The 57,671-nt window shown below is 51.0% G+C and carries 43 protein-coding genes and 1 pseudogene (2 of these 44 cut by a window edge); 15 read left to right on the top strand and 29 right to left on the bottom strand.

What is annotated here, in order from left to right:
- On the top strand, window positions 1–977 hold the 3' portion of the coding sequence (locus tag BMY16_RS05605; RefSeq protein WP_091840770.1) for a mannose-1-phosphate guanylyltransferase. It extends 118 nt beyond the left edge of the window; 977 of the gene's 1,095 nt are visible here — the last part of the coding sequence; the start codon falls outside the window, past its left edge; it ends in the stop codon at window positions 975–977.
- On the opposite strand, the gene BMY16_RS05600 is transcribed toward BMY16_RS05605, so the two are convergent.
- The 4 genes from BMY16_RS05600 to BMY16_RS05585 form a co-directional block, all read right to left on the bottom strand.
- The gene (locus tag BMY16_RS05600; RefSeq protein ID WP_091840768.1) at window positions 974–1,369 is read right to left on the bottom strand and encodes an HIT family protein; all 396 of its coding nucleotides are present in this window, start codon (window positions 1,367–1,369) and stop codon (window positions 974–976) included. The two genes, BMY16_RS05605 and BMY16_RS05600, sit on opposite strands and share 4 nt — an antisense overlap.
- Before the next feature lie 30 nt (window positions 1,370–1,399).
- A complete protein-coding gene (gene greA / locus BMY16_RS05595; RefSeq protein WP_091840766.1) occupies window positions 1,400–1,867 on the bottom strand; it encodes a transcription elongation factor GreA in 468 nt (155 codons plus the stop codon).
- A 144-nt stretch (window positions 1,868–2,011) separates the two neighbouring features.
- On the bottom strand, window positions 2,012–2,971 hold the full coding sequence (locus tag BMY16_RS05590) for a phosphatase PAP2 family protein (protein WP_091840765.1): 960 nt from the start codon (window positions 2,969–2,971) through the stop codon (window positions 2,012–2,014).
- Window positions 2,972–2,981: 10 nt separating this feature from the next.
- Window positions 2,982–3,977: an NAD-dependent epimerase/dehydratase family protein gene (locus BMY16_RS05585; RefSeq protein WP_091840763.1), complete on the bottom strand. Its 996-nt coding sequence runs from the start codon at window positions 3,975–3,977 to the stop codon at window positions 2,982–2,984.
- A gap of 103 nt (window positions 3,978–4,080) precedes the next feature.
- On the opposite strand from BMY16_RS05585, the gene rnr reads away from it, so the two are divergent.
- The 3 genes from rnr to BMY16_RS05570 all read left to right on the top strand — a co-directional run bounded on the left by rnr (window position 4,081) and on the right by BMY16_RS05570 (window position 9,272).
- A complete protein-coding gene (gene rnr / locus BMY16_RS05580) occupies window positions 4,081–6,279 on the top strand; it encodes a ribonuclease R (protein WP_091840762.1) in 2,199 nt (732 codons plus the stop codon).
- 369 nt (window positions 6,280–6,648) lie between these two features.
- Window positions 6,649–8,937 (top strand): AAA family ATPase, encoded by a 2,289-nt coding sequence (locus BMY16_RS05575; protein ID WP_091840760.1) that lies wholly within the window; start codon window positions 6,649–6,651, stop codon window positions 8,935–8,937.
- A gap of 50 nt (window positions 8,938–8,987) precedes the next feature.
- A complete protein-coding gene (locus BMY16_RS05570; protein WP_091840758.1) occupies window positions 8,988–9,272 on the top strand; it encodes a hypothetical protein in 285 nt (94 codons plus the stop codon).
- 45 nt (window positions 9,273–9,317) lie between these two features.
- On the opposite strand, the gene BMY16_RS05565 is transcribed toward BMY16_RS05570, so the two are convergent.
- Both BMY16_RS05565 and BMY16_RS05560 read right to left on the bottom strand, forming a co-directional pair.
- A complete protein-coding gene (locus BMY16_RS05565) occupies window positions 9,318–10,001 on the bottom strand; it encodes a tellurite resistance TerB family protein (RefSeq protein WP_091840756.1) in 684 nt (227 codons plus the stop codon).
- A gap of 12 nt (window positions 10,002–10,013) precedes the next feature.
- The gene (locus BMY16_RS05560; protein WP_170836019.1) at window positions 10,014–10,898 is read right to left on the bottom strand and encodes a patatin-like phospholipase family protein; all 885 of its coding nucleotides are present in this window, start codon (window positions 10,896–10,898) and stop codon (window positions 10,014–10,016) included.
- A gap of 627 nt (window positions 10,899–11,525) precedes the next feature.
- Between BMY16_RS05560 and BMY16_RS05555 the strand changes: the two genes are divergently transcribed.
- Window positions 11,526–12,476: a D-2-hydroxyacid dehydrogenase gene (locus tag BMY16_RS05555; RefSeq protein ID WP_091840753.1), complete on the top strand. Its 951-nt coding sequence runs from the start codon at window positions 11,526–11,528 to the stop codon at window positions 12,474–12,476.
- A gap of 15 nt (window positions 12,477–12,491) precedes the next feature.
- Here the strand turns inward: BMY16_RS05555 and BMY16_RS05550 are convergent, their stop codons facing one another.
- From BMY16_RS05550 to BMY16_RS05540, 3 genes are all read right to left on the bottom strand, one after another.
- Window positions 12,492–13,721 carry a glycoside hydrolase family 27 protein gene (locus tag BMY16_RS05550; RefSeq protein WP_091840752.1) on the bottom strand — a complete coding sequence of 410 codons (1,230 nt, stop codon included), beginning with the start codon at window positions 13,719–13,721 and terminating at the stop codon, window positions 12,492–12,494.
- Window positions 13,722–13,727: 6 nt separating this feature from the next.
- Window positions 13,728–16,163, bottom strand: coding sequence for a beta-galactosidase GalA (galA, locus tag BMY16_RS05545; protein ID WP_091840750.1), 2,436 nt, complete (start codon window positions 16,161–16,163; stop codon window positions 13,728–13,730).
- A gap of 171 nt (window positions 16,164–16,334) precedes the next feature.
- Window positions 16,335–20,306 carry a hybrid sensor histidine kinase/response regulator transcription factor gene (locus BMY16_RS05540; protein ID WP_091840748.1) on the bottom strand — a complete coding sequence of 1,324 codons (3,972 nt, stop codon included), beginning with the start codon at window positions 20,304–20,306 and terminating at the stop codon, window positions 16,335–16,337.
- A 235-nt stretch (window positions 20,307–20,541) separates the two neighbouring features.
- Here BMY16_RS05540 and BMY16_RS05535 point away from each other — a divergent pair, with 235 nt between their 5' ends.
- The 4 genes from BMY16_RS05535 to BMY16_RS05520 all read left to right on the top strand — a co-directional run bounded on the left by BMY16_RS05535 (window position 20,542) and on the right by BMY16_RS05520 (window position 25,429).
- Window positions 20,542–21,663: a glycoside hydrolase family 26 protein gene (locus BMY16_RS05535; RefSeq protein ID WP_091840746.1), complete on the top strand. Its 1,122-nt coding sequence runs from the start codon at window positions 20,542–20,544 to the stop codon at window positions 21,661–21,663.
- 182 nt (window positions 21,664–21,845) lie between these two features.
- Window positions 21,846–22,253: a RagB/SusD family nutrient uptake outer membrane protein gene (locus BMY16_RS05530; RefSeq protein WP_139207134.1), complete on the top strand. Its 408-nt coding sequence runs from the start codon at window positions 21,846–21,848 to the stop codon at window positions 22,251–22,253.
- A gap of 152 nt (window positions 22,254–22,405) precedes the next feature.
- On the top strand, window positions 22,406–24,463 hold the full coding sequence (locus BMY16_RS05525) for an AGE family epimerase/isomerase (protein ID WP_170836018.1): 2,058 nt from the start codon (window positions 22,406–22,408) through the stop codon (window positions 24,461–24,463).
- Window positions 24,464–24,547: 84 nt separating this feature from the next.
- Window positions 24,548–25,429, top strand: coding sequence for a glycoside hydrolase (locus BMY16_RS05520; RefSeq protein WP_091840743.1), 882 nt, complete (start codon window positions 24,548–24,550; stop codon window positions 25,427–25,429).
- Here the strand turns inward: BMY16_RS05520 and BMY16_RS05515 are convergent.
- The 9 genes from BMY16_RS05515 to BMY16_RS05465 are packed head-to-tail and all read right to left on the bottom strand — an operon-like array spanning window position 25,401 to window position 40,024.
- Window positions 25,401–26,039 carry a hypothetical protein gene (locus BMY16_RS05515; protein ID WP_139207133.1) on the bottom strand — a complete coding sequence of 213 codons (639 nt, stop codon included), beginning with the start codon at window positions 26,037–26,039 and terminating at the stop codon, window positions 25,401–25,403. The two genes, BMY16_RS05520 and BMY16_RS05515, sit on opposite strands and share 29 nt — an antisense overlap.
- Window positions 26,008–27,237 carry a hypothetical protein gene (locus BMY16_RS05510; RefSeq protein WP_170836017.1) on the bottom strand — a complete coding sequence of 410 codons (1,230 nt, stop codon included), beginning with the start codon at window positions 27,235–27,237 and terminating at the stop codon, window positions 26,008–26,010. The genes BMY16_RS05515 and BMY16_RS05510 overlap by 32 nt, the downstream gene beginning before the upstream one ends.
- An 11-nt stretch (window positions 27,238–27,248) precedes the next feature.
- Window positions 27,249–31,010 carry a coiled-coil domain-containing protein gene (locus tag BMY16_RS15440; RefSeq protein ID WP_170836016.1) on the bottom strand — a complete coding sequence of 1,254 codons (3,762 nt, stop codon included), beginning with the start codon at window positions 31,008–31,010 and terminating at the stop codon, window positions 27,249–27,251.
- A gap of 40 nt (window positions 31,011–31,050) precedes the next feature.
- Window positions 31,051–31,674 (bottom strand): hypothetical protein, encoded by a 624-nt coding sequence (locus BMY16_RS05490; protein WP_091840736.1) that lies wholly within the window; start codon window positions 31,672–31,674, stop codon window positions 31,051–31,053.
- 37 nt (window positions 31,675–31,711) lie between these two features.
- Entirely contained in the window at window positions 31,712–33,559 is a 1,848-nt protein-coding gene (locus BMY16_RS05485; RefSeq protein WP_139207132.1) for a hypothetical protein, read from the bottom strand.
- 6 nt (window positions 33,560–33,565) lie between these two features.
- On the bottom strand, window positions 33,566–36,481 hold the full coding sequence (locus BMY16_RS05480; protein ID WP_091840733.1) for a BspA family leucine-rich repeat surface protein: 2,916 nt from the start codon (window positions 36,479–36,481) through the stop codon (window positions 33,566–33,568).
- Between the two features lie 12 nt (window positions 36,482–36,493).
- The gene (locus BMY16_RS05475) at window positions 36,494–37,483 is read right to left on the bottom strand and encodes a BACON domain-containing protein (protein ID WP_091840731.1); all 990 of its coding nucleotides are present in this window, start codon (window positions 37,481–37,483) and stop codon (window positions 36,494–36,496) included.
- Window positions 37,484–37,496: 13 nt separating this feature from the next.
- Window positions 37,497–38,441, bottom strand: coding sequence for a BACON domain-containing protein (locus BMY16_RS05470; RefSeq protein ID WP_170836015.1), 945 nt, complete (start codon window positions 38,439–38,441; stop codon window positions 37,497–37,499).
- Between the two features lie 35 nt (window positions 38,442–38,476).
- On the bottom strand, window positions 38,477–40,024 hold the full coding sequence (locus BMY16_RS05465; protein ID WP_091840727.1) for a PEGA domain-containing protein: 1,548 nt from the start codon (window positions 40,022–40,024) through the stop codon (window positions 38,477–38,479).
- 307 nt (window positions 40,025–40,331) lie between these two features.
- Between BMY16_RS05465 and BMY16_RS05460 the strand changes: the two genes are divergently transcribed.
- The 3 genes from BMY16_RS05460 to BMY16_RS05450 all read left to right on the top strand — a co-directional run bounded on the left by BMY16_RS05460 (window position 40,332) and on the right by BMY16_RS05450 (window position 43,317).
- A complete protein-coding gene (locus tag BMY16_RS05460; RefSeq protein ID WP_091840725.1) occupies window positions 40,332–41,057 on the top strand; it encodes a sensor histidine kinase in 726 nt (241 codons plus the stop codon).
- 9 nt (window positions 41,058–41,066) lie between these two features.
- Entirely contained in the window at window positions 41,067–41,714 is a 648-nt protein-coding gene (gene trhA / locus BMY16_RS05455; protein WP_091840724.1) for a PAQR family membrane homeostasis protein TrhA, read from the top strand.
- Between the two features lie 97 nt (window positions 41,715–41,811).
- Window positions 41,812–43,317 carry a succinate CoA transferase gene (locus BMY16_RS05450; protein ID WP_091840722.1) on the top strand — a complete coding sequence of 502 codons (1,506 nt, stop codon included), beginning with the start codon at window positions 41,812–41,814 and terminating at the stop codon, window positions 43,315–43,317.
- Window positions 43,318–43,354: 37 nt separating this feature from the next.
- Here BMY16_RS05450 and ispG read toward each other — a convergent pair whose 3' ends face one another.
- The 5 genes from ispG to BMY16_RS05425 all read right to left on the bottom strand — a co-directional run bounded on the left by ispG (window position 43,355) and on the right by BMY16_RS05425 (window position 48,115).
- A complete protein-coding gene (gene ispG, locus BMY16_RS05445; protein ID WP_091840721.1) occupies window positions 43,355–44,722 on the bottom strand; it encodes a (E)-4-hydroxy-3-methylbut-2-enyl-diphosphate synthase in 1,368 nt (455 codons plus the stop codon).
- Between the two features lies 1 nt (window position 44,723).
- Window positions 44,724–45,230, bottom strand: coding sequence for a 5-(carboxyamino)imidazole ribonucleotide mutase (gene purE, locus BMY16_RS05440; protein ID WP_091840719.1), 507 nt, complete (start codon window positions 45,228–45,230; stop codon window positions 44,724–44,726).
- Between the two features lie 3 nt (window positions 45,231–45,233).
- Window positions 45,234–45,857 (bottom strand): phosphatase PAP2 family protein, encoded by a 624-nt coding sequence (locus BMY16_RS05435; RefSeq protein WP_091841033.1) that lies wholly within the window; start codon window positions 45,855–45,857, stop codon window positions 45,234–45,236.
- A gap of 18 nt (window positions 45,858–45,875) precedes the next feature.
- On the bottom strand, window positions 45,876–47,405 hold the full coding sequence (gene rpoN, locus BMY16_RS05430) for an RNA polymerase factor sigma-54 (protein WP_091840718.1): 1,530 nt from the start codon (window positions 47,403–47,405) through the stop codon (window positions 45,876–45,878).
- 62 nt (window positions 47,406–47,467) lie between these two features.
- Window positions 47,468–48,115 carry a hypothetical protein gene (locus BMY16_RS05425; protein WP_091840716.1) on the bottom strand — a complete coding sequence of 216 codons (648 nt, stop codon included), beginning with the start codon at window positions 48,113–48,115 and terminating at the stop codon, window positions 47,468–47,470.
- Window positions 48,116–48,184: 69 nt separating this feature from the next.
- Here BMY16_RS05425 and BMY16_RS05420 point away from each other — a divergent pair, with 69 nt between their 5' ends.
- Complete coding sequence (locus tag BMY16_RS05420; protein ID WP_091840714.1) at window positions 48,185–49,468, top strand: histidine-type phosphatase; 1,284 nt, start codon at window positions 48,185–48,187, stop codon at window positions 49,466–49,468.
- Window positions 49,469–49,532: 64 nt separating this feature from the next.
- Here the strand turns inward: BMY16_RS05420 and nrdG are convergent, their stop codons facing one another.
- The 3 genes from nrdG to BMY16_RS05405 form a co-directional block, all read right to left on the bottom strand.
- Window positions 49,533–50,030 (bottom strand): anaerobic ribonucleoside-triphosphate reductase activating protein, encoded by a 498-nt coding sequence (nrdG, locus tag BMY16_RS05415; RefSeq protein ID WP_091840713.1) that lies wholly within the window; start codon window positions 50,028–50,030, stop codon window positions 49,533–49,535.
- Window positions 50,027–52,264 (bottom strand): anaerobic ribonucleoside triphosphate reductase, encoded by a 2,238-nt coding sequence (locus tag BMY16_RS05410; protein ID WP_091840711.1) that lies wholly within the window; start codon window positions 52,262–52,264, stop codon window positions 50,027–50,029. Before BMY16_RS05410 ends, nrdG begins: the two co-directional genes overlap by 4 nt.
- Before the next feature lie 123 nt (window positions 52,265–52,387).
- Entirely contained in the window at window positions 52,388–52,807 is a 420-nt protein-coding gene (locus tag BMY16_RS05405) for a SufE family protein (RefSeq protein ID WP_091840710.1), read from the bottom strand.
- Window positions 52,808–53,151: 344 nt separating this feature from the next.
- Between BMY16_RS05405 and BMY16_RS05400 the strand changes: the two genes are divergently transcribed.
- The gene (locus tag BMY16_RS05400) at window positions 53,152–54,453 is read left to right on the top strand and encodes a site-specific integrase (RefSeq protein ID WP_139207131.1); all 1,302 of its coding nucleotides are present in this window, start codon (window positions 53,152–53,154) and stop codon (window positions 54,451–54,453) included.
- 136 nt (window positions 54,454–54,589) lie between these two features.
- On the opposite strand, the gene BMY16_RS05395 is transcribed toward BMY16_RS05400, so the two are convergent.
- From BMY16_RS05395 to BMY16_RS05385, 3 genes are read right to left on the bottom strand one after another with little or no spacing between them, the layout of a single operon-like run.
- Window positions 54,590–55,210, bottom strand: coding sequence for a deoxynucleoside kinase (locus BMY16_RS05395; protein WP_091840705.1), 621 nt, complete (start codon window positions 55,208–55,210; stop codon window positions 54,590–54,592).
- Between the two features lie 40 nt (window positions 55,211–55,250).
- The gene (locus BMY16_RS05390) at window positions 55,251–55,868 is read right to left on the bottom strand and encodes a deoxynucleoside kinase (protein ID WP_091840703.1); all 618 of its coding nucleotides are present in this window, start codon (window positions 55,866–55,868) and stop codon (window positions 55,251–55,253) included.
- A gap of 12 nt (window positions 55,869–55,880) precedes the next feature.
- Complete coding sequence (locus BMY16_RS05385) at window positions 55,881–57,125, bottom strand: peptidase U32 family protein (protein ID WP_091840702.1); 1,245 nt, start codon at window positions 57,123–57,125, stop codon at window positions 55,881–55,883.
- A gap of 90 nt (window positions 57,126–57,215) precedes the next feature.
- On the opposite strand from BMY16_RS05385, the pseudogene BMY16_RS05380 reads away from it, so the two are divergent.
- Window positions 57,216–57,671 (top strand): annotated as a pseudogene (locus BMY16_RS05380) (SusC/RagA family TonB-linked outer membrane protein) (it continues 2,211 nt past the right edge of the window).

The raw sequence follows: 57,671 nt of genomic DNA, 5'->3' as shown, positions 1-57,671 counted from the left end.
GAAGGACTCAGCTTCAGGCAACCTTCGATCGTTTTTCACGACTGCTCCCTAAAGATAATATATTTGTTTGCACTTGCAAGGAATACATCGCTTTGGTAAAGGAACAGGTGCCGGAGGTGTCGGAATTGAACACCATCGTGGAACCTATCCACAGAAATACAGCCCCCTGCGTGGCATGGGCCACTATGCGCATCTTACAGCGTAACCCGGAGGCTAACATCATTATTTCGCCCTCAGACCAGCTGATACTCGACGAGACGGCTTTTGCCCACAGCATGGATGTGGGTGTGGGCTATGTGACTGAGAACGATGTGCTGCTGACAATGGGTGTGAAGCCCACGAGAGCAGAGCCTGGCTATGGCTATATTCAGTTGGGTGATATGAGTTGCAAGCCTGAGGTGTATAAGGTGAAATCATTCACGGAGAAGCCCGAGCGCGACTTTGCGAAGATGTTTATGGAGAGTGGTGAGTTCTACTGGAACACGGGTATCTTTATCTCTAACGCGCGCCATCTGATTAAGAACTTTGAAGATATCTTCCCCACGGTACTCCGTAATCTGAAGACGGAAAAGCCCAATTACTCATATGAGGAAGAGATGGCCTATGTAGCCGAGAATTACCCCCGCTATCCGAACCTCTCGCTCGACTATGCTATTCTGGAGCAGAGCAAGGATGTGTACGTGATGAAGTGTAACTTCGGCTGGGCTGACTTGGGCACATGGCATGCCATCTACGAGGTGATGAGCAAGGTGAAGGACGACAATGTGGTGATGGACTCGGAGGTAATCCTGGAGGACTGCCATAATAACATCATCCGACTGCCGAAAGGTAGGCTTGGCGTGTTTAACGGTCTGGAAGGCTACATTGTAGCCGAGGAGGGCGACGTGTTGATGATCTGTAAGAAGAGTGACAACTCGTCGATGGTGAAGAAATACGTCAATGAAGTAAGACTTAAATACGGCGATGAGTTTGCCTAACGGGCAAACTCATCACGTATCTTAGCTGCAATTTCCTTGAATTCCTCTTCCGTGAGTTTCAGTTTCTCGCGGCGGAAGTCTACGTCGCTTTCATTCTGCATGGGGATGAGGTGGATATGTGCATGGGGCACTTCGAGACCGAGCACCACCTGTGCCACCTTCTTGCAGGGGAAAGCTTTCTTGACGGCCAAGGCCACCTGCTTGGCAAACACCTGATAACGGGCAATCTCATCGTCTTCCATGTCGAAGATATAGTCTACCTCACGACGGGGGATGACGAGGGTGTGGCCCTTCACTAGTGGATTGATGTCAAGGAATGCGTAGAACTCGTCGTTCTCGGCGCATTTGTAGCTGGGGATTTCACCAGCAGCAATCTTTGAGAAAATATCCATATCTCTAAATTATCAATTTTCAATAATTAATCATCCTACGGTAATCTTATCAATGCGGAGTTTGATGGTACCACGGGGAATCTTCACTTCCACCTCGTCGCCTACCTTATGGTTCAGCAGTCCCTGGGCGATGGGTGTCTTGATAGAGATCTTGCCCTCGCGAAGGTTTGCCTCACTCTCACTGACGATGGTGTAGGTCATCTTGGCCTTATTCATCATGTTGGTCATTTCAACCTTCGACAGAATCTGTACTGCGTCAGTGCTCAGACGACTGGTGTCAACGACTTTAGCTTCAGAGATGGTCACTTTCAACTGGTTGATCTTGTCTTCCAGATGAGCCTGTGCCTCCTTGGCTGCATCGTATTCGCTGTTCTCACTCAGATCACCCTTCTCACGGGCTTCGGCGATGGCTGCCGATGCCTTGGGGCGCTCAACGCTCTCTAAACGTTTCAGTTCGGCTACCAGTTTATCGTAGCCTTCTTGTGACATATAAGCCATATTTCTTCTTTTTTAGTTATTAATGATCGAAAACGCCGGACGGACAAAAAACAAAAGAATCCCAACTTTTTGTCGTCGGAATCCTTGTGGGTAATATGTCATATCCTTACTAACTTCGTTGCAAAGGTAGACATTATTTTTGAATTAAACAAATTTTCGGGCCAAAAAATTTAAAACGGCATAGATTGTGAGGGCCGACACCCAGCCGGCAAAGATATCGATGACGTAGTGGGCGCGGAGATAGACCGTGGCAAAATTCATCAGGATGAGGCCCACCACCGTGAGCGTGATAAGACCCTTGCTGCATGTACGCCATGCCAGAAGGGCGAGGATGATGGTTACGCCGACATGACTGCTGGGGAAAGCGGCAGTGGGGCGTTCGCCTGTTTCGTGGGCAGCCTCCATCAGCTGGTGGAAGAATCCGTTAGGACTACCAGGGATGGGGAGCTTGTCCTGATGGGTGGCGAAATAATTGCCGATGTCGGGGAATACCCCCTTCACGATATTGTCGAGACCTGCAGCGTGGTAATAGTATTGGGGACCCGTCACTGGCAGGGCTACGAAGATGACGTAATAGATAAAGAACGAAGCGAGGATGATGAACGTGATGCGCTCAAAATCCTGATACCTGCGGAAGAAATAATAGAGAGCAACGACGCCTATCATAGGGTAATAGGAGGCATAGCCCATGAGCATCAGTTCACTGAAAAAGACACTCGGCACGGCCTCATAGAAGAGCAGGGCAGGCTGACAGCCGAAGAGCTGTTGCTCCCACGTGGCAAAGATGGGGTCGAGGTTGGGTAACACGCGGTTGATCTCGTAAGTGTCGGGGTACCACCAGGAGAGTAGGGCGAGGTGGACGCCGATTCGACAGAAGAGAGTGAAGCGGCATGGCACCAGACGATAGACAGCCCAGAGGGCCGCGATGATGACTAAAATACGGAAGCGCCCCCAAAGCATCGACTCGGGGTTGATGGCCTTCGTATAGGTAAAGAGGATGATGAGTGTGGTCAACAGCATATAGCCGAGCACCACCCATTCTACAGCCAGAAGTCCCTTGCGAGGCTTTTTCTCTATTTTAAAGATATCTTTAATACTATTCATTTTTCACTTTTCACAACCATCCGTTGTCCTTATACCATTTGATACTTCGTTTTACGCCTTCTGCCAATTGTACTTGTGGCTGATAGCCCAGTTCGTCCATAGCCGGCTGGATGTCACATCGCCAGTTGCGCTGTTTGAGGATATTGTATTTATCGTTGTTCAGGGCTGTTACCTTCCCTGTCATCCTTCCAACATACTCCCCGAAGAAGGTGACTACGCGCAGCACCCATACGGGGGCCGTGATACGAATCCACCAGGGACGTCCCAGTTCCTCATGGATGAGGTCGCTGAAAGTGGTACTCTGATATACCTGTCCGTCGCTGAGGAAATATTTCCTTCCGTTCTCGCCGCGGTCGAGGGCGAGGAACACAGCCTGTACCACATCCTGCACATAGACAAAGGTAATGTCCTGACGCTTGTAGCCCACGGCAAAGTCGCTATGCTGTTGGATGCTCTTGGCCATGATGAAGTAGTCTTTTTCGCGCGGCCCATAGACGCCTGTGGGTCTTAATATAATATAAGGTAGACGGTCACCCAGCGTTGTCAGATACTGCTCGGCCTCGAGTTTACTACGACCATAGGCAGTATTGGGCTGGGGCGTGTCGGTCTCACGGATCTCCTCATAGGGCTGCTGCTCCTTGATGGCACCAAAGATGCTGAGGCTGCTGATGAAGACAAAGCGCTTCAGGGGCATCCCCACCTCGAGCAGGGCATCGACGAGGTTCTTGGTACCTTCGGTATTGATGCGACGGAAGTCGGCCTTGTTCAGACACTTCGTCACACCCGCGGCATGCACCACATAGTCAAAGTCCTTGTCGCGCAACTGACTGACGAGCTGATCCTTTGATGAGAGATTCAGTTCGATGAAGTGGATACGCTCATCCTGCAGGTATTCCTTTGAGCTGCTCTTGCGTACCGCGGCCCATGTCTCAAAGCCTCGTCTGAGGGCCTCCTCCACGATAAATGAGCCGATAAAACCGCTCGCACCGGTAATTAATATCTTCATTTTGTTAAATTTGGGTGCAAAGTTACAAAATAATTGATAATTGATAATTGATAATTGACAATTTTTTGCTATCTTTGCGGCAAAGAACCAAAAAAAGAAGTCTATGGGAAAGAAAAAAGGTGGAAAACGATTAGGGAAGAAGCAGGTCAGCGAACTGCTGCAGAATCTCTTCCAGCACAATCCGAACGAGACATTCACGTTCAGACAGATCTTCAAGGCTCTGAAGTTTGATACGCATCCCCTGAAGATGCTCGCCATCGATACGATGGAAGAGATGGCTTGGGATGACTTCCTCTCCAAAGTAAGTGACAACAGCTATCGCCTGAACCTGAAGACGCAGGTGCAGGAGGGTATCTTCCGTAGGAAGGCCAACGGGCGTAACTCGTTCCTCCCAGAGGATGGGGGTACGCCGGTGTTCGTGGCAGAGCGCAACTCGATGTCGGCCATGGATGGCGACAAGGTAAAGGTGTCGTATATGGCCCGTCGCGACAAGCACATCAAGGAGGCACAGGTCATCGAGATTGTGAAACGTGCCCACGACCAGATAGTAGGTCGTCTGCGTGTAGAGAAAGATATGGCCTTCCTCGTTCCTCAGGATACGACCTTTGTCCACGACATCATCATCCCCAAGCGCAAGCTGAAGGGTGGAAAGACCGACGACAAGGCTGTGGTGAAGGTGGTGCAGTGGCCCGATAGTGAGCACAAGAACATCATCGGCTCGATTGTCGATATCCTCGGAAAAACGGGTGAGAACACTGCTGAGATGCATGCCATCCTGGCCCAGTACAACCTGCCGTATAAGTATCCGAAGAATGTGGAGGAGGCCGCCGAGAAGATCGATCCGGGCATCACACCAGAAGAGATTGCCCGTCGTGAGGATATGCGCGATGTCTTCACCTGTACTATCGACCCGAAGGATGCCAAGGACTTCGACGATGCCCTCTCAATCCGGAAGTTGGAGAGTGGTCTTTGGGAGGTTGGCGTGCATATTGCCGACGTCAGCCACTATGTGAAAGAAGGTTCCACCATCGATAAGGAAGCCTATGCCCGAGCTACGAGTATCTACCTCGTCGACCGTACCATCCCCATGCTCCCCGAGCGCCTCTGTAACTTCATCTGCTCACTCCGCCCAGACGAAGAAAAGCTCTGTTACAGTGTCATCTTCCAGATGGACGACGAGGCCAACATCAAGGCCTGGCATCTGGCACATACCGTCATCAAGAGCGACCGCCGCTATGCCTATGAAGAGGTTCAGAAGATTCTGGAGGATAATGGCGTGAAAGACGGCACGGGCGAGCCTGCACCTCCTGCCACGAAGAAGAATCCCTATAAGGGCGAGAATGCCAACGAGCTCATCAAACTCGATGCCCTGGCTAAGAAACTCCGTGCAGCCCGATTCAAGAATGGTTCGGTGAAGTTTGACCGCGAGGAACTGCATTTCGATATCGATGAGACAGGTAAACCTATAAGAGCCTACTTTAAGACCTCGAAGGATGCCAACAAACTCATCGAGGAGTTCATGTTGTTGGCCAATAAGACGGTTGCTGAGAGCATTGGCCGTGTGAAAAAGGGCGCGAAGGCCAAGACTCTGCCTTATCGTATCCACGACCAGCCCGATCCTGCCAAGCTCGAGAACCTGCGCCAGTTTGTATCGAAGTTCGGCTATAAGGTCAAGACCAGTGGTACGAAGGGCGCCATCACCAAGTCACTCAATGCCCTGATGTCAGATGCAGAGGGCACCCGTGAGCAGAATGCCATCGAGACCGTGGCCCTGCGCGCCATGATGAAAGCCAAGTACAGCGTCCATAACATCGGGCACTATGGCCTGGCCTTCGACTACTACACCCATTTCACCTCACCCATCCGTCGTTATCCCGACATGATGGTTCACCGTCTGCTGACGAAATATCAGGATGGTGCCCGCTCGGCCAACAAGGATAAGTACGAGGAGTTCTGTGAGCACTGTAGCGACATGGAGCAGATTAGTCAGAATGCCGAGCGCGACTCCATCAAATATAAGATGGTAGAATTTATGGCCGACAAGATCGGCAACACCTACGATGCCCATATCTCTGGCCTCACCTCCTATGGCATCTATGCCCAGATCGATGAAACCCATTGTGAGGGTATGATCCCCATTCGTGACTTGGGAGACGACTACTACGACTTCGACGAGAAGAACTTCATGATCGTAGGTCGACGCCATCACACGAAGTACCAGTTGGGCGATCCCATCCGCATCCAGGTGGCCCGTGCCAACCTCGAACGCAAACAGCTCGATTTCACCCTTGCCGACGATTAAAAAGTCGCGCGTACCTATTATTTATTCGCCCGCGAGGAAGTGTTAAATATTAAAAGAAATCCCGATATTTATTTGGAAGATATCGGGATTTTTTCTTATATTTGCACCCACAAATCAAAATACACATGACAATCAAGTAACACTTATCACAAAACTCGGTAACATTTAGTATGCACCGGCTGTAAAAGGCTGGCGGGATCGTACGCTCTTTGACTTATTGACACACTAACGTTTTGTGATAGAGACTTCGGGTAAATCTCTATGAACCTTACTGGACAAATGCCGCACGGCTTTGCCCAAATACCTCTTGCGCCTTTTTCGAAAGGCATACACAAACAACAGTAGACAAGAAACCTTTATGTTTATTCTATGGACAAGAATCCGAAAAATCAGGAAGATGAAGAGTTTGAGAAGTTATTACGGGATTTCATCGACAACGATATTGACCTCGATGACGATTCCGAAGAAGACGAAGAAACTGAAGACCACGATGATCAGTACGATGAAAAACTTCCCTTCCCCAAACCGATGAACGATCGCGTAGCGGAAATCAAGCTTGGGGAAACCCATGGAAAAAAGGAATGCATGGCTGATATCGACTCTGTTCAGTTGCAGGTGGAGGGCAACCATGTTTATTACTCCGATGAAGTGATGAGGGTCACCTTCCAGGGCAAGCCTGGAGCGTCGCTCCGTCCGCATCGCTTTAGCTGCTACATCTATACCAACGAATACTGTCCTGTATGCGAAGGAGATGAAGTGGTGAAAATCAAGAAAGGCAGGAAACGACAGCTAATCCTCGATATTTCCTGCCACCAAGTGTGGCTTCCCGGCCAATATGTGATGATCGTTCGCGACAGCCAAGACAGCTGCTCTGTCATGAGGTACGACTTCACCCTCGACCATCATCTGAAGGTGAAAGACCTCTCGGCGGGTCGTCGATGCATGTTGATGAGTTTGGAAGACACACTCTCAGGATGTCTGAATGCCGACAACCCCAATTGGAGCACTGTCGCCCATGTGCCAGGCTCGGCCTCCATGCGGATGAAAGCTATTCAGTCCTGCCAGATGTTGTATATCAACGAATTCCGCAAGGAAGAAGAACTCGGTGAGTTGAAGACCTCCCCAAACCTGCTCATCTGCATGGAGCATCCCCGTCCGCTCATCCTGAGGATGTTTCAGGTGCTGGTTACCTCCGATTACCAATGCAAGGTCGTCGACTGCTCCACGCTCTTCGACCCCTCCCGCAACAACCCCTACGAGTTGTTGCCAGAGATCCTCAACGATTGCGAAATGAAGGTGCTCTGCCTCACCCGCCTTTCCGACTTGATTGGACCTAACGGCAAAATCATCATGCGTAAGGTCATCGACATGGTACGCAGGTCCAATGGTCAGACACTTCTCTGGCTCTGTGGCACCCGCCACGAAATCGACGAACTCCTGGGCCTTTACCCCTCTTTGAAACAGTTCTTCTGCGACGACAGTTGGGTGGAGCAGCAGCCCAGCACGGCCTACGAGCTGGTGCAGGCCATGTTCGATCACATGGCGGCCTGCCATCTGAAACTCACGGGGAGTGTCAAGGACCGTCTGGCCCGGGCTATCATCCAAGGTCAGGCAGAGGGCACGCTCAGCCAATGGTCGTCCGAAGAGGTCAGGCTGTTTGTCGAGAGCAAGATTCTTCCCCGTTATATAGGCCGTCTCGTCGCTCAGGACACCATCGATGTCTCCCCATACGTAGAGATGGACGATATCCCCTTCGAGGAACTCACCGACACCACTTCCACCTTCGACGAAAGCATGCGGGAGCTGAAGGAGATGATAGGCCTCGAGAACGTGAAACAGGGCATCATGACGATGTCCAATCAAGCACGCCTCTTCCTGGAGCGTAAACGCCGGGGCCTGAAGACCAGCAGCCCCTTGATCTTCCACTCCATCTTCACGGGTAATCCCGGTACGGGCAAGACCACCGTGGCCCGTAAGTTGGGTAAGATCTACCACTCGCTCGGCCTGCTCTCCAAAGGCGAGGTTATCGCCGTCGACCGTACCCGACTGGTTGGCCAGTACATCGGTCAGACGGAGGAGAACATGAAGATGGTGCTTGAAGAGGCCAAGGGTAACGTGCTCTTCATCGATGAGGCTTACACCCTCAACACGGGAGGTGATGACCGTAAGGACTTTGGTGGCCGAGTGCTCGACTCGCTGCTCACTGTCCTCACACAACCCAACCCCGATATGCTCATCGTCTTTGCGGGCTATCCCAAGGAGATGGATGCCATGCTCGCCACCAACCCGGGATTGGCAGGTCGCTTCCCCTTCCGCTATCATTTTGAGGACTATACCGCAAACCAGCTGATGGAGATTGCCCGTCACCTGTTGGAACGCGATGAATATATCCTCACAGATGAGGCCGCCCTCACTATGGAGGTTGCCATCGAGGAGACCCTCGAGAAAAAGCAGGCCAACTTCGGCAATGCCCGCTGGATAGAACAGTTTGTCAACAACGGCATCATTCCCGCCATGGCCGACCGTCTCTTCTCTACGGGTAATACCGACTTCCAACGCATCGAAGCTGCCGACATCACAAAGGCCTTCGAGAAATTCAAACCCCAAGCCAACGAGCTGAAGTCCTCCCGTCACCGGGTCAAGGGCTTCAGCGCCTGATGGGCTCAGGCCAATATCAAATCAATACCAACAAAAACGTACTTTTTACTATGTACCAGATTCTACAAGACCATGATGGGGACCTGCTCCTTATCATCGAACCCCAGACTACCGACCCCGACGGTCCAATCCTTATCTACGATGGCGGCGATACTGCTCTCCTTTTCCGCGACTGGGACAGCAATGTCCGCCTCAACAACATTAGTGAAGAGGCTCGCCCTGTCCTGAAAGACGCAGAAGAGATCTTTGTCGTCGAGATGAAAAAAGACCGTATCATCCGCGATTACATGGTCCCCATCCGCATCGTCCACGATGTCAAGGTTTTAATTGCGTAAGGAGTGAGTAAAGTATAGAGGTGTAATTATATGCGCTTCTATACTTTAATAGTATTTCTTGAAAGTTCTTAGCTCTTCTTCTTTTAATATTCTACCCAGGTCGAGATTCAAATCTCGAAATTCTTGCATGAGGATTGAATTCTGCATGAATGTTTCTGTGGCCCGCTCCAGATTCTGTCGGAGCAGTTCGCGATCTGCTTCAGGGTCTTGGAGCCTTTCTGTATTGGTGGCTACTGTTTCATAGATTGCTCGAATGTTATCACTATTCTCTTTTTCATTTTTACTTTTAGGAGCAATATGGTTTTTTAGGAAACTGGTTAAAACGGCTATTCCCGCATCACCTTTGAAATACTGATGTGTCGTACAGGCCAGGAATATCCCCATAACATCCATTTGGTTCAGTCCCATCCTTCCTGCAACAATTTGGAACAAGTATATCTCCTGAGGTGCAGCATATTTGTCGGTACCTATTAGCTTAATAAGTTCTCTAAGGTAAGATTCTTTTTCTTTGCGCTCTTTTGGAATCCGAACATCTGCATTCTCATAATTCCCTTGAAGACTTTCCATCAACGTTGCTTCATTGATGTTCTCTAATTGACATATAGCCCTGATAGCCTCTTTTTCCTCAGGTGTAACTTTTCCGTCGGCTATAGCCATAGCAGTTAAGTCACGGGCCAATTTGAATTGCGGTTCTATAACTACAGATAGGAAGTGATTAATGATGCTCATAGTCTAACAAAGTTATATCAGAAAATAATCCTGCGATTTGGTATTCTGCTCGAATTTGGTGAGGACGGCGGCGGTCTTCTGGCGGCCGATGGCGATGATCTTCTCCGATTTGTCGTAGTCGAAGCCTCCGTAGCGGCTCATCTGGATGTCAATGAGCATGTCGGGATTCATCAGCTTGGTCATCAGGATGGAGTTCTGGCGGATCATCAGCGAACTGGTACGCGACAGCACCGTATAATAGTTGAATTCGAGGTTGTCGGGAATCAGTTTGTCGAGGATCTTCGCCTTCAGCGACTTGTCTTTCTTTTGCCACTCCGTCAGTCGGTGCATCTCTTCCCATTGCGATTTGTAGTCATGCCCGCTCACATCGGCACCAACCAGGATGTCGCCCGTTTTCCGGCTGACACGATTCAGCGGGATCGGGTTAATCACACCACCGTCAATCAGAATCATCCCGTCGCGCTGCACTGGTTCGTAGAAGGAGGGTAGGGAGATGCTGGCACGGATAGCCTCAAACAGGCTGCCCTTGCTGAAGACCACCTCACGACCTTCTTTCAAGTCGGCAGCCACAGCACTATAGGGTATCGGCAGGTCTTCGATGGCCACATCCGGCACAAACTCCATGATGGTCTCGATGATGCGCTTGCCCTTCACGAAATGGTTCAGAGAAAGTGAGAAATCGGTCAGTTCAAGCATCTTCTTCCTGTCGATGGTCTTCATCCACTCACGGAACTCTGTCAGTTTCCCTGCTGCATATACGCCACCGATGAGTGCGCCCATCGAGCAACCGGCTATCGAGGTGATGTGATAGCCCCGAGATTCCAGCTCCTCAATCACGCCGATGTGAGCCAGTCCTCTGGCACCGCCACTCGACAAAACCAATGCGATATCCTTCATATCTGATGAATTCTTTTTGCAAAGATACGCAAAGATCTCAAATAAAGCAAATTTTTTGCGGAAAACCTTGTTCATGTTGTTATTTAACGATAGAAACAGGTGAGGTGTCTGGGTCTGGCTGCTACTACTCTTTTGAGTATAACTGACACTTCTTACACTTGTGACATAAGTGCTTGAAATACAAATAAATATCTAAATAGTTATCTGACACCTAACTGACACCTGAACTAACACCTGCTTTGCAGGATAAGGAAATAGTCTCCATTGAAGCAAAACAAGTTGTTTTGGTGTGAAAAAGACTATCTTTATTTCCCAATAAGACTATCTCTTACAAAGTAAAACAACTTGTTTTACTTTGATTCGGATATTATTTAGGTGTCAGTTCAGGTGTCAGTTAGGTGTTAGATATAGAGTTTTGTAAGTTGCTAATATAGAACAAGTTATATCAGAAGTGTAAGAAGTGTCAGTTATCGTTTTGTTTGTGCATACTTGATGGCTATACGGCTAACCTGGGCGATTTGTCGTGGGAGTGGGCTGAAGATAATAAAGATATTCCTTTTTTCTTTGTAGTATCGGAAATAATACGTATCTTTGCGGCAGAGGAGTGTAACTTACGTAGTGTAAATTATGAGGATAGTAATACTTGACGGCTATACGGCTAACCCGGGCGATTTGTCGTGGGAGGGGCTGAAGGAATGGGGCGAGGTGACGGTTTATGACCGTACCAAGCCAAGTGAGACGGTGGCAAGAGCCGCTGAGGCGGAGGTCGTGCTGACGAATAAGGTCATCCTCGGACGTGAGGAGATGGCGCAGTTGCCACATCTTCAATATATAGGGGTGCTGGCGACGGGCTATAATGTGGTGGATCTCGAGGCTGCCCATGAACGGGGCATCTTCGTGACCAATGTGCCAGCCTACAGTACGGAGAGTGTGGCGCAGATGGTGTTTGCCCATTTGCTGGCTGTTACCAACCACACAGAGCGGTATGCGATGGAGAATCGGCAGGGACGGTGGAGCAGCAGTCCCGACTTCTGCTATTACAACGAGTCGATTGTCGAGCTCTCAGGCAAGACCTTTGGTGTTGTGGGCCTCGGAAATATCGGACGGCGCGTGGCGCAGATCGCCCTTGCTTTTGGCATGAAGGTGAAGGCCCTGACCAGTAAACCTGCTGAGACCTTGCCCGAGGGCATCCAGAAGGCAGACCTCAAGGAACTGTTCCAGACCTCAGATGTCATCTCGCTGCATTGTCCGCTCACTCCAGATACTCATCATCTCATCAGTGCCGAGACTGTCGGGTGGATGAATCCGGAGGCCATACTCATCAATACAGGCCGTGGGCCGTTGGTGGATGACCATGCTTTGGCGGAAGCCTTGAAAGCGGGGCGGATCAGGGCTTATTGTGCTGATGTGATGACAGAGGAGCCGCCCAAGGCTGACCATCCGCTTCTTCAGGTTCCCAATGCCTATATCACCCCGCACATTGCCTGGGCCACCTTGGAAGCCCGCCAGCGACTGATCCAGATAGCCATAGATAATGTCCGCTCATTTCTGAGCGGACATCCGAAGAATATTGTGTAATCCTTGATTTATGTCTTATAGGGATAAACGATACGATACTACATCACGGGATTTGACGGTGATTTTGCGGTCGACTTTGCTTTTCAACGATGTCTTGCCTTCTTGTTTGTGCGTCCAAAGATTAAAGACCTTATAGACCTTGGAGCCGAAATCGGTGCTTAATCCACTCACTTGCTGGTCAGTCAGATTGAAGTCCTGCCAGTTCAGTTCATAGGTGATGTCGCTGCGGGTAGGATTGAGGATGGTGAAAGCCCAGTCGTTGCCAGCCAGAGGCTTGAACCAGAACTGGAGGCCGTCTTTGTCGCAATAGTGCCATCCCTGAACACCCAACGTATCCTGGTCGATAGCAATCATATCCTTGTTCATGATGATATTGCGGGTGGCATCGCTCATGTTTCTCAGGTCGTTGCCAAGAATCAGCGGGCTGGCCATCATGCACCACATCGTGAAGTGGGCACGGTCTTCGTTCTCTGTCATGCCATTGCCAACCTCCAGCATGTCGGGATCGTTCCAATAGCCCTTGCCAGCATATTGGCGCAGTGAGTCGTTGAACTGGATGCACTGCATCACGCCAAACTGTGTGTAGCCAGGGAAAACGCGTAGGGAGTCGAAGTCGCACCAGATATCGGGTGTGGTACGCCAGGAGTGTCCCACCTCACGGGCCCACTTCCAGGGTCGGCTGTTGCCCCACTCACACATGCTGAGGAAAATGGGACGACCAGCGGCACGGAGCGCATCGCTGATGAGCTGGTAGGCCCCCTGCGGATTGACGTTGGTGGTATTACACCAGTCATATTTCAGATAGTCCACCCCCCAGCGGGCATACTGTATGGCATCCTGATACTCATGGCCCAGTGATCCAGGCATACCTCCACAGGTGGCAGTACCTGCATCGCTATAGATGCCAAGTTTCAGTCCTTTGCTGTGGACATAATCTGCCACGGCCTTCATTCCGTTAGGGAACTTGACAGGATCGACCTGGATAAATCCATTGCCATCGCGTTGTCCATGCCAGCAGTCGTCGATGTTGATGTAGGTGTAGCCTGCCTCACGCAGCCCATTCTCCACCATCGCATCTGCAATGCCTTTGATGATGTCCTCAGAGATGTTCCCTTGGAATTTGTTCCATGTACTCCAGCCCATCTGTGGCGTGTCTGCCAGATGTTCCCACTTCTGTGCCTTCAGCGGCATTGCCATCAGGGCGAACATGCCGCTCATGATGACGATCGTTTTCAGATTCTTCATGTTTCCTTATTTTGTATGAATGATGATATTTGCAGATTTCAGTTGATTGGCTGTTGCAGACAGGGTGAGAGTAGAGGGTTGCAGCTGACTCTGAATCAGTACCTGTGCCAATCCGTTGAAGGCAGGGATGCTGAAAGTCTTGCAGTCTTTGTCTCTCGGATGATCTTCACCGGGGTAAGACGGGTCGCCATTGCCAACTCCCAGGATGCGGCCATCGCCCTCCAATCGGAAGGTGAGTTCCGGACAGGCATCAGGGACAATATGTCCTTTGACATCCTGAATCTCAATGGTGACTACTGCCAGATCCCTGCCATCGGCACTAATCTGCTGGCGATCGGCCTTTAGGATAATCTTCGAGGCAGGACGGGTGGTCTCAAGGGTCTGGGTAAGGATACGCTTCCCGTTTTTATAGCCAGTGGCAACGACCTTTCCTGGTTGATAGACGGCTTTCCACTTCAGGTGTCCATGACGAGGCATCTTCTGACGCTCCAGTCGCTTGCCGTTCACTGTCAGCTCTACCTCGTCGCAGTTGCTGTATGCCCAGATATCTATCTCCTCTCCTTCGTGTCCCTGCAGATTCCAATGAGGGAAGATATGGAGTACAGGGTCGTCCGTCCACCAGGATTTCAGATACCATGCCTCATCTTTCCAGAATCCGCAATAATCGAGCACTCCGAACTCAGAATCGTGAGCGGGATAGGACAGGGGATTGGGCTCGCCACGATAGTCGAAGCCTGTCCAGAAGAAAGCACCTGCAGCCCAGTCGTGCTCAGCATAGAATCGCCATCCGCGCTCAATCACATTCTCCACACCGTAGCTCTTGCTGTCGAGGTTCATGGAGCGCATACGGCCTTTCACGTCGGGAGAGTTGAAGTAGATGCCTCTGGTGCCACAGCCTGTAAACTCCTCTGTGCCCACCACTTTCCATTCGGGATGCTGCAGGCGGCGGTTCTCGACATTGTTCTGAGAGATGTAGTTATAGCCTACGACATCCGTTCCCTTGATGAGCTCTGACCCGCCAGCATTTGCCAGGGTAGAATGGCGAGTAGGGTCGAGCAGTCTGACGTATTCCTTCATGGCTGCCGCCACCTGGGTGCCTTGGACTGTGTTTTCCATGCCCCATTCCTCATTGCCACAACTCCATAGGATGACTGACGGATGGTTGCGGTCGCGCTTGACAAGTCGCTCCAACAGTCTGAGGTGTTCATCGTTGATACCTGTCAGACGGTTCTCGTCGATGACCAGTATACCCTCCCGGTCGCAGATGTCGAGTTGTGCAGGAGTGGCGGGGTTATGGGCAGAGCGATAGGCATTACAGCCCAGCTCCTTCAGTCGCTTGATACGCCAGGCCATCAGTGCTTCGGGGATGGCTGCTCCTACGCCGGCATGATCCTGATGCAGGTTGAACCCCTTGAGTTTCAGTGGCTCACCGTTGAGCAGAAAACCCTTGTCGGCATCGAAGGTAATATCACGAAGACCGGTCGTGGTTTCATAGATGTCGGTTACCACTCCACCAACCTTCACGATGGTTTCCACCTTATATAGGTAGGGATCGTTGGTGCTCCACAAATGCGGACTTTGGAGGACCAGTTGCTGCTTGCAAGTCCTGGTCTCTTTCGCCTTGAGGGCCGTAACAGTTATCGGGGAGGCACTGCCAACCTGGCGGCCTTCGGCATCGAGTAGCCGCTGTTCCACTTCACAGTCTTGTGCGGTCAGCGAGTGATTGTTCACTTCTGTCTCGATATAGATGGTGACCGAGGAATAGGGTTGCTTGAGGTCCGCATATACAAAAGTGCCGAAAGGAGCCACGCTGACTGCTGCCGACTTCTCCAGCCATACATCGCGGTAGATGCCTGCACCCTCGTAGAACCATCCCTCTTCGAGTGAGGCATCGGCCCGTACGCAGATCAGGTTGTCGCCACCATAGTTTACGTATTCCGTCACGTCATAGACCTGAGTGGCATAACCACTCGGTTCTGTGCCCATGTAGAATCCATTGAACCACACTGTGGCGTTGCGGAAGATACCGTCGAAGCGCAATGCAATATGTTTGCCCAAATCCGATTCTGGGATAGTGACGATACGCCGATACCAGCCCACGCTCGTTTCGGGATACTGATAGCCTACGGTCTTGTAACCATGCGAATGACTGGCTTCGCGGGCATAGGGTAATGTGCTCACCCAGTCGTGGGGGATACTTACCTCCTGCCATGATGAGGCATCAAACTTCTGGACATACGGCCCTTCGTTGTGAATAGAGTTGGCCTTCGTCAGATAATTAAAGTACTCTGTGCCCCTGCCGAAATCCTTTTTCGGATCTGCTGCATGGCCCATCGCAAATTTCCACCCCTCATTCAGTCGGATGGTTTCCCGGACGTTTTGGGCTTTAGTTCCCAATACCAGCACCAGTAATGCTGAAAGTAGTAATTGCTTTGTTTTCATTTTCTGTTTATAATCACATTAGTAGTTCTTTCGAGTGCAAAGATACAAAAAAAATGCCATCCGCCAACCATTCCGACTGTCACTTTGTATCTTTTAACCCGTCAATATCAGGAGATGATACAAATGATATATCAATTTAATACATTTCAGTCCGTGCATTGAAACGACCTTTTACCGCTTGGCACAGGAATTGTTTAAGTAAACAGAGGGCAGACAACCATACTCTTCCTTGAAGTATTTACTGAACTGCTTGGGCGAGAAGCCAATGGTGTAGGCTACTTCAGAGATATTCGTCCGCCCCTGCTCCAATAAGGAGTGTCCGCGTTTGACGCGTAGGATGCGGATGAATTCTATCGGCGATTTACCTGTGATGGCCATTAGTTTCTTATAGAGATGACCACGCGTCATCCCGATGGCGGCTCCGAAGTCCTCAACAGAGAACTCGGAGTCGCTCATGTTTTCCTCAACAATCCTGATAGCTTTCTTTATCAGTTCTTCGTCAATGGAACTGACAGTGATCTCGCTGGGGGCAATCTCGATGCCCTTTGCGAAGTTGCGATGGCAGTTCTGTGTCCATTCTATAATCTTCTTGACCCTCAGTTTCAGGATGTTCAGGTTGAATGGCTTCGTGATGTAGTCGTCGGCTCCGTCTTTCAGTCCGGTGATGATGTTTGCTTCCGTTGATTTGGCAGTCAAAAGAATGACGGGGATATGCGAGTAAGTCACATCCGTCTTGATGCGGTTGCAGAGTTCCAGGCCATTCATCTCAGGCATCATGATGTCGCTGATCACAATGTCCACTTCCTCTTCGTCCAAGACCTTGAGCGCCTCGATGCCATTGGAGGCTGTCAGTATCCGATATTGGTCGTTCAGACACCTCTCAAGAAACATACGGAAATCGTGATTGTCTTCGACAATAAGGATGGTCACGTCACTGTTGTTCTCTTCTGTCTCCAAGGGTGTAGACTCTTTCCTCTCCACGGGCTGGGATACTTCAGGTGTAGCGATATGTGATGCCGACAGATCCATGGGTATAGTAACAACAAACACGCTACCCTGTGGATGGTTGTCCTCTACATGAACTTCACCTTGGTGCATGGTTACGTATTCCTTGACAATGTGTAGTCCGATGCCACTTCCCACATATTCTGTATGTCCCTCTTCCTGATAGAAGCGATCAAAGATTTGCGGTTTGTTCTCATCTTTGATGCCAATGCCTGTATCGGCAATCTCCAAGCGCATCAGTGTCTGTCCTGCTTGTGTCAGACGGCCAACCGTCACAGAAACGCTGCCGTTCTCCTTATTATATTTAAAGGCATTGGAGAGCAGGTTCGTTACTACACGCCGCATTTTGTTCTGGTCGAAGTTCATCTCAAGACTGTCGGCATTGATTATCAGATCCAACTGAATACCACGGCCCTGGGAGTAGCTTCTGAAATTGTCCACTATCTTGCGCAGGAATTCCACAAAGTCGCCATGCGACAACTGCAGCTTCTCTGAGCCAACATCGATCTTGCGGAAGTCCAGCAGTTGGGTAACCTCGTCCATCAACAGGCGTGCATTGCGCCATACCATCTCCAGTTCTGTCCGGAAATCTTTCTCCAAGTTTCCTGAGAGCACTTTCTCCAATGGCGTGATAATCAATGAGAGTGGTGTTTTCAAGTCATGACTGACATTTGTAAAGAAGCGCATCTTGTTCTCCTCAATCTGGTGCTGCTGTTCCAGCTCCATTTCCAGTTTCTGAACTGCCAGCGTCTCCCGGTGTTTCCGCTTCATCCGCTTCAGATACAGGAAGATACCGGCGACAGCAATGAAGAAATAGAGAATGAGGGCTGGTGTAGATAACCATAATGGAGGTCTGACGCGTATTTTAAGCGTTGAGACATCACTTGTCCATCCTCCGAGGTCGGAGGCTTTCACCTCTAAAGTGTAAGACCCTGGTGCAAGGACATTGAAGTTGATCCGATTACCATCCAGCTCCACCCATTTTTCCTGTGATCCTCTCAACCGATAGAGATAGTGGATCTTATGCTTCTTGGTATAGTCCATGGCTGACACGGTGACAGAGAAACTGTTTTGGTCGTAGTCCAATACGATGCCGTCAGTCTGTTGCAGGTTGCAATTGAGAATACCCGTATCATCACCAACCAAAATGCGCTGCCCCCTTAGCCAGAGTGACGTAAAAACAATATCTACCGACGAGTAGGGGGAAGCGTACCTGTTCTCATGGATGCACAGATAGCCATTCGTGCTACCTATCAGACAGCCCATACGGGTGAGGCATGCTACATTGCTGTTGAATGCTGAATTCTGCAAGCCGTCTTCCTCGAAATACGGTGTGCAAACAAAACTATAGTCACCATTATCCAGCCTCTTTGTCTGAATGCATGTCAGACCATTGTCTGTACTAGCCCACACATTCTTGCTGTTATCCTCGATCAACGTTCTGACATACGGATTAGACAGTCCATCTTTCTGAAGAATCTGGTAGAAGGTATTGTGCCGTTCATCATACACCTTTAGGCCTGTCCTTGTTCCAATCCAAATAAGTCCACGACAGTCTTTGTATAGCGATGTGATGAAAACATCCTCCAGGGGATTCAGGTCTCCTGCCCATTTGAGGAATGTCCCGCTCCGGGTGTCCAATATATAAAGCCCCGTGCTCGATCCGATATATAAATGTCCGTCATGATCACTATGCAGGCAAGTCAAACTATTGGTATTCAGGTCAGAATTCTCCCTCGTGAACAATTTCTCCCTGCCGTCTTTTCGGTAACAGGTCAATCCTTGAAAGATGGAACCAACCCAGAGGTTTCCTTCTGAATCTGCCGTCATGCAGCTGATAAACATCTGTTGCTGATTGGTGTCACTATATGGATAGGGTACAAACCGCTGACCATCCAGATATAATACACCATTGCCGAATGTACCTATCCAAAGGCCGCCGGACTGGTCAACCTGTGAACAGGTGATGATGTTTGTTGGCAGGCTGCCGTTCTGTTGGGTGAAGGATGTCTCACGATTCGCAGCGTCAATCTTTAGTATTCCGCTGCCATCAAATCCTATCCACAGATTACCGCCTTTGTCCTCGACGATACAGCTGACATCCTCTTTCCCTTTGAATTTAGTTACAGAAAACATCGGGGTCGACAGGTCCATATAAGCTACACCCCGTTTGCTCGTACCAATCCACATGGTGTTCCTGTCGTCTTTGTACAGGCTGCTGATATGATTACTTGGCAGCAGGTTGTTTTCCTCCAGATTATTGGTAAGCTGCCGGATACTTTCAGTTGCTCCACTTGAGCTGTAGATATAGATGCCTTCATTCTCAGTGCCTATCCAGATATTGCCTTTCCCGTCATCGGTGAGTGAGGTCAGCATCATCTTCGACAATGACGCTAATGCATCAGGTGTCATCCACCTCTTCCCCTTGATAGAATAGCACTGAAGGTTGTTGACCGGGTAATGCTTGGTGTAGAACCATAGTCGTCCTTGGGTGTCCAGGTATATCATGCGCCAGTAGCTGTCTGACATATGGGCAGCACCCTCATATCTTAACCTACGTGCATGTAAGTCAACGGAATAGAACTCGCCATCCTCTGCCAGAGCGTATGCCTCGTTACCGAGCGAGGTGATTTGCCTGATGGGTGTTCCTGACGGATTATCGATGACCGTCAGTCTCTTGTCCTTGAAATCGTAGTAGTAGACCTTGTGCTTAGACAGTGCCCATAAGTTCTGGCGATCGTCGGTATTGATCCATGTGACGGAATCGGTCATTCCCAATTGTGACAATCGTCGAGTCACATCTTTACACAACTGATCCTTTATACAGTCATAGACATATATTCCATTGGAAGATGTTACCCAAATGGTGTTTGTGGCATCCTCACATACGCTTTCTATGTCGTCATTGTAATTGCCAAGAGGAATGGTTGTGTATTTACGGAACTGATAACCGTCGTAGCGGTCGAGGCCATTGGTCGTTGCAAACCACATATACCCATATTGATCGCGGAGAATATCTTTCACAAAACTGTCAGATAGGCCAGACTGCACATTAACATGCCAGAAAGCAGGACTACTGAAGACCTCCATCTGGAATAATATCGTGAATACTGCCAAAAAGAAACACCACTTTTTCATTTTCTATTGTTTTATGTTGCAAATATAATCATTTTTATAATGCATACCATCAATTATTCACAAAAAATACGTGTAAGAAGTGTTTTCTCTGATTTGGCGTTCCGTTTTGTATCATTCTCTTCTCACAATGTATTCTGATACATTTGAGGACAAGTGTTTCATCAGGTTTACATACCTTTGCAGCCGTCAAACGATAATGTTTAATTCAACTGATAACCTTTAAAAATAGAAAAGTATGAGAAAGTATTTCTTACTGTCTTTCCTGTTGGTTCTGGGAGTAGCTGATTCGTATGCAGAAGTAGGCAAGAGACAGCCTGCCGATCCCGACGCAACGCCAGAGGCTCGCTCCTTATATGAGCGTCTTTGGAAAATCCAAGAGAGAGGAATCATGTACGGGCATCAGGATGATCTGATGTGTGGACATACATGGTGGTATGAGCCAGACCGTTCGGATACAAAGGAGGCCGTAGGCGACTATCCTGCTATTGCTGGCTTTGAACTTGGAGAACTCGAACTTGGAGGAGACCGAAGTCTCGACTCCGTGGCATTCCGGGATATCCGGGAGCGCATTCAGTGGTGGTACCGCCAAGGTGGTATCATCACCATCAGCTGGCATGTGGTCAATCCGATTACTGCACAATGGCCAGGCATCAAAGAACCCAACGGTGCAGGTTCGGCCTGGGATGTGAATATGCTCTCAGCCTCTGACCTCAATGCAGTAAGGAGTATCCTTCCTGGCGGCAGCAATCATGCGATGTTTAACACATGGCTTGACCGATTGGCCCGATTCTTCCTTAGCTGGCGCAATGATAAGGGGAAGCTCATACCCTTTATCTTCCGCCCCTGGCATGAGCATTCCGGCAACTTCTTCTGGTGGGGACGCACCCGTTGTTATGATGAGGAATATGCAAGTCTGTGGCGCTATACCGTCAGCTATCTGCGTAGTAAAGGCCTCCATAATATCCTCTATGCCTATAATACTGATAAGGTCTATTCGGCCGAGGAATATCTGCGAGGCTACCCTGGCGATGCGTATATTGACATGCTGTCCTTTGACTGGTATGGTTCTGGAGAGTCTTTTATCCGTGACGTGAATAAGGCACTGGACTTTACGACTGCCCTTGCCAAAGAGAAGCATAAACTCTTTGCTCTCAGTGAGTGTGGTCCTGCCAGTGCAGAACTGCAGAAGACGCTGGCTCAATATGAGTCGGTATACCTCCTGACTTGGCGTCATGCTCCGTCACGTGGAGGGCATCCAGCCATGGGAATGCTGATGAAAGCGCATGAAGACTTACTGAAAACCATGAGCAAGAACAGCCGCTACTTGTTCCTGAAAGATATTCAGAGTATCCAATAATATCTCTTTATAACAACCCAAAACTCAATTATTATCTTTATGAAAGAATCTATTATTAAAAAAGTAAGCATTTTGGCGCTCCTTCTCACCTGCATGTCGCCAGCCATCGCTTCGATGGGAAACATGAGAGGATGCACGCTGTCGTTGCAGACAGTGCAGCAAGATGTTAAGATACGGCAACAGTGCCAGTGCCTGATGCCCAGACACACTATGCCAACTATGCGAAAGAGAAGGGATACACTTCTCCGGTATGGATGGTAGCCCTCTTCCAGGAGCGTCGAAAGGAGCTGTATTATGAGTTTAGTCTCTGGTATGATCTCTGTCGCTGTAACTTTGTAGAGGAATGGTTGAACTGTGAGTATCCCAAGAACGGAGGTGCCACCTTCTACAATACCAGTACTGGTAAATATTATGTGCCGTCGGGCATTGATTATAATGAACCATGGGACAATGCATCGGAAGCAGAGCGAGCTTCTATGATTCCTGTCACCCCACGTGTGTGGGACTGGAATCCAATACATCTGGTTTACCCAATTCCAACCTCGGAATTAACAGCCAATTCACTTTGTGACCAAAATCCAGGATATTAGGTTATTTGTATAAATAAGTTATATAGTTAGTTAAGTAATGTATTAATGTTTTGGTTGAGGGGAGGCGTGATCGGGATGATTGTGCCTCTTTTCTTTTTTTTCAGTTTTTATTATTATCTTTGCAACCAAATAGTTTTTTACAGAATATGCAGATGAAAAGAATAACAGGATTCGTGGTGTGGCTGATAAGCTATGCTATGACGATGGAGGCCTGGAGCCCCAACAATGTGGAAACCCTACGTGTGGAGACAACAAAGGATCTCACGGAGGATGTCTTACCGTTCTGGATGGAGAAAACAATCAACCCAGAGGGAGGCTTCTATGGTATGGTGATGAATGACGGCAAGGTGATAGAAACGGCTCCACAAGGTGCTGTGCTACATGCGCGTATCCTATGGACCTTCTCGAAAGCCTACCGTCATTACGGATTGGAGACATATAAGAATATAGCCGACAGAGCTGCCGACTATTATATACATCACTTTATTGACAAGAAGTATGGTGGCGTATTCTGGACTCTCGATCATGAGGGGTGTATGAAGGATGCTACCAAACAGACATACGCTTGTGCCTTCGGTATCTACGGACTGGCAGAACACTTCCGTGCCACTGGTGACCGCAGAAGTCTGGACACGGCCCTGAAACTATACGATACGTTGGAGAAGAAAGTCCACGACAAGTCTCGCTCAGGTTATGTCGAATCATTCCAACGCGACTATAGTAAAGCCTCCATGAAAGGTGTCGATGGACAGGTGGACGCTACGAAGACAATGAATACGCATATTCACCTCTTAGAAGCTTTCACCACTCTCTATCAGGTGTGGCCGGACAAAGGACTAAGGGATAATCTGAAAGAGTTACTCGGAATCTTGCGTACTAGACTCTACTCGCCTCAGCGAGCCCATCTGATTCTTTTCTGTGACGATAGTTGGAACCCTATCGGAGAGACAGACTCTTATGGGCACGATATAGAGACTGCATGGCTAATGAGCGAGGCTGCGGCAGCTATTGGCGATCCGATATTGAAAAAACTGGTGGATGACCAGGCCGTTAAGATGACACGGACGGCATTGAAGGAAGGCCTTACCCCAGAAGGTGCCATGCGTTATGAGAAAACGCCACAAGGCTATAGCAAGAAGATGTCGTGGTGGCCGCAATGCGAAACAATTGTTGGTGCGGTTAATGCTTGGCAGCTGACTGGTGAACAAATGTTTCTTGACGCTGCTTTCAAGACCTGGAGCTATGTAAAGACACATTTCATAGACAAAGAGAATGGTGGATGGTTTAAGGAGTTGACATTGAATGGAACTCCCTTGAATGTCCCTAAGGTGGGCGAATGGAACTGTCCATATCACCATAGTCGTATGGCCTTTGAGCTAGCGGAGCGCCTGGAACCAGCTGCCGTGCATACAGAGGTTATGGCATGGAGTAATATGACGGGTGTCCGTCTTGAGGGAGAGCTCATTGACTTCGAATCGTCACTGAGAGTTGGCACACTCAGTGGTGAGATGGAGAAGAGCGGACGAGAGAAACAGCAACACATCAGATACATCCGTGAAGGAAGCACTCAAAAGACGATTACTCCGATGCATGGAGTGGAGATCACCCAATCTGTAACTGACAAGGATTTACAGACTGTGGGTCTGAAATGGCGGGCAGAGGCAAAGGAGAATCTTGACGAGAGCCTGTGGTTCTGCATGAGTTTCTCTCCACGCCACTATGCCTCGGCTAAGATAAATATTCAGAAACAAAAAGTCTCGGTTGTGGCACCGAAACGGAAGATTACGCTTTTCTTTGACAAGCCCGTCAAGGCTATGGTCAGGAATGAAGATGGCGACAAGGTGCTGTATGTCGCGCTGATGCCGACACTCAAAAAGGAAAGCTCGGTAGAACTTGCCGCCACTATGACTGTTGATGGCACACGTCATCATGAAACGGCTAAGATGGTCATCGACCTTACTAAACCAGGAAGAGCCTTTGCTGGATTTGGAGGTAACTTCCGCATTCAGAATCCAGCCAAGGATTCTGTGGTGATTGACTATTGTTTGAGAAACATGCGTGTGGCCTTCGGACGCATAGAGATGCCATGGGCTATCTGGGATATGCAAGGGGCACAGAATCTCCATGTCAAACGTAGTGCGGGAGTAGGGCAGAAACTGAAACAGGCAGGCATGCCCGTCATTGTCAGTTGCTGGTTCCCACCACGATGAGCAGGTGAACAGACCACCCGGTCAGATGGTACGGCAAGGGCTTTCCATCTGAAGGAGTCGGAGAAGGAGCGGATATTTGCCTCTTTGGCCGACTATCTGGAATTCCTGAAGAAAGATTATGGTGTTGAGGCGGACTATTTCTCTTTTAACGAGTCAGATTTGGGTATTGATGTGGTGTTCTCTCCAGAGGAACATCGCGACTTCATCAAGGCCTTCGGGCAATATCTGGCAGAGCGAGGACTGAAGACGCGCCTGCTTTTGGGAGACAATTCTGATGCTACAACCTTCGACTTTATCCTTCCGACACTTAACGACCCGGCAGCACATAAGTATGTGGGGGCCATCTCATTCCATTCGTGGAGAGGGTGCGACGATGTCACATTGAAGAAATGGGCAGAGGCTTCACGGAAATTGAATGTGCCGCTGATTGTAGGGGAAGGCAGTACGGATGCTGCAGCTCATCAGTACCCCGGCATCTTTAACGAGACCACATTTGCCCTTTATGAAATCAATCTCTATACACGACTTTGTGCTATTTGCCAACCGCTAAGTATCTTGCAGTGGCAACTCACTTCTGATTATTCTATTCTGTGGGGTGACGGTATTTATCATTCAGATGGACCACTGCGTCCTACACAGCGTTACTTTAACCTGAAGCAGCTATCCATGACACCAGAGAATGCATTTGCCGTTCCGGTATCCTGCAGTAAGGAAGACATCAACGTTGCCGCATTTGCCAACATCGCCACAAGCGAATGTGCTGTCCACATAGTGAACAATGGCGCTTCCTGTGAAGCTCAGATCTCAGGTCTTCCTGTCGGTCAAAAGGAAGTCGTGGCTTATGTCACCAATAGCCATAGACATGCCGAAGCCCAAATGCTCAGCATTGAGGATGGTAGCCTTACCATCTCCCTACCAGCTGAGAGCTTCATTACGATTATTCCAGCACGTCGGGGATGTAGATGATGTCTACCTTGTCCTTGGCGAGGGTGGGGATGGGGTTGTCGGCTGCGATGTAGTCGATGCTGATGACGATATCGCGAGGTTCCAACTTCTCACCGTCGACCTCGAAGATAGACTTGTCGAGTACCAACGCCCTGCCATTCTGTTTCAACGTTTTCGTCAGACGGGTGTCGCCATAGTCGAAGGTGACCTCGAAATGATTGTTGTCATCGAGGGCAATGCTCTCCTTGACAGGTATCTCGATAGGGTCGAGCAACAGATATTCATCGTCGAAGATACCGCTGAAGGGGTCTTGCTGCTCTGGTGGCAGACCGGCTGCATCGTGGGTGGAGAGGCGTTTGCTGGATACCAGTACATCGAAACCACCCTTACGGGTCCATTCCCTGCCGAGGAAGATCAGTTGTTTCTTGGTCGACATATCGATGGCTTTCACGGCCTGTTTGTCTTTCTGCCAGTTAATGTCCTCGGCAGCCTTGAAGGTGTCGCCCACCTTGACGGCTTTCCCGTTGGTGTACTTCAGGTTGGCATCGTTGACGAAGAGCACTTTGAAGTTGCCTGCGTATACGTAACTGATGCCCAGGCTAAGCACCAGAAGTAGAAAGATTCTTTTCATTTTTCTTTTTATTAAATAAGTTGCGTTTTTGTACATAAGTGTCGATGAGGGAGTAGATGGTGGCGGGCACCCACATGTTGAAGGCAATCTCGTGCCAGAAGGCGATGAGTGCTATCACCATGAAGAGGGTGGCCGTACTGAGGAACGACATCAGAACCCCCAGCCAGGGATTGGCAAAGAGGGTCTGGAAGGAGGCGCCTCGCAGATAGAAGGTTCCTACCGTCGTATAGACGATGAACATAATCAGGATGTTCAGCCAGTTGACGAGGTGCTTGCCTTGCATCAGCATGAGATAGGCGTTGATGCAACAGGCGGAGCCAGGCTGAGGCCCAACATAGGTAGTGTGCCTGTCGCCCTTGAAATCTCCGATAACGAGTATCTTGTCTTCAATCTGCTCCTTGATGGGCACCACTTCATCCATGTCCAAAAGGTCGGCACCGAGGTAGATGTAGTTACGCTCACGAACCTGGCCTTCTTCGTCGAGCAAGCTGCCATTGATGCTGACATTGATGAACAGGGTGACACCGTTCTTACAGAGACGACCTTTGTCGGTATACCATAGGCCTCCCCAGTGAGGCTTGATGCCATAATCCTCCAGATGGTTCCTGTCGGCATACATCTTGAGGGCCACGGAGGGGATGCTGTCGTCGTGGAGGAACTGGTAATGGGCGAAGGTCAGCTGTTTCCAGGTGACGGCATAGTCGGCATTGGCTGCTTTCTGATATAGTCTTTCATCGGCCAGCGTGGTTCCCTTGTGATCAGGAATGATAATCCTGTCCATCGACATGATGGTTTCAAACAAAGCCGAGTCAACGGGGGTCTCGAAAAGGCCGTCGAACAACACATCCATGAAGATGTAACGGTAGTTGTTGGCCTCTTTGGCAGCCGTGAGCAGCTTTAGCAACTTCTCGCGGTCGGTGATGGGCGTCTCACCTACAGGCATGCCCTCTTCTTCGATGGGCACCAGCTCTTTATCGTAGCAGACATTGATAAACAGGATGCTGTCGGGCACATTGCCCATCTGCAGACCCAGGAACTTCCTGAAATCGCTGATCTGCTTCTGGGCGGCATATTCTCCGGCCATGGGATGGATGGAGTTGCCCACCACATAGCTGAAGATGGTGATGGCCAGACTGACCAGGAGTGAGACACCCAGCGTCTTCCGATTGTTACGGAGCCAGTTGGTAAATCTCTTCAAGAGGGATTTCATTATAGCTTATTTAAGAGTAAGACCTTGGCGGTGGCATTGTTCATGCGGTTCATTGTCTTGCCGACACCAGCACCATAGTAGGTGGGATCGGCCACCGTGAACTTACGGCCATTCACCGAGATATAGTCGCCAGGCACATCCTCATTGAAGGCTACTGCTGTATAGAGGTGGCCGGGGTTGGCATTATAGACGAGCACCACGTCGAGGTCGAGCAGGTCGCGAACAAGTTGAGAGAACAACACGGCACGATCCTCACAGTCGGCATAGGGGTAGTAGAGGGTCTCTTCTGCAAAGAACGGACGGTCGTGCCCCCATACCTTCTCGTCGAGCATATACTCGATGCCATACTGGATCCAGCTCAGCAGCATGTTGGCGGCAGCCACTTTCGGCAAGGTACCCACCTTGGCCTTCAACTGGGGATAGAGCTTGTCCTTAAGCTCTTGCGTCATCGGCAGGTTACCATATTTGTACCACTTCATCGTCAGATCCTTACCCTTGGGAGGATTGGAGATGGGATAGTCGTTGAAGAACTGGATCATGTTCTTGTTGACGGATGTCTGAGCTTCCAACTTGACGAAGTTGGACACCACGCGACGGTTGTCAGACATACTCTTCTTCAAGTCGGGCAGGGTAGAGTGGTCAAGATCCATCTCCTGCTCTTTGTCGAACCTCGCCTCACAGATACTCAAGCTCTTCTCCTTACTGCCATCCAACAGGAAGAAGATCTGCCCATCGTCGATGAAGTAGTTGTAGTTGAAGGCAAAGCCGTCGATACGGCTCAGCAGATGCAGCTTGTGCTGGGGATCATAGGCAAAGCGCATCTGATAACCTGACTGTGAGAACAAGACACCCTGAAGGAAAACAGCCTCGTTGGTACCCTTGCCACAGGCTGCCTCGGCGAGGTTCTGCAGCATCTTATAGTAGGCCCAGTCGCAGAGGTTCTTCTCTTTGCGAAGCCTGATGCAGTCGTCCAGGAGATTGTTGTAGTCTGCGCCTGTCAGCTCACGATAGGCGGCTGCGAAGGTTTTTTCGTCATTGCCTTTCAGCTTGAACTGTGAGGCCTTGCCCCATCTGACGCCCATTGGGGTACCGTAGAATTCGAAGCTGTTGGTTGTGGCCAGATCCTTTTGGGGCTTTTCGGCTTCCTTAGGCTTCTTTTCATCACCGATAGGTCTGGGCTGCTCTTTCTTCTCGGGCACAGGAATCACCTCAGCCAAGATGGGCTTCGACTTCTCTTCCTCAAGTTTCTTCTTCTGCTCGGCTAAGAGACGCTCCTTTTCTTCTTGTTGGCGCTTCTTTTCAGCAAGTTGGCGTTGTTGTTCCTCCTGCTGCTTCTGCTTCTCAGCGAGTTGGCGTTGCTGTTCTTCCTGCTGACGTTTTTTCTCAGCGAGTTGGCGTTGCTGTTCTTCCTGTTGTTTCTTCTTCTCAGCTAAGAGACGCTGTTCTTCCTCTTGCTTCTTTTTCTTTTCAGCAAGGAGACGCTGCTGTTCTTCCTGCTGGCGCTTCTTCTCGGCTAAGAGACGCTCTTTCTCTTCCTGCTTCTTTTTCTTCTCTGCTAAGAGGCGTTCCTTCTCTTCCTGTTTCTTTTTCTTCTCAGCTAAGAGACGCTGTTCCTCTTCTTGCTTCTTTTTCTTTTCAGCGAGGAGGCGCTGTTCCTCCTCTTGCTTCTTTTTCTTTTCAGCGAGGAGGCGCTGTTCTTCTTCTTGCTTCTTTTTCTTCTCGGCTAAGAGCTGTTGCTCCTGCTCCTGTTGGCGCTTCTTCTCCTCAAAGAGTCGCTGCTGCTCTTCCTGCTGACGCTTCTTCTCGGCTAAGAGCTGTTGCTCCTGCTCTTGTTTTTTCTGCTTTTCTGCTAAGAGCTGCTGTTCCTGCTCTTGCTGGCGTTTTTTCTCAGCTAAGAGCTGCAGTTCTTGTTCTTGTTTCTTCTGCTTCTCAGCGAGGAGCTGTTGCTCCTGTTCCTGTTTTTTCAGCTTTTCTGCCAGCAGCTTTTGTTCTTGTTCTTGCTTCTTCTGCTTTTCAGCTATCAGTTGCTGTTCCTGTTCTTGTTGTTTTTTCTTCTCTTCTAAGAGACGCAACTCTTCCTGCTGCTGCTTTTGTTTCTCTTCGATCAGCTTTTGCTGTTCCTCTTGCTGCTTGAGCTTCTCGGCCAAGAGTCGCTGTTGCTCTTCTTGTTGTTTCTTCTTTTCATCAAGAAGCCGCTGCTGTTCTTGCTGCTTTTTCAACTGCTCTTCCAGAGCTTTCTGCTGCTGTTCCTGTTGCAGTTTTCGCTCAGCCAAAAGGCGTTCTTCCTCTTCTTTCTTTTTCTTATCAGCTAAGAGTTTCTCGAGCTCTTCTTGTTTCTTCTGTTTTTCCAGCAGTTTTTGTTGCTGTGCTTGTTTTTTCTTCTGCTCGGCTAAAAGCTTCTGTTCTGCCTCCAGTTTCTTACGCTCAGCCAACAGTTGCTGACGCTCCTGTTCCTGCTTTTTCCGTTCCTCTTGCAGACGCTGCAGTTCTTCCTGCTGCTTTTTCTGGTCAGCAAGTATCCGTTGTTGTTGCTCAAGCTGCTTTTGCTTTTCCTGAGCGAGTCGCTGTTGTTCCTCTTGCTGTTTCTTCTGATCAGCTAAGATCTGCTGTTTCTGTTGCTGTTGCTTCTGCTGCTCCTGAGCGAGTCGCTGCAGTTCCTGTTGTTGCTGTTGTTTTTCCTGGGCAAGTCGCTGCAGTTCTTGCTGTTGCTGTTGTTTTTCTTGTGCGAGACGCTGCTGTTCCTCTTGCTGTTTTTGCTTCTCCTGGGCAAGACGTTGTTGCTCAGCTTCTTGCTTCTGCTTCTCCTGGGCAAGTCGCTGCAATTCCTTGTCATGCTGTTGCTTTTCTTGGGCTAAACGCTGCTGCTCAGCCTGCTGTTTCTGCTGCTCCTGAGTCAGGCGTTGCAGTTCTTGGTCACGTTTCTGCTTCTCTTGGGCAAGTCGCTGCAGTTCCTGATCCTGCTTCTGTCTCTCTTGAGCCAGACGCTGTTGTTCGGCCTCTTGCTTTTGCTTTTCCTGAGCCAGACGCTGTTGCTCAGCCTCTTGTTTCTGCTTTTCCTGGGCCAGTCGCTGTTGCTCCTGCTCCTGCTTCTGCTTCTCCTGGGCCAGTTGCTGCTGCTCCTGTTCCTGTTTTTGTTTTTCCTCAGCCAAGAGCCGTTGCTGCTCTTCCTGTTGCTTCTGTTGCTCAGCGAGCTGTTGCTGCTGTTGTTCCTGCTGCTTCTGCTGTTGGGCGAGCTGTTGTTGCTGTTGATTCTGCTGTTTCTGTTGCTCGGCGAGCTGTTGCTGCTGTTGCTCCTGCTTCTGCTTCTCTTCAGCCAACAATTTCTGTTGTTGCTCCTGCTGTTGCTTCAGCTCAAGAAGTTTCTGCTGCTCAGCCTCACGCTGTTTCTTCTCCTCAGCAAGACGCAATTCTTCCTCTTGGCGTTTTTTCTCGGCCAGATACTGCTCATCCTTCTCCTGGTCGTAGACCACGGGCTCCATCTGCTCTTCTTCAGGTACTTTCTCGGCTTCCTCGAGGGGATGGTCTTTCCAGACCTTCTCCATGAAGGCGGCATACTGGCTGTTGACGCTGTCGCGGAAAGCCTGATACTTCTCGTTGGTATTCTTGACAAGTTCGTCGTAGCTATTTGCCTTGTTCTGCTGAGTTCTCTGTTGGAGACTCGTTCTCTGCCTTTGCTGCCTCTGTTGCCTCTGTTGCCTCTGGGCCTGGCTATAACCAATGGATAAAAGCAGTAATAAAAGAATGAGCGTTAGCTTTTTCATATGGGTAATGATTTAGTGATTTGTAATCAACGTTTCGTCATTACTTATTCTTATTCTTCACTTCGTCAATACGCTTCTGCAGATAGTCTCTGCGAGCTTTCTCGATAGCTTCCTTGGCCAGGGAATCGAGCTTGGCAGAAGAGATGGCGAGTCGCATGAGTACCTCCACGTTGCCATTTGGTAAGTCGCGGTACATCTCAATCAGTGAGTTGGGGCGGCTGATGCTTTGGTCAACGCTTCTTCCCATGGTGTTTACAACAGTCTGGGCAATAGATTCTGCCTCTTGTTGGGAGAACTGCTCGTTGGCGAGGTCCTGCTCGATCTGTGCCGTCAAGTCGGTTTTCATCTTACGGGCAATCTCTCCCTGTGCCACGGTCATAGCCTGGGTACGGGCAGCATCATAGATGGTACCTACGCTACTACCTTCGCCCATAATCCACTGGTCGGCACCGTCGGCGGTCTTCTCCCAAACCATCTGATAGCTTTTCGTCAGCTGCATGGCGATCGTAGGACTTCCTGGCTTTACCTTCCAGCCTTCCTTCTCATACTTTTTTACATCTTTTTTTACGGCCTTCTCCTGAGCCTTGGTCAGAACCTGGGCGTTCATACTTGTTGTAAAGGCGAACAACATGAGCAATGTTGCGAAAATCTTCAATGTCTTCATAATCTTTTGGTTTTAATGATTAATACTGAATTCGATGTTAGAAGTTGCCTCCATAGATGAGGCCATAGTAACGGTCACTCTTGTCGAAGTTACCGTTGATGTTGGGGTCGCGCTTGGGTTGCCAGGTGCGTACCTTGATACACGGCAGATCGGGATCGTTGAGGTCGACCATCAGGAAGAGGTAACCAGTATCTGCATACGACGAGGAGTAGTAATCCTGATGGATTTGGATGCCGTAGGTATCCTCGCCGACACCCATTTTCTTCACATCGTTGTCGGTGAAGCGGATGTTGATAAACTGGTTGCTCTTAAAGCTACGCTCCACATTCTTGATATACTCCTGCTTGCTATAGCGGGTGTGCTTCACAACCTCATTGTCGAGATACTTCTCATTCTCTGCTGTCTTCTGGGCCTTGCGGATGACATGGCCCACGATGATGATGGCATCGTCGTCGAAGATGCTCTTGATATAGTCGGCACGCTTTAGGGCGAAGGCGGTCTTGTAGTTCTCGAGGAAGGTGGCAATGACCATGCGCACACTGTCGCTCCAACCTGCTGCCTCACGGTTGAAGATGTCATCGCGGGCAGCCTTGTCGAGACCGAAGGCGATGGACTCGATGAGTTGGTTGGCACCAAAGGTGAAGGTGACATCCTCGACAAACGAGCGGTTATTGTTCTTAAAGGCAAACTTCATCGGCACACTACGGCAGATGACACGGCCATTGAGCTGATAGAAGTGGAGTTCGGGCTTGCCGAGGATGGTGGCAGTGCCATAGCTGATGAGACGGTTGAACATATCGTAGCCTTCTTCGGTAAAGAGATCCTTGACACTACTATAGGCCTTGCTCCGGATGGCTTTTACTACCTTGTCGATGGTGGCGACATAGAAGTTTGGTGACTCGACAGCCGTGGCATGTTGTACCTGACTCATGCCTTCGACAGCAGCCTGGTACAATTGCTGTACCTGTTTCATCTCTTTCTTACTGCCGCCATTCACCATCACCGTAGCCTTGGGGAAGGGGGTGCCGTTGAATACGTCCATCACCATCTCGAGCTCACGGTCCTGACGCATCTGTCCGAGGAACTCATATTCGTATTTCAGTTGTAGTTTGTCTGTCGGAGTGGCAGGGTTGAGTTCTATCTGTGAGAGACCGTCCTTGGCGGAGTTGATATTACTGTAGTTCTGACCGTCCATGAAACGGAAGTCAAGGCTGGTGACGGGTTTACCCTTGTAGGTGATGAGCAGGTCGATGACGTTGCCGTCTATCTTAGCCACTTCGGTCTTGATATTGCCCAGGAGCAAGTTGATCTGTTCGGGAATCCACACCGTCAATGTGTGCTTCACACCATCCTGCTCCAACTTCACAGCATTGGGATGCTGCAGACTCTTCAGCAGACAAAAGCCCCAGTAGTAGTTGCGCAGGGCATCGTCGATGCGTCCCTCGCGCTCTGCATTCTGGGCTGTATAGACATAACTCAGGATACGGTCTTCACGTTCTTGGAAGATTTTTTCGAGTTCATCCTTATGGATGTAGCGTACCACATAGGCATCAGGTTCATGAGATACAAAAATGCTCTTGGTGTTGGTGAGGCTACCCGCTGCATAGGTCTTGATGACGGCCTCCATGGCCGACTTAGAGTCGATCTTGTCACCATCGTTGATTTGCTGCATGTCGAGACTGGTCTCGCTCTGCACCGTGACAGAGATTTTACTGATCAGGTCGTTGAGGGCCGACTGTGTGGCTTTGGAGTCGGTAGTACTGCGTCCTTCACCCCAGATATAGTTGTCATCAGCCTTGATACGGGCTACTTCATCTAAAGGCTTCTGTGCTGCTACCCAGAAGGGCAGCAGCAACAGAGCCATTATTGCAAGAGTCTTTTTCATTCCTTCTTATTTGATAATATATTTGCGTCCATCCTTGATGTAAACACCCTTCTTTACGGGCTTACCTTCCAGACGGCGACCATCGAGTGTATGCCAGGTGGCGTTGCCGTCATCAGCCTCCTCCGTATCGATGGCTTCGATACCTGTGGTGTCGTCGCCACCCAAACCAAGACTCTGGAGCGTGATGAAACGGGTGCCAGACGAGTGGGTGGTATAGGCCTGGAACGGACGGATGGCACGGTAGTTCCGCTCAAACACACTACCTTCAGGACTGCTGCCACGGGCCTCACCGACGTTGAGGGCATAGACGCTGCCACTCTGTGCCACCTGTTGGAAGGCAGGCCTGAGGGTTACGCCAGCACCTGATGCTGTCTGTTCGGTGGTGACGGGCACTGTCACGTTAGTGGCAGAGAAGGTGATGTTGCCTGCCTGGTTGTAGACCGATGGATAGACGGTATTGTTAGGCATGCAGATGAGGTAGGGCCTGTTGGCTTCGATAGCCGTGGCACGTGACAGACCGCTAGATGACAACTGACGCAACCAGAAGGGATAACCGTTGTTACCACCGCCGAAGGGCGTGAGTGCACCATGGGTCTGGTGGCGAATGCTCTGTACGGCGAATGGCAGTGAGATCGTTTCCCAACCTTGGCAGACGTCAATCTGCGTGGTCTGCGAGAAGTTGCGTGTGTAGCTGATGCTCTGGGCTGTGAACGACTGTGGACAATAGAAGTTGTTGTTGCCCGAGGCATCGGTCAGCACGATCTCTGCAGCAGTGCCGTTGATGACCACGTTCTGTACGCCAGAAGGAGCCTTAGAGGCTTCCGTCACATAGACGAGCAGGTTGGGGTTATTGATTCCCGTGAGCATGTCTGCCGTTAGGGCATTGTCGGCGTTCCACACAATAGCGGCAATGGTCTGTGCAGCCACAGCGCGGCCACCTACACTCTCGAATGCATCGTCGAGCGTCGCACTACCAGAAACGCGAGCCGTCAGACCATCGAACGAAGCGTCGCCAACTGCATACTCGGCAATGCGCATGTGTAGATAATCTATTTCATCACGGATTATTCGAATTCTTTCCTCACATTCGTCAAGTTCTGCGTCTGATTCAGCTCTTTCCGTCCTGTCCCTCACATCATAGATTGATGCTTCTATTTCAGCCAGAAGAGCCCAAAGATCTGAAGTTCTCTGCGGGTCTTTCCTATCCAGTTCATAAGCGCATACGTCAGCTTGCTGCCACAGTTGCTCGATCATGTCTAACAGCTCTGCTCTTCTCTGTTCCAGATCGCTGGAACCGGAACCATTGATGTCTGTCAGATAGCCAGGGTTAGCCGTGCCCCCGTCGATATGGGCATATTCCACGTTCCTATGGTTAGGATTGTAATTTGTACCACGGCCACCTACGAGCCTCTCGCAGTTGTAGAACATATCCAGACTATTCTCAGCATCGACTTTCGACATGTTCCATTCACTTCCTACGTAGATGGTGGCCAGGACAGGATTGGCAGCAAACATCCTTACAGTGGATGTCACATTCCGGGTGTTGAAGCTGCTCAGGTCGAGTGAGGTATAAATTGTAGAACCATCGCCAAAGAACATGTAGGACATTTCTGTTACGTTCGATGTGTTGAAGTTTGAGAGATCGAGTGACTCCAGTTCATAGCAATTTGCAAACATATAGCTCATGTTTGTCACATTTTCTGTGTTGAAATGGCTGACGTCGATACTTCTCAAAGAGGTGCATCGGTGGAACATACCAACCATTGAAGTTACATTCGATGTGTTCAGATACTGAAGACCTGAGATGGATGTCAACTCGTTGCAGTAAGCGAACCATTGTGCTGTGCTTGTAATAGAAGTGCAGTTAGCCATCGATGGGTCGAAAACAACGCTACGGATGTGTTCGTATTCTCCCGCCCAGCGTTCGTCGGTGGTTGTAAACGGGCCTACACTCATACCACCGCGAGCGGACTTCTGATCATCGTAGTAGAATGTCAGCACGGTGTTGTTGTCGCTGAGAACGGCGTAGGGCTCTGGGTCATCGCTGGCGGGGCGATTCATTGCTTCTTCGACTTCCCGGATGATCATGTTGAGTTCCTCAACCATCCAGCGCACTTCCTCTTCATCGGCAGAATGCTCATTATACATCTGATTGCCACGCTCGAGGAAGCGTTCCAGTTCTTCAATCATCCAAGGCTCAACATTATCATTGCTCCTGGCTCGTATCAACACGTCAACACCATAATCAATCGTATAGCGCAACTCCTGCCACCAAGGTCCGTCTTGGCTAGCTTCTGAACCGGTCAGATAGCCGGGATTAGATGAACCTCCGTCAATATGGGCATAGGACGCATCTGTGTGGCTGGAGTCATACGTTGTGCCGCTGCCACCTACCAGACTGGTACATTCTTCAAACATCTCAGAACTGCTACTGACGTTCGATGTGCTCCACCCATTGCCAACTTTGATAGTTGCAAGTCTGGAACAACGTGTAAACATGTTGCTCATGTTGCTGACATTCTGTGTGTTGAAATTGCTGAGGTCCAGACTTGTTAGGGCACTACAAACCCAGAACATCCCATTCATGGCCGTTACATTTGATGTATTCAGGTATTCCAGACCAATGAATGTCTCCAAATTGGTCATGCCAGCGAACCAGTAGGCTGTACTCGTAATAGATGTACAATTGGCAAATGACTGATTGAAAACGATAGAGCGGATACTTTCTGTTGAAAGATCCCAGCCTCTTTGTATGGGCTCGGTAAACGGTCCAATATCCATCGCATCACGATATGCTGACTTATCATTATCATAGCGGAACTCCAGTGCGGTGCCGTTATCGATAAGGATGGCATAAGGCTCCTGTGCCGATGCTAGGATCGGAAGCAGGGTGCATATGATTAAAAATAAAAACTTCTTCATAGCCAAATCGTTTTAACGTGAGAGATGTGGATCGGGGTTATGAGGCTCCTCAGGGATGATGACCTCCTCGGCAGGCTCCTGCTTCACGAGGACATTGCTCTGCAAGACAGTCTTGGCACCAGCGGTGACAATAAACGTTGCTTGGCGCTCATCACGAATCGAGGGGTTGTCGTCGCAGATGACGCGGATTTCACCATTGCCGATGCCTGTGGCAGGCTCCAGGCGGATCCACGATGCCGAGGCAGGCACGTAAGCATGCCACTGGGCATTACAGGTGACGGTAAGGGTCTGAGTGCCACCATCGCCAGCAAACTTCGGAAGCTCCGAAGCACTTAACGACAGCGTGATGTTCGTCTTGCCCGACTGGTAGATGGCAAACGTCTCCTTGTTATTTCCAGAGGCCGCTGTCAGCTCTACGCTACGGTTCATATCGTCGTAGGCGGGCTTCACACGCATCGACACCTCGGTGGTGCCCGAACCTCCATTGGTCTGGCTTAACTCCAACCAGTCGACACCATCCAGTCCCTCGATGGTCCAGTTGCTGTTGCTGCCAACGATCAGGCTCTCCGTGCCGCCTTCATCGTTGAAGGTGAAAGCCTGCTTGTTGATACTCAAAGCCGCGTCGCTCCTCAGCTGGCGTACGACGATACGCTGCTGCAGGCCACCCTTCGATGTGAGGGTGATAAGGGCTGTGCGGTCGAGCGATGAGCGGTTCTTCTCTGAGGTGAGCACGAGGGTGCCGTTGCCTTCTCCCGAGCGTGGCGAAACGGTGAGCTCACCCCATTCCGGGTTCTCCACGGCTGTAACGTCCCAATGACAGTCGGCCGTAATCTTCACAGCCCAGCTGGTTTCAGAGGCTGGCATGGCAATATCCTTGTCGGCCATCAGCAGCTCCATGGCCGGCTTGGCTTCCGTTGTCTCGTCCGACGAGCAGGCCGTCAGTCCTGCTGTCAGTGGCAGACCGACGCATAATATGCTGAAAAGTAGTTGTTTTGTCTTCATATCGTTCCTCCGGTTAGTTTGGTGTCTGCGTTATAGTGACATCGCTGCGCTGGGGGGTCTTCGAGCCCGCTGTGATGGTCAATACCGTCATCCTGTCCTGATTGCCTCCTGTGTAGGCGTCGCAGGTGATGCTGATCTCGCCATTGCCGATGCCCGAGGTGGGGGTGATGTGAGCCCAGCTGATGCCCTCGGGGATGGTGGCTGTCCAGGCGCCGTTGCTCGTTACGGTCACTTTCTTCGTACTGCCAGCGGCAGCGAAGGTCTGGCTGTTGACATTGGTCGACATGGTGACGAGCTCCTTGCCCTGCTGAGTGACAGCAATGTTGTAATAGTTGTCGCCCAGGTTTCCTGCTGAGACCGTGAGGCGGGCGATACGCTCCACATCGTCGAAGCTCTCTAAGACGCTGATGGCTACCTCGGCATTGCCGTTGCCCTTCAGCTGACTCAGTTTCAGCCAACTTGTATCGTAAGCCTGTAGACTCGAGATGCCTAAGATCTCCCAGTCCGTGTTACACTCTATCTTCAGGGTCTGCGTGCCGGCTGCATCGCTGAAGTCGAAAGTGTTCTGACTGATCTTTAGGTCGGCACCACTTCGAGTCTGCAGGATGGTCACCTTCTGCTGCAGTCCGCCCTTGGTCTTTAATGTGATGACGGCTGTGCGATCAGACGATGTGTGGTTCTGTCCTGTGGAGAGTATAATAGTACCGTTCCCTTCGCCTGAAAGGGGAGCGATGCTGAGATCCTGCCATCCGGTTTGGTCGATGGTAGTCACCTCCCAAGGACAGTCGGCCAGGATGTTGATCTGACCTTTGGTCTCAGTAGCCGCAAAGGCCACCTCTTTCTCCGCATTCAGCAGTTCCGAGGCGGCATTCACTTTCTCGTCGTCGGAAGAGCAGGCCGCGAGACAGAGCGTGAGGGCTGCCAATGACCATATCTTGAAATGAAATAGCTTATTCATATCGTAAATCTTTATATATAAATAAGGTGTACGCATCAGAAATTGAAGATGGCACCGAGGCTCAACATGAAGCCACCGGCCTTGATGTCGCTGTTGTCTTCAATCTTCTTGAAGTTGTCGTCCTTGCTCATGCCGATAGAGAAGGCAGGGTTGGCAAAGACATAGAGGCGCTGGATGGGTGCCCACAAGAGTTTGGCTCCCAGTGAGAGGCAGTTGGCCGAGGCACCGTCGCCATAGAGGTTCGTGCCGTCCTTCACACTACCCGTGAGGCGCTCAATCTCATAACCCACCTGTGGGGTGATGCCCAGACGCTCTGTCAGTATGAACTGATAGCCCAGCTTCACGGCGAAGGTCGAACGCTTATAGGCCACGCTGCTCAGGTAGTTGTCGTTGCCGTCGGTGCTATACCACTTCACCTCGTCGCTCTCGCTGAGTCCGAAGGTGTAGCTGGCCTGCAGGTCGAAGTTCTTGAAGGTTATACCCGCCAGGGCGGTAATGCCTCCGAGTGAACGGATGGTGTAACCTGCACCGAAGTAGAATGCCTGTGGCTTGATGTATTTCACGCGCTCCAAGGCCACGGTATCTGTCGTGGTCTCATTGTGGGTAACGGTAAACTCGCGCTCTGTTCCTATATAACCCTTATGGTTGAAGGCCAGCTGATAAGTACCCACGGGGAGTGTCTGTATCTCTTCGATGTTGATGGGCTGTGTGCCGTTGAGGATGGCCTTTGCACTACGTGGACGGGTGTAGATGTTCAGTCGTCCAGTATGGGGTGCCGGGGGCGCTGCCTCCACATCGTTCTGCTGCTGGGGCTTTACAGTGAAGGTGGTCCTCACGGGGTCGCAGTCGTTCTTGCGGGTTTCTACTACATAAGTGCCCTCGCGCAACTGTGATGACCAGGTGCCAGTGCCTACCTGATGGTCGTTGAACCAGATGTCGGCATCGTTAGCCACGTTTACAGTCACCTCACCATAGTGTTGGCGCATGTCCTGCATCTCGATGTTGGCCATCTTCGTCTCCTTGGCGTCGGTAATGGCGACGATAATGGTGTCCTTACCTTCGTAGATGCCATTCTGGGTGGTGACGGCATGACGGCCGTAATTCAGGTATCTGTTGTATATGGGCGACTGTCCGATATACTCGCCATCGACAGTCACGTCCGACTTGGCCTGTGAGGTGGTGATGGTCACGTAGCGGCCCGTACCGATGTCGAGCAGCATCTCGTAGGTGCGGCCACCCTGTATGGAGACGGGGTAGAAATAGTCGCGCATCACGCCAAACACCTGATGAGTCACGGTAAGCTTCTGGGCGCGGGGCGGTACATAGAGCCAGATCTCGCCGGCCTTCTCCTCCGTTCCCACGATTCCCAGTGAACCGCCGTTAAACAGGAATCCCTTCTCTGGGGTTACAATCTTGATGAGTGCTGCCTTTTCTCCGTTTTGGTCCAGTTTCTGTGTGCCACGCGTATTGGCGGTCAGATCGGTTTCAAGGAGTTTGAAACTTATCACGCTGATGCCGTCTGCCAATACAGACTGGACACCGATGACAAGGATCGAGCAAATGAGTAGTACAACTTTCCTCATAGGTCTTATTAGTTATTGTGCCTGCCATCCCCCAATTCGGCGGTTAATAATCAAATATGGTAGTTAATCCATGTAGGCGTGGGGATTATCACCATGTGAACGCCTATAGTCATGTGCAAAGATAGTTAAATTCTCCGAAACTTCCAAATCTTTTGTCGTTTTTTTCATTTTGGTCGTTTTTTTTGCTTAATTAGTGTAAAAATGACGTTTTTCGTCGATAATACGAAAAAAATTGGCAATTTGTTTGGTTATTTGAAATAAAAGTTATTATCTTTGCACACCCATAAACTGTAAATGTTAAGTAATAATGCAAAAAATTATTGAACAAGAGAAAGACTTGGAGGAATTTTTCCTCGACAACGTGAGTGATGAAATCCGCACGCCGCTGAATGCTATCGTCGGTTTCAACGACCTGCTGAATGGTGTCTCAGGCGCCCACATGGACGAGGAAGAGAAAATAGTGATGAGAGATCATATCCGCCACAATGCCAACAGACTGTTGACAGTGGTCAATGATATCATAGATCTTTCGAAAATGCAAAAGGGCTGTCTGACGCTTCACAAGACAGTGATCAGCCTGATGGAAACCTGCTATAAGGCCCGTGAGAGTGTCAAGCACGAAGTGCCGTCGGAAGTCAAGCTCAAGCACGAGTACCCTGTAGCTCTGAAGGATACCTATCTCTATGCCGACGGCAGGCGCCTTGAGCAGCTTATCCGCATCCTCTTGGAGAATGCCTGTCAGCATACCACTTCCGGTGAGGTGGTGCTGAAGGTGCGCACCTTCGAGGCACTCGATGACGGACGTACCATCCTCCAGATTCGTGTCGACGATACGGGTGAGGGAGTCCCTGAGCTCCATCGCGAACAAGTTTTCAAACCATTCTGGAAGATCGACCAGAAGTCGGAGGGACTAGGGGTCGGACTCGCCCTCTGCCGTGAGATTGCCCACCTGCTCAATGGCAAGGTCTATCTTGACCACGACTATAACGGTGGTGCCAGCTTCGTCTTTGAGATGCCGCTGGAGCAGTTGTAAGACATATCAATGATCAGATATACAAAGAAAGAAGAAATCTGGAATGCCGCTTCCCATGGTGGCGGCATTCTTTTAGGGGTGGTGTTCGGCATCATCTTCCTTGTCTGGTGCTTTCAAGGTGATAACAACTGGGCGCGCATAGGCGTGATCCTTTATCTTTTCGGCATGCTTGGCAGTTATGTTGCTTCCACGCTCTACCACTCGATGAAACATCACTCGAAGTGGAAGGAACGCCTTCGCAAGTGGGACCATGCCGCCATCTACTGGCATATTGCGGGTTCCTATTCCCCTCTGACGCTCGTGGCACTCCGTGAACAGGGCTACTGGGGTTGGAGCCTTTTCATCTTTGTCTGGACCTGTGCCGTGGCTGGCACCATCGTCAGCTTTATCCATCTGAAAGAGCACTCCAACCTCGAGACCATCTGTTTCGTGGGTATGGGCCTCAGCGTACTCGTTGCCTTTAAACCTCTGATGGACTCTGTGTCAGCTGCTGCCGTCGTCTGGCTTATTGCCGAAGGTGTCAGCTATATCACGGGTGCTGTATTTTATTCGTTCAATAAGAAGAAATATATGCATTCTGTGTTCCACTTCTTCGTCCTCGCTGGTAGCATCTGTCATATCATCGCTGTATGGGATGTGTTGATGGAGTATATATAAAGGTAAAAAGGTAAAAAAGTAAAAAGGTAAGTGTTTTATTTGGTGGTTTGAGCGAATATTATTAATTTTGCCGCCAAATTTGCAAATTAAATGAATTATGGCTTATACACGTATGACTGCTGCAGAGGCTGCAGCACTGATTAAGAATGGCGATCACATCGCCATGAGTGGCTTTACACCTGCAGGTGTAGCCAAGGCAACAACCAAGGAGTTAGCAAAGCTTGCTGTGGCTGAGCATGAGGCTGGCCGCGAGTTCAAGGTGGCTATCTTCACAGGTGCTTCTACAGGACAGAGTACCGATGGTGACCTGGCAAATGCTCAGGCTATCCTCTACCGTGCTCCCTACACCACGAACCCTGATTTCCGTAAGCATGTGAATATGGGTGAGATTCCCTACAACGACCTCCACCTGAGTCACATGGCACAGGAGCTGCGCTACGGATTCTATGGTCCGTTGGATTGGGCTATCCTCGAGGTGTGCGACATCGAAGAGGTGGGTAACGACTATCATGTCTATCTGACTGCCGCAGGAGGTATCTCTCCCACAGCTGCTCGTCTGGCTAAGCATGTGATCCTGGAGCTCAACAGCTTCCATAACCCCAATGCGAAGTATATCCACGACGTGTATGAGCCTCTGGATCCGCCTTACCGCAAGGCTATCCCCATCGAGCATGTAGGCGACCGTATCGGTGTGCCCTATGTGACTGTTCCTAAGGATAAGGTGGTGGGTGTCGTGGAGTGTAACATCCCCGATGAGGCCCGTGCCTTCAAGGACAGTGACCCTGTGACAGATAAGATTGGATACCTGACTGCAGAGTTCCTCGTAGAGGAGATGCACAAGGGCCGTATTCCCAAGGAGTTCCTGCCCCTGCAGAGTGGTGTGGGCTCTACAGCCAATGCCATCCTCGGCGCCCTGGGTCAGGACAAGCATGTGCCTGACTTCAACATCTATACCGAGGTGCTGCAGGACAGCGTTGTCGCTATGATGCTGAACGGTCGTGTGAAGGATGCTTCAGCTTGTTCTCTCACCGTCTCTAACGAGTGCCTGATGCAGGTGTATGACCACATGGACTACTTCAAGGACCACCTGACGCTGCGTCAGAGTGAGATTTCGAACTCTCCTGAGATTATCCGTCGATTAGGTGTCATCGCCATCAACACCGCTATCGAGGCCGACCTCTATGGTAACGTGAACTCTACCCACATCAGCGGCGTGAAGATGATGAACGGTATCGGTGGTTCGGGTGACTTCATCCGCAACGCATACCTGTCTATCTTCACTTGTCCTTCTGTGGCTAAGGGTGGTGTGATCTCTTCAATCGTACCGTTCGTTTCCCATCAGGATAGCTCGGAGCACGATGTGAACATCATCGTGACAGAGCAGGGTATCGCCGACCTGCGTGGCAAGGGACCCATCCAGCGTGCAGAGTGCATCATCGAGAATTGTGCACATCCCGACTATAAGCAGTTGCTGTGGGATTACCTGAAGATCTCGAAGATGGGTCAGACCCGTCATAACCTGCCTGCAGCGTTTGCTATGCACGACACGCCGGCTCGCAAGGGTGACATGAAGCTCACCGACTTCGCTGAGTACATCAAATAAAGAAATAATCCCCAGCCAGGCGGCTGGGGATTATTGTTTATGCTCTATCTTTACGGATAAATTCAATGAGACGGTCGACAGCCTCTTCCTCGGGGATGTTCTTTTCAATACATTCCTTGGCTTTGTAGAGGGATATCTTTCCGCGGCCAGCTCCGACATAACCGTAGTCGGCATCAGCCATCTCACCTGGACCATTCACGATACACCCCATGATGCCAATCTTAAGTCCCACCAGATCCTTCGTGGCGGCCTTGATCTTGGCAATGGTCTCCTGGAGGTTGTAGAGCGTACGTCCACAGCCAGGGCAGGAGATATATTCGGTCTTCGTAAACTTGATGCGGGCTGCCTGAAGGATGGCGTCAGCGAGTTCCACGAGCTTGGCATTGTCGAAGTCAGGATGCTGGATGACAAGCTGATGAGCCTTCTTGTCGATCAGCAGGGCTCCCACGGCCATGGCGGCTTTGAGTTGGAGCGTCTCCCAGTCAGGAGCGTCGATGGCGAGGGTGATGGTATCGCTTTGGATGCTGGCCTCGGCCTGGGCACGCAGAGCAGTACACTCTTCAATCATGTCGACCAACTTACGGGCTACGGGAATCTCGCACTCAGGCTCTTCGGAGAGCGACACGCGGATGGTGTCGCCAATACCCTCCGTCAGCAGGGCGCCGATACCTACGGCACTCTTGATGCGCCCGTCTTCGCCCTCGCCAGCTTCTGTGACACCCAGATGCAGGGGATAGTGCATATCCTCCTGGTCCATGGTCTTGACAAGCAGACGTACGGTGGTGACCATGACTACGGTATTCGAGGCTTTGATGCTGATAACGACATCGTTAAACTGTTCGCGCTTAAAAATACGGAGGAACTCCATACAGCTCTCGACAATACCCTCTGGGGTGTCGCCATAGCGCGACATGATGCGGTCGGAGAGGGAGCCATGGTTCACGCCGATACGAACGGCAGTATGATGCTCCTTACAGATATTGAGGAAGGGCACAAGCTTCTTCTCGATCTTCTCGAGTTCGGCGGCATACTCCTCGTCGGTATATTCAAGGTGCTTGAACGTGCGGCCCGGGTCCACATAGTTGCCAGGGTTGATGCGCACCTTCTCACAGTAAAGGGCTGCGACATCGGCCGTATGGGCCGTGAAATGGACGTCGGCTACGAGGGGCGTCTGATAACCGTCGGCCTTCAGCTGGGCTGAGATGTTCTTCATGTTCTCTGCCTCACGGACGCCCTGCGTGGTGAAGCGCACAAGCTCACCTCCGGCATCGATGATACGCTTGGCCTGCGCCACGCAACCCTCGGTATCGTTGGTGTCGACGGTGGCCATCGACTGGATGCGGATGGGGTTACTGCCGCCAATGCCGATATTTCCCACACGGGTTTCGGATGATTGTCTTCTCATGTTAGTTGGTCTTATACTGATATTTCACTTCGGCCAGTTCTTTGTTGGCCTTTTCGATTTTCACACGGAGATTGCCCTTATAGACGGCAAGGCGCTGGGCCAGATCCTGATCGCTGAGGGCCATCATCTCGACAGCGAGGATGGCTGCGTTCTGGGCACCATTGACGCCAACGGTGGCCACAGGGATGCCCGGAGGCATCTGGATGATGGAGAGCATGGCGTCGAGGCCGTCGAGCATGCCCTTGATGGGTACACCAATAACCGGTAGGGTGGTGGAGGCGGCAATGACACCCGGGAGGGCGGCAGCCATGCCGGCACCGGCAATGATGACCTTGATGCCACGGTCCTTGGCAGTACGGGCGAACTCTTCGACGGCATCGGGGGTGCGATGGGCGGAGAGGGCGTTGACTTCAAAAGGCACCTGCATCTCGTCGAGCAGCTTGCAGGCTTTTTCCATAATGGGCAGGTCACTGGTGCTGCCCATGATAATACTTACTAATGGCTTCATATCTTATAAATAAATTAATCCGAAGAAAGCGCAGACGACACCAACCCAGAAGCCGGCAACGACCTGCAATAATGAGTGCTGGCGCAGGATCATACGACTGGAACCGAGGAGGCCTGCCAACATCATGACCCCACAGAGCCACCACACAGGGTTGAACCCGAACAGCTCACCAAAGACGAACAGGGCACCAGCCACACCGCCGATGGCTGCGGTATGGGTGGAAATCTTCCACCACACGTTGATGAGGGCGCAGACCACCTGTATGGACAAGGCTGCCGATACGATGGTGCCCATGAAATGGGGAATATGCATCATATCCATCAGGAAGACGCAGAAGAAATAGCAGAGGATGGAGATGACATAGGGCACCACGCGGCGCTCCTTATGACCGAGTTCGATCAGATTCCAACCCTGATAACGGCGATAGAGGTGGATGAGCACCGTGGGCAACAGAATAGTGAAGAGGTAGACGAGGGTGAGCACCTGCAGCTTATAGCCCCACGGCATCAGTCCCAGATAACTGAAGATGAAGAGGGCCATCAGCCCCACCAACGGCAGATAGAAGGGGGTGAACAGCATGCTGATCACACGTGCCGCCAGAATAATCGTCTTTTCCCTGTTAATCATCTTTATACCTTTCATTTTTCACTTTCTCAGTCTAGCAATGGGGATACCTAATTGTTCACGATACTTTGCCACCGTACGACGGGCGATGGGATAGCCCTTGGCGGCGAGGAGCTCTTTCAGCTGGTCGTCGCTCAGGGGGCGCTTCTTGTCTTCTGCCTCGATGATATCGCGGAGTACGGCCTTGATCTGGCGCGTAGACAGTTCTTCACCGTTCTCTGTGACATAGCCGTCACTGAAGAAATGGCGCAGGGGGAATGTGCCCCAGCGGGTCTGGGCGTACTTGGAATTGCTGACACGCGACACGGTGGAGAGGTCGAGCCCCGTCTTCTCGGCCACATCCTTCAGGATCATAGGACGCAGCGAGGCCTCGTCGCCGTCGACGAAGAACTGGTGCTGCAGCTGGATGATGGCGCGCATGGTGACGCTGAGGGTGTGGCGGCGCACCTTGATGGCTTCGATGAACCCCTGGGCAGCGTCAACCTTTTTCTTAATATAGAGCAGGGCCTCCTTGGTCTGACGACTCAGGTTTTCCTTGTTGGCCTCATATTCCTTCATGGAGTCGACAAACGACTGCGACACGCGCAATTCTGGCACCTCGCCATTGTTGAGGGTGAAGGTCACCGTGCCGTCGTCTTGGGTGTCGACGATAAAGTCGGGCGTGATCTGCTGCAGACTCCTGCCTACAGCCTCGCCCAGGGATGCCCCAGGGCGGGGATTTAGCTTACGCAACTCCTGGAAGAGTATCTCGGCCTGTGCGTCGTTGAGTGAGAGGGCTGTTTGTATCTTGTCCCAGTGCTTCTTCGTGAACTCGTCGAAATGGTCATCGACCACCTTTTCCATCAGGTCTCTGAGCCGTGAGGGGTCGCGACGGGCAATCTGCAGTTGCAGACACTCCTGGAGCGTACGGGCGCCGATGCCTGCAGGGTCGAAGGCCTGAAGCCAATGGAGCACACGCTCGATGTCGCCGATGGTGACGTCGATGTTATGGTAGATGGCCAGCTCCTCACTGAGCATCTCAAGGTCTTTACGCAAGAGACCGTCATCGTCGAGTGATCCAATGAGGTATTCCATCACGTCGTGCTCCTGCTCGCTCATGTCGAGCTCGCCCATCTGTTCCTTCAGTAGGTCGTAAAACGAGGTTGTCTCGCCAAAGACCATCTCCTCGCGTTCGTCAGAGACGGCGTTGCCTCCCTGATAGACGGGCAGTTCCTCGTCATCACGGCCAATGCCGCTGAGGGCCTCGTCGAGTGCCGACTGGCGCTCTTCGCGCTCAGTAGCCGACTCGTAGTCCTCGTCGGTATCCGTTGAGAGTTGAGAGCTGGGAGATGATAGGTCATCGCCTTGCGAGGCGGCCAGCTCGTAATCGTCGTCGCCAGGCGACGAGGTCTCGAGGGCCGGATTATCATTCATCTCGGTGTTGATACGATCAACGAGCTGCGTCACTGGCAGTTCCACCAGCGAGGCTTGCAACAGCTGCTGCCGCGAGATCATCAGTCCCTGCTTCAGCTGTTGTGTCTGTTCCTGTATCTGACCGTACTTCTCAGCCATTTCTATTTTTTTACTTTTTACCCTTTTACCTTTTTACTTTTTTACCTTTTCCCCTTTTCCCCTTACTTAAAGTATTCTTTCAATTGTTCTGCATAGGAGGCGAGATCCTCGGTATTGGCATTACCGAAGCGTCGCCAGATCAGCTGACAGGGTGCCAACAAGGGATTGGTCATGGCATCCTTGTGCTTCAGGTAGGGGTCGCAATACTGGAACACCTCCAGCACGTCAACCACCTCCTGGGGCTTCAGCTTCAGCAATCGGGCCAGCTGCTGCACCTCGGGTGTCTCGGGCACCATCGTGATAGGTGTCAGACGGAAATACTCGTCGAGAATCAGTATCAGCATCACGGGCGTCAGCTTCTCTCCCTCGGCGATAGGCTTGAAATCCTTTTCAAAACTCTCAGTGGTCTCCACGCCCTCGTAAAACAGGCTGGCATTGTTGAAGCCATTCATCCCCCTGAAAAGGCTGACGGCTCGGGCCAGCTTGCGGGGGTTGTTGCCATAGGTCTCCCAGATGTGCTCGATACGGGGTGTCTCGAGGTTGGCAATCTGGCACATCTTGTTGAAAAGGATATTCGGAGCGATGTGCAGTTCCATGCTTAGCTCCACCATCTTTCGATTGTACATCGGCTTGACGCCTACAGGCTTCTGCAGGTAAATTTGCATGAGCAAAAGCCAGTAATCATCCTGCCATTTCAAGTTTTTTGCCATATTCTTCCCGATTTTTTTGCAAAAATAATGTTTTTTCCTTATATTTGCAACCGAATTAGGAAAAAACTTATGAGAAAAGTAGTATTATTTGCCCTATGGGCACTCTCGGTACTGACTTTGACGGCTCAAAACGCTCGCGAGAACCTGAAACGTGACCTTTTCAAGGCTGGTAGTAATTACTATGCCTATCCGCAGCCCAGCACCTTTCTGACTCCTGCCCCGAAAGGCAAGAAACCCTTTTATGTCAGCACTTATGCCCGCCACGGCTCGCGCTACTTGATCAAACAAAAAGAATACGATATCCCTTACCTGTGGCTCCGCAAGGCCTCGGAACAGGGTAAGCTCTCGGAGTTAGGACAGAAGGTGTATGAGCAGGTGAGCGCCTTGCATGATGAGGCCCGCAACCGTTATGGCGAGCTTACGCCTCTGGGGGCTGCTCAGCACCGACAGATAGCCCAGCGTATGTACGACAACTTCCCCGAGGCATTCGCGGGAGCGGCCATCGTCGATGCCAAAAGTACCGTAGTGATACGCTGTATTATCTCGATGGAGAACGCCCTAGTGCAGTTGGCGAAGAACAATCCGAGATTGGTCATCAATGCCGATGCCAGCGAGGCCGACATGTGGTATATGAACTTCCAGGATACGGTACTTTTCAAGAAGCGGTTGTCCAAGGAAACCGTTGATACCTATAATGCCTTCTGCGACAAGCATGCCGTCCACCAGCAGGTGATGGCCCGACTCTTCAACGATTCGGTATACTATCGCGACAGCGTCGATGCCTACGAGCTGAACAGGATGCTCTTTAAGCTGGCCTCGAGTGTCCAGGGTACGGAACAGCGCCACCATTTCAGCCTTTTCGACATCTATACCCACGACGAGCTCTACAACTGCTGGCTGATGTACAACAGCTACTGGTATTTGTGTTATGGCAACAGTCCCTTCAACGGAGGCACGCAGCCCTATATCCAGCGCAACCTGCTTCGCCAGATTATCAAGGATGCCGACCTTGCCGTTGCCACCCCGCGTAATGGTGCCACCCTGCGCTTCGGCCATGAGACCATCGTGCTCCCACTCACTTGTCTGTTGGGCCTCAATGGCTTCGACCGTCAGTTCTTCGACCTTGAAGAACTTGACGTCAACGGCTGGCTGAACTTCGACGTGTTCCCCATGGCTGCCAACATCCAGTTTGTGTTTTATCGAAAGAATCCCAAGGATAAGGATGTGCTGTTGAAGATCCTGCTCAATGAAAACGAGGCCTATCTGCCTATTCCCACGGACTGTGCACCTTATTATCATTGGAGTGATTTCCGGGACTTCTATCTGAAGAAACTCGACGCCTATCAAGAATAATCAAGAATCCCTGCCAATCGGCCTATCAAGAATAAATCAAATAATCCCTGCCAATCGGCAGGGATTATATGTTTACATCCGGTTCCCAGAGGATGACCTCTCCGGCATAGAGCGTCTTCTGTACGTCGATGATACGCTGGTTGGAAGAGCCCCTGAAGAGCAGGTCTGGGTCGTGAAGCTTCTGGATAAAAGGTCCGTCCACGAGTACGTCGAGCAACTCCAGCAGCTCGCGCTGTGCCCGGGTGATCAGCGTTTCAAAGGTAAATCCCGTATAGCACCAGATGTCCTTATTCGTCTGGTTGTGGATGGCACGTGCCAACTCCGCGAAGCCGTCGCACTGATACATGGGGTCACCCCCGGAGAAGGTGACATTGGCATAGGGATCGGCCACGATGATCTTCATGATCTGCTCTGTGCTCATCTCATGTCCGCCTTTGAAATCCCACGACTGGGGATTATGACAGCCGGGACACTGATGACGGCACCCCGCACAATAGATGGAGGTCCGAAATCCCGGACCATCCACCATCGTATCTTCAATAATATCGAGAACCCTGATCATCCAAACAGATCTTGCTGTCCGTGATCGATGTGGGTGACACGGTCGTTGAGCTCAGCGAGCTTGCCGGAGTTCCAGCGGTCGGTGGTGCCCACCAGATAGCCTGTGATACGCTGCAGCTTGTCGATATGCGTCGAGCCGCACTTCGGGCACTTATCCAGATGGTCGTCGGCATTCTCATAGCCACAGTCCATGCAACGGTTGCGGTTGTGGTTCACTGAGCCATAGCCCATGTTCAGCTGATCCATCATGTCCACCACGCTCATGATCACCTGTGGGTTATGCGTTGCGTCGCCGTCAATCTCCACGTAGAAGATATGGCCGCCACGCGTCATCTCATGATAGGGAGCCTCTACCTCAGCCTTGTGGCGGGCAGAGCACTTGTAGTAGACGGGCACGTGGTTGGAGTTAGTGTAATAGTCGCGATCGGTGACACCCGGAATCACGCCGAACTCCTTGCGGTCCTTCTTCGTGAACTTGCCGCTGAGGCCCTCGGCAGGGGTAGCCAGCACCGAGTAGTTATGATGATAGTGCTCGCAGAAATCGTTCACACGCTGCCGCATATAGCCCACGATCTTCAGTCCCAGTTCCTGGGCCTCCTCCGACTCTCCGTGGTGCTTACCAATCAAGGCCACCAGACACTCTGCCAGTCCGATAAATCCGATGCCGAGGGTGCCCTGGTTGATCACGCTCTCGATGGTGTCCATGGGTCTGAGCTTGTCGGCACCAATCCACAGGCTCTTCATCAGCAGGGGAAACTGCTTGGCGTAGGCGGTCTTCTGGAACTGGAATCGGTCATCGAGCTGCTGGGCAGCCACCTCCAACATATGGTCGAGCTTGGCGAAGAACAGGTCGATGCGCTTCTGCTGATTCTTCTCTTCGCGAGCTGCCTCGATGGCCAGCTTCACAATGTTGATGGTGGTAAACGAGAGGTTACCGCGTCCGATAGACGTCCTTGGTCCAAAGCGGTTCTCAAACACACGCGTACGACAGCCCATCGTGGCCACCTCGTGGATATAGCGCTTGGGGTCGTCGGCCCTCCACTCGCTGTCTTGGTTGTAGGTGGCGTCGAGGTTCAGGAAATTGGGGAAGAATCGGCGTGCCGTCACCTTACAGGCCAGCTGGTAGAGGTCGAAATTCCTGTCCTCAGGCAGATAGTTCACGCCCCGTTTCTTCTTCCATATCTGGATGGGGAAGATGGCGGTCTCGCCATTGCCCACACCCTCATAGGTAGAGAGCAATATCTCTCGCATGATGCAACGGCCCTCTGCACTCGTGTCCGTACCATAATTAATAGACGAGAACACCACCTGATTACCACCCCTTGAGTGGATGGTGTTCATATTATGGATAAACGCCTCCATGGCCTGATGCACACGCCCCACGGTCTTGTTGATGGCATGCTGCTGGGCACGCTCCCTTCCCTCCAGTCCGTCGAGGGGCTTCTTGATATAATCCATCAGGGGCTCCTCGTAAAGATCCTGATAGCTCTCGCCATTCAGTTCCTCAAGGGCTTTCAGCTCCTCCACATAAGTCATACGTACGTAGGGGGCCAGATAGAAGTCGAAGGCGGGGATAGCCTGACCGCCGTGCATCTCGTTCTGACAACACTCCATCGAGATACAGGCTAATACTGAAGCCGTCTCGATACGCTTGGCAGGGCGCGAGGCACCATGCCCGGCGATGAATCCGCCCGAAAGGATATTGTCGAGGGGGTGCTGCACACAGGTGAGCGACTTTGTGGGGTAATAATCCTTATCGTGGATATGCAGGTAATTATGCTCTACGGCCTCACGACTCTCCGGAGAGAGCAGATAATCGTCGACGAAAGGCTTGGTGGTCTCCGAGGCAAACTTCATCATCATGCCTGCCGGGGTGTCGGCATTCATGTTGGCATTCTCTCGCGTCACATCGTTATTCTTGATGTTCACGATATCGAGGAACACCTCGCGTGTCTTGGCCTTACGGGCCACGGAGCGCTGATGGCGGTAGGCGATGTACTTCTGTGCCACATCCTTACGGCTCGACTTCATCAGTTCCACCTCTACGGCATCCTGAATCTGCTCCACGGTCATCTGGCTCTCGCCACGCTGGGCGATGTGGTCGGTTATCTGGTACAAGAGTCGCTCGTCCTCACCCTTGTCGGTGTGGAGCATGGCCTTACGGATGGCTGCCATGATTTTCTGCTCATTGAAGCCCACTATGCGTCCGTCGCGCTTTACTACGGTTTGAATCATATCTCAAAAGTTTTTAGTCTATGTCTTTTCACATTCTGCCCGCAAAGGTACACAAAAATATCCAGAAATCATCCTTTGTGAATGACTTTCTTTCGTTAATAAATATCAAAAATCAGTGCTCGATTATTGCTTTGTGCTGAAAGCCAGCGCATAAACGCGCATCTGCTTCACCATTGCTACAAGTCCGTTGCTTCGGGTGGGCGAGAGGTGCTCCTTCAGGCCTATCTCCTCGATGAAATAGAGGTCGGCATCGAGTATCTCCTGGGGGGTATGGTCTGAGAGCACACGGATGAGCAGGGCCACGATGCCCTTCACGATCAGTGCGTCGCTCTCGGCAGAGAAATGGATCTTGCCGTCGGCATAATCCGCCTGCAGCCACACCCTGCTCTGGCAGCCGTCAATCAGGTTCTGTTCCGTCTTATATTTCTCGTCAAGGGGTTCCTGCTCGTTGCCCAGGTCAATGAGTAGCTGATACTTATCCATCCAGTCGTCGAAACCGCTGAACTCCTCAATTATCTCGTCTTGAATCTCGTTAATCGTCATACCTTATTATATATTTGGGGGGCAAAGGTACAAATATGTTGGCAGAAAACCAAATAAAAACGACAAAAAACAGCCTTTTCTTTCATCCCGAGTACCATTCCTGTCATCTCGACCATCCCCCTCTTTGTCATTTCGACCAAGCGTAAGCGCATGGAGAGATCTTATGAGATTTCTTGGACAAGCCAAGCGGCAAAGCCGAGCGCTCGACTACGCTTGGAATGACAAGAATAGGGCGCGCTTTATACTTTTCTCCCTTAAATAACGTTTCTAAGGATATGGAGACTTGTGGTTGCGACATGTGGCCGAGTCATCAGATTCTAAGTTTAACTAAAAAGGGAAAAGCAATGGAAACAATTACAATGTGCGATGGGGCTGCTCCAACGGGGGCAGCCTCCATTTGTTTCCGCCTGAAAGACGGCGGACAGATTTTTTATCATTCAACAGGTATCAATGCCAGACCTGAGGATGCAGCGCGCAACCCTGCCTTGCGCAGTGAGCTCAACCGCCACTGTCTGGCCATGTGCAAGGCCTACACCCTCATGCAGGTTAAGCGGATGGACATGAACAACCGCATCTTTGAATTGCAGGTGCAACGGGTGATGGCAGAATGTGCTGGGCTGGCAAGACGTCAGGATGGTGAACCCGTCTATGAAAGGCTGAGACGGTATATAGAGGAGGCATACCGTGACGGGGTGATAGGTGCAGGACGATATATGATCACACTTGGTAAAGCCCGAAAACTACAGCGCTTCCTGATTATCAATGGCTTATCAGGTATCAGTGCCAGGGAGTTTACCACTGAGTTGCTTTTGGAATACCGCAAGTTTGTCTACGACGAATATCTCTATGTATCTCAGTTCCCATACCTCTATCCTTCTGGCGGAGGGAGGCATGCTCCTCAGAGACGCTGTAAGGATGCCACAGTGGTGCACGACCTGAAAGCCCTCCAGGCTTTCTTCCGGGAACTGGAGGATACTGGTGAGATACGCCGCTCGCCCTTTAAGAAGATTTCGTTTGAGAAGCGAAGGAGCATCATGCACGTGATGTATGACGCTCCTGTTTTCATGAAGGCCGAGGAATTGAGGAAGGTGATGAAAACGGATGTGCCTTCTGAACTGCAATGGGTGAAGGATCTTTTTGTGTTGAATTGTGCGCTGGGTTGTCGTATCGGGGATTTGCTGCGGCTCACGATGGATAAGGTGGCTGTGTCAGAGGACGGGATACCGTATGTGCATTATTTCCCATTGAAAACGGCTCAGTCTCAGGGGACGAATCAGGAGATCCAGACGCCACTGATTGAACCTGCAATAGAAATAATCCGTCGTACGAAGCTGGTGTTTATTGGACATCAGCCTAAGTATGGGAGGCAGGTGTATAACAAGTCGCTGCGGCGGTTGTTGGCGTATTGTGGGATTGACCGGAAGGTGAGTCTGTATGATTCGGAACTAGGTGACAATGTGTATAAACCCATCTATGAGGTCGCTTCGTCTAAGTTAGCCCGCAAGACCCATATAGACATGTTGACCAAGGTGCAGATCAATTATTATGCATCAGGTCTGCATCGGACTGGTTCGGATGCAGTGTTCCGATATACGAGTCTGGAGCTGAAGGATAGGTTGGCGTTGCTTCAAGCGGCGTTCGAGTAGTCATCTCGACTAGGTGTTAGCGCATGGAGAGATCTCTCGACTGCGCTCGAGATGACAAGGGGACGTTCGAGATGACAAGGGGACGTTCGAGATGACAAGGGGACGTTCGAGATGACAAGGGGGCATTTGAGAGAGGTCATTCCATTGGGAAGAGACCGTAGAGCTTGGCATCGATCATGTCGGTAACCATCTTGAAGTCCTCGGGGGAGTCGCCGAATTTACAGTGGTCGCCATCGACGATGATGAGCGGCCCTAGATAGGTGGCTATCCATTCCTCATAGCGTTTCTCCAGTCCCTGCAGGTAGTCGAGGCGCATGGTCTGCTCGTACTCGCGGCCACGCTTCTGGATTTGTGCCACCAGGGTAGGGATGCTTGAGCGGATATAGATCATGAGGTCGGGCAGTTTGACGAGCGAGATCATCAGGTCGAAGAGGTCGGTATAGTTCTGGAAGTCGCGATCGCTCATCATCCCCTGGTCGTGGAGGTTGGGGGCGAAGATGCGGGCATCCTCGAAGATGGTGCGGTCCTGGATGATGGTGTCCGTGGATTTCGAGATCTCCACCACCTCCTTGAAGCGCTTGTTGAGGAAATAAATCTGTAGATTGAACGACCAACGGGGCATGTTGGCATAGAAGTCTTCCAGATAGGGGTTGTTGTCTACAGGCTCGAAGCGTGGTGTCCAGCCATAACGATGGGCCAGCAATTTGGTGAGTGTGGTCTTGCCACTGCCGATGTTTCCTGCTATTGCGATGTGCATGGTCTTGTTGGGAATTGAATGATTGAGAATTGAGGAATGATTAGGAGAAGAGGCCGAAGAGGGTAGCGTCGATGCGGTCGATGACCTGCGCCAGATCCTTGGGGCGGTTGATGAAGTCGAGCTGGTCTTTCTCAACCGTCATCACACGGCCCTTGTATTTATGATAGATGAAGTCGTCGTAGCGCTCGTTGAGGTTCTGCAGATATTCCAGTTGCATCGACTGCTCATAGTCGCGCCCCCGCTGCTGGATGTTGCCCACGAGGTAGGGCACAGAGGCACGGAGGTAGATCATCAGGTCGGGCAGGCGCACCACCGACATCATCTGCTCGAAGAGTTCCATATAGGTCTGATAGTCGCGGTCGGAGAGGTTGCCCATCGCCCGGTTATTCTCCATAAACACATAGACGCCCTCGAAGATGGTGCGGTCCTGGATGATGGTATGGTCGGTCTGCGAGATGGCGATGAGGTCGCGGAAGCGCTCCTTGAGGAAGTAGACCTCAAGGTTGAACGACCATCGGTGGATGTCGCGGTAGTAGTCTTCGAGGTAAGGGTTGTGGTCGACGGCCTCGAAGCGTGGTTCCCAGCCATAGTGCTTGGCCAGCAGCTTCGTGAGCGTTGATTTCCCGCTACCGATGTTTCCTGCAATCGCTATATGCATCTTGTTGACTGTTTATTCAGGGCTTTGTTCGAGTTTGAAGAGTTTGTCGCTGGGACGTACTTTCTCGGGGACGGCGATGGAGACGCGTGTGCCCTGCTCAGCCACCTCCACGGGGCCGTGGTCGCCGTGGATCTCGTCGGCATTGACATAGATGACACCCGTGGTGGGTCCTGTGATGAGCATCTTGTCGCCCACCTTGAAGGTGTTGGCCTCGACGGTGAACTCAGCGACACCGAGCTTTGAGAAGTATTTCACGCCCTTGCCGATGTAGACCTTGCGCTCTGTGGCGTTGGAGCCGTAGTTCTTGTTCCACTCGCCCATGAGCTGGCCCTGATAGTAACCATCCCAGAAGCCACGGTTGAAGACGGTGGCGAGACGGGCGTCCCACGCATCTTTGCGCTCTTCCGTGAAATCGCCGTCGAGCACAGCCTGTATGGCCTCTTTGTAGCACTTCACGACGGTATAGACGTATTCCGGTCCTCGGGCACGCCCCTCAATCTTGAACACGCGCACACCTGCATTCATCATCTTATCGATGAAGCGCACGGTCTTCAGGTCTTTGGGCGACATGATGTATTTGTTGTCGATGTCGAGCTGATAGCCCGTCTCATTGTCTGTGGCCGTATAACTGCGACGGCACACCTGGATGCACTCGCCGCGGTTGGCGCTGCGGTTGGCGGCATGCAGGCTCATGTAGCACTTGCCGCTGATGGCCATGCAGAGGGCACCGTGGCAGAACATCTCGATGCGGATCTGCTCGCCCGAGGGGCCGCAGATATGTTCGGCCTCCACCTGGCGGTAGATCTCTGCCACCTGATTCATGTTCAGCTCACGCGCCAGCACCACGACATCGGCAAACTGGGCATAGAAGCGCAAGGCCTCGATATTGGAGATGTTGAGCTGAGTGGAGAGGTGCACCTCCTGTCCCACGCGGTTGCAATAGGTCATCACAGCCACATCGCTGGCGATGACGGCAGAGATACCTGCCTCATGGGCAGCGTCGATGATCTCATGCATCAGGGGGATATCCTCGCCATAAATGATGGTGTTGACCGTGAGATAGCTCTTGATGCCATGCTCCTTACAAGTGGCGGCCATCTCTTTCAGGTCGTCGATGGTGAAGGTGGAGGCCGAGTGGGCCCGCATGTTCAGTTTCTCGATGCCGAAATAGATGCTGTCGGCCCCAGCCTGGATGGCTGCTGCCAGCGACTCGCGAGAGCCCACTGGCGCCATAATTTCAAAATCTTGAATCTTCATGGGTGCAAATTTACAAATTTTTTGTGAATAAATACATCTATTAGCCAATAATTTGTTATCTTTGCAAGCAGAAACCAAAAACGAAAGCTCATGGGGAATAGATTCTGCATACTGTTGCTGACCATGATTATGGCTGCATCGGCTGGCGCCCAGACGGATGGAAATGATTCGATTGTAAGAGTCGGTTATTCGAAGGGCGACCTGGACGCCATTGCAGGTGCCATAGACCAAGTGACGGAGAATCGTATGAACAAGGGTCTCATCACTTCGTCGATCGACGCCCTCAGTGGTCAGGCGGCTGGTGTGCAGGTGACCGCAGGCGGTAATCAGGAGGCGATGATCTCTGCCGTGCGTGTGAGGGGTACCACCTCGCTGACGGGTGGCAACGACCCGCTCGTCATAATCGACGGTGTGACGGCAGACCTGGCTGTCCTCTCGACCATCTACCCTGCCGACATCGAGAGTTTTACCATTCTGAAGGATGCCTCAGAGACGGCACAGTACGGCTCGCGAGGTGCTGCAGGTGTCATCGAGGTGGCCACTAAG

Origin of the sequence: Prevotella sp. ne3005 (assembly GCF_900110085.1) — a bacterium.
Taxonomy (GTDB): Bacteria; Bacteroidota; Bacteroidia; order Bacteroidales; family Bacteroidaceae; genus Prevotella.
This window is presented reverse-complemented; position numbering and strand designations above follow the sequence as displayed.

Bases quoted from the DNA above. Each gene is read 5' to 3' on its own strand.
- BMY16_RS05600 (WP_091840768.1), bottom strand. From the start codon at position 1,369: ATGGATATTTTCTCAAAGATTGCTGCTGGTGAAATCCCCAGCTACAAA.
- greA (WP_091840766.1), bottom strand. From the start codon at position 1,867: ATGGCTTATATGTCACAAGAAGGCTACGATAAACTGGTAGCCGAACTG.
- BMY16_RS05590 (WP_091840765.1), bottom strand. From the start codon at position 2,971: ATGAATAGTATTAAAGATATCTTTAAAATAGAGAAAAAGCCTCGCAAG.
- BMY16_RS05585 (WP_091840763.1), bottom strand. From the start codon at position 3,977: ATGAAGATATTAATTACCGGTGCGAGCGGTTTTATCGGCTCATTTATC.
- rnr (WP_091840762.1), top strand. From the start codon at position 4,081: ATGGGAAAGAAAAAAGGTGGAAAACGATTAGGGAAGAAGCAGGTCAGC.
- BMY16_RS05575 (WP_091840760.1), top strand. From the start codon at position 6,649: ATGGACAAGAATCCGAAAAATCAGGAAGATGAAGAGTTTGAGAAGTTA.
- BMY16_RS05570 (WP_091840758.1), top strand. From the start codon at position 8,988: ATGTACCAGATTCTACAAGACCATGATGGGGACCTGCTCCTTATCATC.
- BMY16_RS05565 (WP_091840756.1), bottom strand. From the start codon at position 10,001: ATGAGCATCATTAATCACTTCCTATCTGTAGTTATAGAACCGCAATTC.
- BMY16_RS05560 (WP_170836019.1), bottom strand. From the start codon at position 10,898: ATGAAGGATATCGCATTGGTTTTGTCGAGTGGCGGTGCCAGAGGACTG.
- BMY16_RS05555 (WP_091840753.1), top strand. From the start codon at position 11,526: ATGAGGATAGTAATACTTGACGGCTATACGGCTAACCCGGGCGATTTG.
- BMY16_RS05550 (WP_091840752.1), bottom strand. From the start codon at position 13,721: ATGAAGAATCTGAAAACGATCGTCATCATGAGCGGCATGTTCGCCCTG.
- galA (WP_091840750.1), bottom strand. From the start codon at position 16,163: ATGAAAACAAAGCAATTACTACTTTCAGCATTACTGGTGCTGGTATTG.
- BMY16_RS05540 (WP_091840748.1), bottom strand. From the start codon at position 20,306: ATGAAAAAGTGGTGTTTCTTTTTGGCAGTATTCACGATATTATTCCAG.
- BMY16_RS05535 (WP_091840746.1), top strand. From the start codon at position 20,542: ATGAGAAAGTATTTCTTACTGTCTTTCCTGTTGGTTCTGGGAGTAGCT.
- BMY16_RS05525 (WP_170836018.1), top strand. From the start codon at position 22,406: ATGAAAAGAATAACAGGATTCGTGGTGTGGCTGATAAGCTATGCTATG.
- BMY16_RS05515 (WP_139207133.1), bottom strand. From the start codon at position 26,039: ATGAAAAGAATCTTTCTACTTCTGGTGCTTAGCCTGGGCATCAGTTAC.
- BMY16_RS15440 (WP_170836016.1), bottom strand. From the start codon at position 31,010: ATGAAAAAGCTAACGCTCATTCTTTTATTACTGCTTTTATCCATTGGT.
- BMY16_RS05490 (WP_091840736.1), bottom strand. From the start codon at position 31,674: ATGAAGACATTGAAGATTTTCGCAACATTGCTCATGTTGTTCGCCTTT.
- BMY16_RS05485 (WP_139207132.1), bottom strand. From the start codon at position 33,559: ATGAAAAAGACTCTTGCAATAATGGCTCTGTTGCTGCTGCCCTTCTGG.
- BMY16_RS05480 (WP_091840733.1), bottom strand. From the start codon at position 36,481: ATGAAGAAGTTTTTATTTTTAATCATATGCACCCTGCTTCCGATCCTA.
- BMY16_RS05475 (WP_091840731.1), bottom strand. From the start codon at position 37,483: ATGAAGACAAAACAACTACTTTTCAGCATATTATGCGTCGGTCTGCCA.
- BMY16_RS05470 (WP_170836015.1), bottom strand. From the start codon at position 38,441: ATGAATAAGCTATTTCATTTCAAGATATGGTCATTGGCAGCCCTCACG.
- BMY16_RS05465 (WP_091840727.1), bottom strand. From the start codon at position 40,024: ATGAGGAAAGTTGTACTACTCATTTGCTCGATCCTTGTCATCGGTGTC.
- BMY16_RS05460 (WP_091840725.1), top strand. From the start codon at position 40,332: ATGCAAAAAATTATTGAACAAGAGAAAGACTTGGAGGAATTTTTCCTC.
- trhA (WP_091840724.1), top strand. From the start codon at position 41,067: ATGATCAGATATACAAAGAAAGAAGAAATCTGGAATGCCGCTTCCCAT.
- BMY16_RS05450 (WP_091840722.1), top strand. From the start codon at position 41,812: ATGGCTTATACACGTATGACTGCTGCAGAGGCTGCAGCACTGATTAAG.
- ispG (WP_091840721.1), bottom strand. From the start codon at position 44,722: ATGAGAAGACAATCATCCGAAACCCGTGTGGGAAATATCGGCATTGGC.
- purE (WP_091840719.1), bottom strand. From the start codon at position 45,230: ATGAAGCCATTAGTAAGTATTATCATGGGCAGCACCAGTGACCTGCCC.
- BMY16_RS05435 (WP_091841033.1), bottom strand. From the start codon at position 45,857: ATGATTAACAGGGAAAAGACGATTATTCTGGCGGCACGTGTGATCAGC.
- rpoN (WP_091840718.1), bottom strand. From the start codon at position 47,405: ATGGCTGAGAAGTACGGTCAGATACAGGAACAGACACAACAGCTGAAG.
- BMY16_RS05425 (WP_091840716.1), bottom strand. From the start codon at position 48,115: ATGGCAAAAAACTTGAAATGGCAGGATGATTACTGGCTTTTGCTCATG.
- BMY16_RS05420 (WP_091840714.1), top strand. From the start codon at position 48,185: ATGAGAAAAGTAGTATTATTTGCCCTATGGGCACTCTCGGTACTGACT.
- nrdG (WP_091840713.1), bottom strand. From the start codon at position 50,030: ATGATCAGGGTTCTCGATATTATTGAAGATACGATGGTGGATGGTCCG.
- BMY16_RS05410 (WP_091840711.1), bottom strand. From the start codon at position 52,264: ATGATTCAAACCGTAGTAAAGCGCGACGGACGCATAGTGGGCTTCAAT.
- BMY16_RS05405 (WP_091840710.1), bottom strand. From the start codon at position 52,807: ATGACGATTAACGAGATTCAAGACGAGATAATTGAGGAGTTCAGCGGT.
- BMY16_RS05400 (WP_139207131.1), top strand. From the start codon at position 53,152: ATGGAAACAATTACAATGTGCGATGGGGCTGCTCCAACGGGGGCAGCC.
- BMY16_RS05395 (WP_091840705.1), bottom strand. From the start codon at position 55,210: ATGCACATCGCAATAGCAGGAAACATCGGCAGTGGCAAGACCACACTC.
- BMY16_RS05390 (WP_091840703.1), bottom strand. From the start codon at position 55,868: ATGCATATAGCGATTGCAGGAAACATCGGTAGCGGGAAATCAACGCTC.
- BMY16_RS05385 (WP_091840702.1), bottom strand. From the start codon at position 57,125: ATGAAGATTCAAGATTTTGAAATTATGGCGCCAGTGGGCTCTCGCGAG.